Raw genomic sequence first — 41,937 nt, forward strand, 5'->3', positions numbered from 1 at the left:
CGCTGGGCGGGTGTCTTCGTCGGTGCGCTGATCGTCGCCGGCACCCTCGGCGTCTACTTCGGAACCCGCCGCGCCGAGTCGAGGATCGCGCCCGAGCCCGAGAGCGATCTGCGCACCCAGCTGCGCATCGCGTTCGCCAACCGGCCGTTCCGGGCGCTTCTGCTCTGCTGGATCGTCCAGGGCGTCGGAGTCGGGACGATGCTGGCCGGCGTCCAGTACTTCGCCGACCACGTGGTCGGTCACGCGTCGGCCGCGACCTTTCTGTTCGTCGCGTTCGTCGGGCCGGCCCTGCTCGTCATGCCACTGTGGAGCCGGGTCGGCCGGCGGATCGGCAAGCGCCGCTCGCTGATCGCCGGCTCGCTGCTCTTCGGGGGCTTCGGCGTGTTCATGGTCGCCGCGCCGGTCCTGCCGGAGGCCGCCATCTACCTCATCGCGGCCCTGGTCGGTGTCGGTTACGCCGGGCAGCAGGTCTTCGCGATGGCGATGCTGCCGGACTGCATCGACCTCGACACCGAACGCACCGGCAGCCGCCAGGCCGGGGTCTTCAGCGGGCTCTGGACGGCGGGGGAGACCTTCGGGCTGGCGCTCGGCCCGGGCGTTTACGCGCTGATCCTGCAGCTCTTCGGCTACGTCTCGTCGTCGACCGGCACCGCCGCGGTCCAGGACGAGACCGCCAAGCTGGGCGTGCTGCTCGGCTTCACTCTCGTGCCGGCGGTCCTGGTGGCCGCCGCCGTCCTGCTGTTGAATTCCCGGCATGATCAACGCGCTGCCTGACGACGGGATCCCGGCCGAGCAGGTCCTGGCCGAGCTGCGCGAGATGCGGGCCGGCGACTTGCCCACCCACGGTGGGCGGCTCTTCGCGTACGTGTACGACCCCGGCCGTGACGGCCTCGACGAACTCGCTCAAGCCGCCCACGCGATCTCGGCCCACGTCAACGGCCTCGACCCGACCGCGTTCCCGTCCCTGCTGGCGATGGAGAACGCGCTGGTGGGGGCCACCGCGCGTGTTCTGGGAGCGCCGGTTCCGGGAGAAAGAACCGCGGTCGGCAGCGTGACCAGCGGCGGCACCGAGTCGATCCTGCTCGCCGTCAAGACAGCCCGCGATGCCCGGCCCGATCTGGCCACGCCCCGGATGGTGATCCCGTCCACCGCGCACGCCGCTTTCGCCAAGGCCGCCCACTACCTGCGGGTCGCCCTCGACGTCGTGCCGGTCGGCCCCGACCTGCGAGCCGACCCGTCCGCGACGGCGGCCTCGATAACCGACGACACGGTCCTGGTCGTCGGCTCGGCCCCCTCGTACGCCCACGGCGTGGTCGACCCGATTCCCCAGCTGGCGGCCGTGGCGGCGGAAAGACACGTCCGCTTCCACGTCGACGCCTGCTTCGGCGGCTGGGTGCTGCCCTATCTGAAGCGCCTCGGCGCCGACCTCCCGGACTTCGACCTCACCGTCCCCGGCGTCACCAGCATCTCGGTCGACCTGCACAAATACGCGTACGCGCCGAAGGGCGTCTCGATCCTCCTGCACCGCACCGAGGAGCTGCGCCGCCCGCAGTACTTCGCCTACGCCGACTGGCCCGGCTACACGATGGTCAACCCGGTCGTCTCGTCGACCCGCTCCGGCGGCCCGATCGCGGCCGCGCTCGCCACCCTGCGCACGATCGGCGACAACGGCTATCTCGGCCTGGCCGCCCGCACCCGCGACGCCGTGTCCATCCTGGCCGCCGCGGTCGAGCGGACGGACGGCGTACGCCTCTTCGCCCCGCCCGAGACCACGGTCGTCTGCTTCACGACCGAGGACGCGGATCTCTTCGTGCTCGCCGACGAGCTGACCGCCCGCGGCTGGCACACCCAGCCCCAGATGGCGTTCGGCGACCTCCCGCCGACCATTCACCTGACCGTGACCGCCGCGGTCGCCGCGACCGCCGCCGAGTTCGCGGCCGCCCTGGCCGAGTCGGTGGCGGCGGCCCGCGCCCGCGGCCCGATCGACCTGCCGCCGCTGGAGCTCACCCCCGAGACGGTCACCCCCGAGGTGGTCGAGCGGCTGGCCGGCGGGCTGGGACTCGGCGACGCCGACTTCTCCCGGATGGCCGCGGTCAACTCGTTGCTCAACGCGGCCTCCCCGCAACTGCGCGAGGCACTTCTGACGGGCTTCCTCAGCGTCCTGCAGAGACCGGAGTAGGTTGACCACGTGGCCGGTCTGCCAGGAGTGCTCGGGGAACCCATCCGGTTCGTGCTGAACTGGGGACGGCGCTACTCCCTCTGGGTCTTCAATTTCGGGTTGGCGTGCTGCGCGATCGAGTTCATCGCGAGCAGCATGAGCCGCCACGACTTCATGCGCATGGGTGTCATCCCGTTCGCGCACGGCCCGCGCCAGGCCGACCTGATGGTCGTCTCGGGCACGGTCACCGACAAGATGGCCCCGGCGATCCGGCGGCTCTATGACCAGATGCCCGAGCCGAAGTACGTCATCTCGTTCGGCTCGTGCTCCAACTGTGGCGGGCCGTACTGGGATTCCTATTCGGTGACCAAGGGCGTCGACCAGATCATCCCGGTCGACGTCTACGTGCCCGGCTGCCCGCCCCGGCCCGAGGCCCTGCTGCACGGCATCCTCCGCCTGCAGGAGAAGATCGCGGCCGAGCAGTCCGGCCCGGGCGGGGTGTCCCGGCCCGACGTGGCCGCGCTGACAGCGCCACCGGTGCGCCCCCCAACCTCCTAAGATGTCGGCATGACGCCCGAAGAGGTCGGCGAACGCCTGGTCGCGCTGCTGACCGACGACTCCCCGGAGGCGCCCGCGGGCGAGGCCGTCGCGAGCATCTCCGGCGGTGGTCCCGGGCACGAGCGGGCGGTCGTCGACGTGCCGGTCGCCCGCTGGTGGGAGTCGGTCGGCACGGCCAAGCACAACGGCGCCGTCGGCTGTGACTACTTCGACTGGCTGTCCGCGGTCGACGAGCTCGACGAGGGCTTCTCGGTCGTCGCCCACCTCTATTCCACCCGCCGGCGGCACTCGCTGCTGCTGCGCACCCGGGTCCCGCGCGAAGAACCGGTCGTCGAGTCCGTCGTGGAGCTGTTCCCGGGCGCCGACTGGCACGAGCGCGAGACGTACGAGATGTTCGGCATCACCTTCGCCCGCCACCCCGACCTCAAGCCGCTGCTCCTGCCGCCCGAGTTCGAGGGCCACCCGCTGCGCAAGGAGTTCGTGCTGGCCGCCCGGGTCGCCAAGGCCTGGCCGGGCGCCAAGGAGCCGGGCGAGTCCGAGTCGGGGGCGGCCAAGCGCGCCCCGATGCGGCCACCGGGCGTGCCCGCCCCCGGCGAGTGGGGTCCCCGCTGATGCCGCTCTGGCTCGAACTGGTCATCCGGGTCGTCGCGGTCGTCGTCGGCTTCCTCGTGCTGCCGCTGGTCGTCGGGCAGGCCGAACACAAGGTCATGGCGCACATGCAGGGCCGGGTCGGTCCGATGTATGCCGGGGCTTACCACGGCTGGGCCCAGCTGATCGCCGACGGCGTGAAGTTCGTCCAGAAGGAGGACATCACCCCGCGCGACGCCGACAAGCGCGTCTTCCAACTGGCCCCGCTGGTCGCGCTCTTCCCCTACCTGGTGGTGCTCCTGGCCGTACCCCTCGGACCAGGAAACCTGGTCGCTCAGGGCTTGGACGTCGGTTTGTTCTTCGTCCTCGCCCTCCTGGGCGTGGGCGTGGTCGCCGTGCTGATGTCCGCGTGGGCGAGCGCCAACAAATACAGCCTGCTCGGCGGCCTGCGCGGCGCCGCCCAGCTCCTGGGTTACGAACTTCCGCTGGTGCTGTCGGCGGCCAGCGTCGCGATGGCCGCCGGCACGCTCAGCCTGCCCGGCATCCTCGAGGCCTGGTCGCCGTGGTGGCTGCTCTGGCAGGCGCCGGCCGCGGTCGTCTTCTTCATCTCCGGCGTCGCCGAGATCCGCCGGCCGCCGTTCGACATGCCGATCGCCGACTCCGAGCTGGTCTTCGGCTACATGACCGAATACACCGGCCTGCGCTTCGCGTTCTTCCTGCTCGCCGAATACGTGGGCATCGTCGTGATCGCCGCGCTGACCACCGTGCTGTTCCTCGGCGGCTGGCACGGCCCGTTCGCCGACCAGCTCGGCTGGCTGTGGACGCTGATCAAGGTGTTCGCGCTGTCCTTCGTGATCATCTGGTTCCGGGTGACCTTCCCGCGGCTCCGCGAAGACCAGCTGCAGCGCCTGTGCTGGCTGGTCCTGGTGCCGGTGGCGCTGGCCCAGCTGGTCCTCACCGCCGCGATCAAGGTCATGTAAAGGCTTCGACCCGGTCGCGCACCGCGTTGTAGACCGTGTCCGGCACCTCGGTCGCGTCCAGGTGATCAAAGATCTCGTAGTCGAACGACGCGTCCGGCTCGGGCATCGGATCCCAGCAGTCCCAGGGCAGCGCCTCGACGTTGTCCATCGCCGCGACGTCGCGCACGAGGTTCCCGGCAATCCACCAGTCGCCACCAATGTTCTGACTGGTCAGACCGAACTTGCTCGGGTCCGCCTCGCCGCGCCGGAACAGCTCCCACGCCTCGCCGCCGGTCAGGAACGCCCCCTCGGGCAGGTCGCCGAGGTCGAAGTCAACCCCGAAGGTCTCCCGCTGCACCGCGTCGATCTGCGCGTCGCCGCGCTTCCAGCGCCCGTCCTCGTAGTACTCGACCACCCAATGATCCCCGTAGAACCCCGGAGTGAAATAGGCGCCGAACCCGCACCGGGCCCGCGCCGGCACCCCCTGGGCCCGCAACATCGCGACCGCGAGCACCGTGAACCCCCGGCAGTTCGTCGCCAGCCGCTCCCCGGGCTCCCGGGCCACGTCGAGCGGCCGCGGATCCCGTTCCACGACCGCGTCGAGCAACGCCGAAGCGCGACGAACGTGAACCGTCGACGTGTCCACCTTGTCGACGCCGTACATGCCGAGCAGGAACTCGTGAATGCACAGCCCGTGCAGCACCGACGCGACCCCGCCGAAGTCGGCGGGCAGCCCCGCGACCGACCTTCCCGGCGTGGTCATGACACCCGGGGTGAGATATTTGCGCTCCATTCCGCCAGCAAACCCCCTGACACGCTGTCAGAGTCAAGTTTGTCGCGGGGGTGTGCTCGCTTCGCGATCGACGACGGGGCAGGATATGCGTTTGTGAGTGACGACGGGGAGCGCGGTACGCCCGGCAAGGGCCTGATCAACGGACTCGCCGTCACGCTCAAGACGATGACCAAGCGGTCGATCACCCAGCAATACCCCGACGTCGAACCCGAGCTCCCCCCGCGCAGCCGAGGCGTGATCGCCCTGCTCGAGGAGAACTGCACGGTCTGCATGCTGTGCGCCCGCGAGTGCCCCGACTGGTGCATCTACATCGACTCGCACAAGGAAGAAGTCGTCGTTCCGGGCGCTGCCCGCGCTCGCCAACGCAATGTCCTCGACAAATTCGACATCGACTTCTCCCTCTGCATGTACTGCGGAATCTGCATCGAGGTCTGCCCGTTCGACGCCCTCCACTGGACCCCCGAGTTCGAATATTCCGAGTTCAGCGTCCTCGACCTGCTGCACGACAAAGACCGGCTGAGCGACTGGATGCGCACGGTGCCTCCGCCGCCGGCCCACGACGTCCTCGGCGAACCCTCGAAAGAGGAGGCCACGGCGACACGAAAGGCGGCGGGCCCAGGCGCGGCAACTGCCGCGAAGGCCGCTTCCGTACGCCGCCCCTCTCCCACAACCGCACCCGCCCGCCCCCCGGCCTCCCGCCCCGGCGCCGCCCCGACCCCCGAAGATGCGTCCAGCGAGCCCCCCGCAACCCCCGGGCCAAGCTCGGCGCCCAAGCCCAGCTCGGCGCCCAAGCCCAGTTCGGCGCCCAAGCCCAGCTCCGCGCCCGAGTCCCCCTCTGCGCCTGAGCCGCCCTCGGAGCCGGGGCAGTGACCGTCGCGGACGCGCTGATGCTGGCCCTCGGCGTCATCGCGGTCGGCTCCGGCGCCCTGGTGGTGACCAGCACCCACCTGGTCCGCGCCGGCCTCTACCTGGTGATCAGCCTCGGCGCGATCGCCGGCCTCTACCTCGTCCTGGGGGCCGAGCTGGTCGCCTGGGTCCAGATCCTGGTCTACGTCGGCGCGGTCGTCGTCCTGCTGCTCTTCGCGGTGATGCTCACCCGCGCCCCGATCGGCCCGTCGACCGACCTCGACCGCCCAGCCGGCCCGGCCGCCCTGATCGGCGCCGGAGTCGGCTTCGGACTCACCGCGCTGCTGGCCGACGCCTTCCACTGGACCCGCTACGACCCGCCCCCCACCGGCACCGCCGAACGCGTAGGCGCCCAGATCTTCGGCGGCTGGGTCCTCCCGTTCGAGGTGCTCTCGATCCTGCTGCTAGCGGCCCTGGTCGGGGCCATCGTCCTGTCCCGCCCCGATCTCGGCGCCCGCCCCGACCCCGAGGCGGCAGCCGTCCCCGCCCAGCCACCCACCCCCGACCTGCTGGCCGAGTCGGCCGCGGTGGTCTCCCGCCTCGAACGGATCGCCGCCCGCCAGGCCAACGCCCAGGCCCGCCTCCGCCAGACCGCCGCCGAACAGCGCTCCGCCACGACAACCGAGCCGGCGCCCGCCCCCGAAACGCCGCCGCCCGGCTCCACCGTCCAGGACGTCCTCAAGGGCAAGGCCGCCGACGTCATCTTCGGCGCCCAGGCCCGCCGCACCCGCCTCGGCGCCGACACCCCACCCGAGCCCGGCACCACCCCCGACGACATCATCGAGGGCACCGCCACCGAAACCGGCTCCCGCCCTTCTCCCGCCCGCCCGTCCATCGCGGGCACCGCTTCCGAGACCGGCTCCGCACCGAGCCGAGCCGGCTCGCGTCCCGGCCGTCCCTCGATCGAGGGCACCCCCACCGAAACCGGCTCCCCACCGAGCCGAGGCGGCTCGCGTCCTTCACCCGGCCGGCCGCCCATCGCGGGCACTGCCTCCGAGAGCCCTCCGGTCGGCGGCCGTTCCGCGCGCGCGATCGAGGGCTCGGCCATCGAGGGCTCGGCCTCCGAGAGCGCTGCCACCCAGAGCCCAGCGGCCCATCGTCCGGCCGGATCGCCAGATGTCCCCGATGACCGGCTCGCTCGTGGCGAAGGCCGCCCCCCTCGGCGCGGCGTAGCCGGCCGCGCCACCCGCCCGGCCCTCCCCGCCGCCGCCGACAAGCCCGCCGCGGACAAGCCCGCCGCGGACAAGCCCGCCAGCAACACGCCGGGCAGTGAGGCCGGCAGCGACAAGCGCGGCAACAACGACCCCGCCAGCAACAAGCCCGGCAGCGACGAGGATCGGGAGGGCGACGCCTGATGCACGTCGTCATTCCCTACGTCATCGCCGCCCTGCTCTTCGGCCTCGGCGTCTACGGTGTCCTGCGCCGCCGCAACGCGATCCTCGTCCTCATGGCGGTCGAGCTCATGCTCAACGCCGTCAACCTGATCTTCGTAGCGGCCGACTCGACGATCCGCCAGACCCTGACCGGCGTCCAGCCCGAGGCCTGGTCGCACGCCGCCCCCGAACCCCGGTCCGGCGCGATCTTCGCCCTTTTCGTGATCGTCCTAGCCGCCGCCGAGGTAGGCGTCGGCCTCGCGATCATCCTCCAGTTCTACCGGCTGCGGAACGCGATCGCGATCGACGAGATCGCGCTGCACGAGGCGGACGACGAGGCGGATGACGAGGCGGACGACGAGGCCGGCGACCACGAGACGGATGATCACGAGGCGGGCGACCCCGAGCAGGTGACGTCGTGACGGCCGCTGCCGCCGTGGCGCTGATTCCCGGCGTACCTCTGCTTTTGGGCCTGATTGGCTTGGCCCTGCCTCCCGGTGACCGCGATGAGAAGCAGACCAATCGCGGCCCGGCGGCTGCGCTCGGCATCGCCGGCGCGGCGGCCGCACTCGCCGTGACCGTGGCCCTGTTGCTCTTCGCGCACAAGCCCCTGGACGCCAATCGACGCTGGGTGAACCTGGGCGGCATCGAGATCACTCTCGGTTTTGACGCCGGCGTCGCCGCCCTCTACATCGCCCTGGCCGTCACCGTCGTGGCCCTTTTCGTGCAGATCTACTCGGTCGCCTACCTTCACGACGACCCCCGCTACGCCCCCTACGCCGCACAGGTCAGTCTGTTCACCGGCGCGATGCTCCTGGTCGTCACGTCCGGCGGCCTGATCAGCCTCCTGGTCGGCTGGGAGATCATGGGCGCCTGCTCCTACCTGCTGATCGGCCACGACCGCCGCCTGCCCGAGGCGCCGGCCGCCGCGGTCAAGGCGTTCCTGGTCACCCGGGTCGGCGACGTCGGGTTCCTCTTGGCGGTCGCCTTGCTCACGGTCGGTGCCGGCACCGACCGTCTGAGCGTGGTGCTCACCCACCATTACGGAACCGTGGTCCTGCTGCTGCTACTCGCCGGAGTCGCCGGCAAGAGCGCCCAGTTCCCCCTGCATACCTGGTTGCCGGACGCGATGGCCGGCCCGACCCCGATCTCGGCCCTGATCCACGCGGCCACGATGGTCGCGGCCGGCGTTTACGTCGTCTTCCGCACCTACCCGCTGTTCGAGCAGTCGCCCGCCGCGCTGAGTGTCCTCGGCGTGATGGCCGCGATCACGATCCTGCTCGGCGCGCTCAGCGCCACCGCGCAGGACGACATGAAGCGGGTTCTCGCCTGGTCGACGGTCAGCCAGATCGGCTACATGACCGGTGCGCTGGCCGTCGGCTCGCCCGCCGCCGCGCTGTTCCACCTGCTCACCCACGCCGCGTTCAAGGCTCTGCTGTTCCTGGCCGCCGGCGCGGTGATCCACGTGGTCGGCACCAACTACCTGTCCCGCATGGGCGGCCTGCGTCAGCGTATGCCGCTCACCTTCTGGTCGTTCGTGATCGGCCTCGGTGCCCTGGCCGGTTTCCCGCCGCTGGCCGGCTTCTGGTCGAAGGAGAACGTGCTGACCGCGGCCGCGCACGCCACCGACGGCGGCGGCCCGGCGCCGGCCTGGGTCGGCTGGGTGGTCTGGCTGGCCGCGCTTCTGGCGGTTTTCGTGACGGCCTGGTACGCCACCCGCCTGTTGCTCTGCGCCTTCTTCGGGGTGTCCCGTGAGCACGGCCCGGACGGCCCCGACTGGGAGATCGGCTTCGACGACGCGCGCTACCGGCAGCCGCGAAGCCCGCACGACCCGCCCGGCGCGATGCGGTGGCCGATCCTGCTGCTGGCGATCCCGGCCGCCCTGCTCGGGCTGGCCGCCTATGCACCCGGTTTCCGCTCCGCGCTCGAACTCGACCAGCCCCACCTGACCGTGGCCGTCCTCCTGCCGCTGCTGCTGCTCGCGGCCGGCGCCGGAACCGCCTGGTGGCTGTGGTGGGCCGTTCCGGGCGTCGATCCGGCGATGGCGCTCGGCCGGGCCCGCGGGTTCCTGGCCGCCGGCTTCCGCCTCGACGATGTACAGACCCGTCTGGTCGTCCGCCCGGTGAAGTCCCTGGCCGAGCTCATGAAGAAGGCCGACAAGCACGTGGTCGACGCGGCCGTCGAGGGCACCGGCACCACCACGACCCGGCTCGGCGGCCTGCTCCACTCGGCCCACCGGGTCGCGCTGCCCGGCGCCGCGATCCTCGTCCTCGCCGGCGCCCTGCTGCTCGGCGTCATCGCCGCCTGGTACGGAGCCGCCTCATGAACCGAGTCGACGTGACCGGCCCGCAGACGCTCTGGCTCCAGATCGTGCTGATCGCCGTGCTCGCCGTCCCGGCGGTCGGCGCGGTGGTGGTCGCCTTGCTGCCGCCGCGTTTCGACCGGCCGGCCAAATTCGCCGCGGTCGGGTTCGCCGCCGTCACGTTCGTGTTGACCCTGCTGCTGCCGTTCGGCCACCACGATCCGCGCGGCTGGTTCAGCTACGGCCCGGTCACCCTGCCCACCCTGCCCTGGGTCGATGTGGACAAGGCGTGGGTGCCCGCTCTGCACATCGACTTCCACCTCGGCGTGGACGGTGTCTCCTACCCGCTGGTCGTTCTGACCGCGCTGCTTACGTTGCTGTGCTGCGCGTACACGGCATGGAAGGGCGACGGGCGCGCCCTGGCCGCCCTGCTCCTGGTTCTCGAGGTCGGCATCCTCGGCACGTTCCTCTCCCTCGACCTCGTCCTGTTCTTCCTGTTCTTCGAGGTCGTCCTGCTCCCGATGTACGCCGTGATCGCCGGCTGGGGCGGTGACCAGCGCCGGGCCGCCGCCCGCAAGTTCGTCCTCTACACCCTGTTCGGCTCGGTCCTGCTCCTCCTCGGTGTGATGACCGTCGTCGTGGCCGCCGGCACCGGCAACATGTTGCTCCTGCACCAGGCCGGCCTCAGCCACACCACCCAGTGCGTCGCGTTCGCCCTGTTCGCGGTCGCGTTCGCGGTCAAGGCCCCGCTCTGGCCGCTGCACACCTGGCTGCCCGACGCGCACACCCAGGCCCCGACCGTGGGTTCGGTGATCCTGGCCGGCGTGCTCCTGAAGATGGGCACCTACGGCCTGATCCGCATCGGCGTCGGCGTCACCCCCGAGGGCGCCCGCTGGGCCTCGCCGGTTCTCGGCATCCTCGCCGCGGTAGCGATCATCGTCGGTTCGCTGGTCTGCCTCCGCCAGACCGAGCTGAAGCGCCTGATCGCCTACTCCAGCGTCGGCCACATGGGCTTCGTGCTGCTCGGTATCGCCACGCTCACGGTCACCGGCCTGCAGGCCGCGCTGCTCGGCAACGTCGCCCACGGCCTGATCACCGGCCTGCTGTTCTTCCTGGCCGGCGCGGTCAAGGACCGCGCGCACACCGGCGAGCTGGCCGACCTGGGCGGCCTCCGCGAGTCGGCGCCGCGCCTGGCCGGCCTGCTCGGTTTCGCCGCCATCGCCTCGCTCGGCCTGCCGGGCCTGGCCGGCTTCTGGGGTGAGGCTTTCGCGGTGGTCGCCGCGGTCGGCCGGGGCGGACCGCTCTGGCTCACGCTGGCCGCGGTGGCCGCGCTCGGCGGCGCCCTCACGGCCGCCTATTTCCTGCGCTTGCTGCGCCGGCTCACGCACGGCGTTCCCTCAATTTCCGTACGCGGTGTGCCCGCGACCGTGGCCGGCGCGGAGTGGCTGGCCTGGGCCCCGCTGGTCCTGCTGACCCTCGCCGTGGGTGTGGCTCCGGCCCTGGTCCTGGCCGCGACCTCGGGGGTCCTCCGATGACGATCGACCACGTGTCCCTGCTGCCCCTGTACGCCGCCGCCGGCACCCCGCTGCTGGTCCTGATCGCCGAACTGGCCACCGGCAAACGCGCGGCCGCCGCCGGCTCGGTCCTGCTCGGCGGCCTGGCCACGATCGTCTGCGCCGTGCTGGGCTCCCGCACCCCCACCTTCTGCACGGCCACCACCCTCTGCTCCTGGACCCCGGGCCCGGTGGCCGTCGTGTCGGCCGTGGTGTTCGCCGCCCTGACCGTGGGTGTCCTGGCCCTCTCCCTTCCCGGCCTGAAGCTGAGCCTGGCCCCGCCGGGGGAGTACTGCTTCCTCCTGGCCTCCTCGATGGCCGGCGGCGTGGTGATCGGCTACGCGGGCGACCTGATCACCCTGATCGTCGGCCTGGAGACCCTGACCCTGCCGCTGTACGTCCTGGTCGCCCTGCGCCGCTTCGCCCCCCGCGAGCGCGTGACCACCCGCGGAGCCTCCGCCTCGGTCACGTTCTTCCTGGTCAGCGTCATCTCGACGGCCATCGCCCTGCTCGGTGCGGCGCTGAACTACGCCGCCACCGGCGCCCTGCACCTGAACCGCCTGACCGACGGTATCGGCCCCCTGGCCCCGGTGGCCACGGTCGGCGCCGCCCTGCTGGTCATCGGCTTCGCCTTCAAGGTCGCGGCGGTCCCCCTGCACGCCTGGGCCGCACCCACCTACGACGGCGCCCCCATCCCGGTAGCCGCCTACCTCTCCACCGCCTCCAAACTGGGCGGTGTCCTGGCTCTGGCCGCGATCGTGTCCCACCTGGACACCGGCTCGACGATGGCCGTGCTGGCCGTCCTGACCATGACCGTGGGCAACCTGGTCGCCCTGACCCAGACCCGCATGGTCCGCCTGCTGGCCTGGTCGTCGGTCGCCCAGGCCGGCTACATCCTGGCTCCGCTGGCCCTGGGCGCCGACGGCATCCGGGCGGCGATGGCGTACACGGTCTTCTTCGTAGCCCTGGAGTTCATCGCCTTCGCGGTGATCGCGGCCTTGCGCCCCACCGGCGCCGACGGCGGTCTGTTGTCGGCCTACCGGGGCACCGCCCGTCGCTCCCCGTGGCTGGCCGGCGCCCTGGTCCTGTCACTGGCCGGGCTGGCCGGCCTACCTCCCGGCCTGGCCGGCCTGTTCGCCAAGGTCACCGTCATCAACGCCCTGATCGACCGCGGCTGGGGCTGGCTGGCCGGCGTGGTAGCCCTGAACGCCGTGATCGCCCTCGCCTACTACGTCCGAGTGGCCGCCATCCCCTACACCACCGCCCCGGCAACGGCCCGCCCGCAGGCCCGCGCCCCCCGCCCGGTAGCCATCGCCCTGATCGCCGGCGCCGCGATCGCCGTCGTCCTGGGCTTCGCCCCCCAACTCCTGTTCGGCTTCCTGACCTGATCGGGTGGTTTCCTCCCGGCCGGACCTGTTCTTCGTCCTGTCGGGCTACCTCATCACGGGCCTGCTGCTCGACGCCCACGACCGGCACGGCCGCATCGACCTCGGCCGGTTCTGGCGGCAGCGGCTGCGCCGGCTGCTGCCGGCCTTGATCCTCATGCTCGCCCTGGTCGCGCCGGCCGTACGCCAGTGGGAGCCGGCCGCCGACTGGGCGGCGCGGCGCGGGGAGATGCTCGCCGGGCTGTTCTACTACGCGAACTGGCACATGATCTTCGCCCATCGCTCCTACTTCGACGGGGCGGGGGCGCTGGATCACCTGTGGTCGCTCGCCATCGAGGAACAGTTCTACGTCTGGTGGCCGCTCGCCCTGATCCTCCTGCTGCGCCGGCGCCGCGCCTGGCCGTGGGCGGCCGCCGCCCTCGCGACCGCGTCGGCCGTCACCATGGTGCTGGCGTACTCCGCGGACGACCCGACCCGGGCCTACGTCGGCACCGATGCGCGGGCCCAGCAGTTGCTCATCGGTGCGCTGCTCGTGCCGGTCGTACGCCGCGGCGGACGACCGTTCCGGGCGGTCGGCGCGGCAGCGGCCGGCGTCTCGGCCGGGTTGCTCCTCGTCGTGTCCGCCTCGGGCCCCTTCTACTACCGTGGGGGCGCCACCCTGGTCGCCCTGCTGTTCGCCGCGCTGATCTGGTCGGTGGAGCGGGCACCCGGCTCCGCGGTCGCCCGGTGCCTGTCGGTCCGGCCGGTGCGCTGGGTCGGCACGGTCTCGTACGGCATCTATCTCTGGCACCTCCCGGTGATCAGATTTCTTCCGGAGGTCCTACCCGCCCCGGTCGTCGCGCCGGCCACCGTGGCGGTCACCCTGGCCCTGGCCACCGCCTCGTACTACCTGCTCGAACGGCCGATCCGCTACGGTCGCCCCCGCCTCGCGCTCGACACGACGCGCAAGGTCGTGGCCGCGGGCGCGGCGGCGGCCGTGTTCTGCGCCCTGATCGTGGTCGGCGCGACCACCGCGGCGACGGGTCTGCAGGCCCAGCAGATCGCCGATGCCCGGTGGGCGCGGGAGGCCGCCGACGGCACGGTGGGCGCGGAAGGCGACGACGCGTGGCCGCTCTGCCCCGACACCACGTCCATCTGCCGGCGGCTGGTGGCGAAACCGGGGCATCCGACGGTCGCCGTGCTGGGCGACTCCATCGCCCGCTCGCTCGACCCCGGCTTCTACGATCTCGCCCGCGCCAACGGCTGGGGCTACGTGCTCGCCGCGCACAACGGTTGCGGCCTGACGAGTCTGGTCAGCGTCGAGGGCCCGGAGCAGAGGTGGTTCCTCAAGAAGTGCGCCGAGGAGACCGGCCCGCGGATCGCCCAGGTACTCCACGAATACCATCCGGACCTGGTCATCTCGTCATCACGCTGGGAGCTCATCGCCCACGAGGGCGCCGGCGGCCGTACGGTCGTGCCGCCCTCCCCGAAGTGGGTCGCCGACGTCCACGCCGGGCTGCGGGCGTTCGCCCAGTCCGTCGTCCGCTCGGGCGCCGCACTGGCGATGCTGACCGTCCTGCCGGTCGCGCCCGCAACCCCCCGCTGCCTCCGCGACCCCACCAACCGCGCCTGCGCCGGCTCGCCGGACGCCCTGACCGCGGCGACCAACGACATCTACCGGCAGGTGGCGGCCGACGTGCCCGGCGTGGCCGCGGTGTCCATGCAGGACGTGGTCTGCCCGTCCGGCCGGTGCCCCACGGTGGTCCACGGCATGCTCGTCCGCTTCGACGGCATGCACTTCACCGAGGCCGGCGCCCACTGGTTCGTCCGCGCGCTCAGCCCGCGGCTCCCGATCATCCATCGACCGCCGCCCGCAGCCGGCCGAGCCACTCCACGCCCAGCCGCCGCCCGTCCGGGAACCGGTCGTCCCGATCCCAGCGCCACACCGTGATCATCGCCAGCACAAGAAGCCGGCACTCTCGCAGCAGGCCCTGATCGACACCCGGATAAAACGAGCCCACCTCCTCGGGCGCATGCGCGACGTCGAATTCCACCGGCCCCCGGCAGCACGTCTCGAGGTCGATGAACAGCAGCCCGTTCTTCGTGCTCAGCAGATTCCCCGGGTGCGGTTCGCCGTGCAACAACTGCTCGTCCCGCCCACGCGCGACAATCGCCTGCCGCAGCCGAAGCAACGTCGCCCCGAGGAATTCCCGATCGTCGGAAGCAAGTTCCGGAGTTTGTTCGCGGCTGGCCACGAGCCGCTGCGCCTCTTCGATCCGATCCGTGAAATGCGGCGAGGCCACATCCACTTTGCGCATCCGGTCATGCAACTGCGCCAGCGCTTCCGCATAGTCCACCGGCGCGACCTCGAAACCGGCCACCGTTTCGTAATAGGTCCAGAGTGTGATCATGTAACCGTCGCGCTCGTAGGCCCGCGGCTCCACCCGTGGATCGAGGGCCGCTACCGGGCCTCCGACCTCGGCCAGCCGTTGAGCGAGCCCGATCTCGAACTCCGCGACCTGCTCGGCCGCCGGCGCCACCCGGGCCAGCACGTCACCGGGCAGCAGCCGCAGGGTGACCTTGTTCGAGCTGTGGAGCACGATCGCCTCGTCGGCGGCCAGACCGAGCGAGGTCGCGGTCGTCATGGCCGCGGCGATCGCGGGCCGGGTCATCGGTGGGTCAGCCGTTCTTCGACCTCGGCCCGCATGCCGGCCGGCAGATCCTCGGCCTCCAGCAGTCGCGGTAACGAGTCGTGGTCGAACATCCAGATGTGGAACGCCTCGGCGATCGTCACCCCGCGGGCCGGCCGGTGGACGATTTCGATCGGGTCGCCGACCCGCAGCGAGCCCGGCGTGATGATCCGCAGGTAGGCCCCGGTGCGGTTGGCCTGCGAGAATCGCCGCGTCCACCGCGGCTCCTCCATCCGTGCCTGGAACGTCGCGCACGGAATCCGGCCGAATGTCGCCTGCAATTCGACGACCTCCCCGACTTTCCAGATCTCGCCGATCGCGGCGCCGTTCACGTCGACTCCGGCCGTGGTCAGGTTTTCGCCGAAGAAGCCGGACGGCAGCGACCGCCCGAGCGACGATTCCCACCAGTCCAGGTCTTCCCGGGCGTAGGCGTAAACGGCCTGATCGTCGCCGCCGTGATTCTGGATGTCGCCGATCTGGTCGCCGACCACGCCGCTGTGCAGGCCGACCGTCTTGGGTCCCGGCGGCCGCACCGAAATGGGATGGGAAACCGGCTGTTTGTCGATGCCGGTCATTCCCAGACCCTTGGCCGGGTTGGGCCGGGGCACCGCCACATTGACCGATAACACCTTCACCCGAAAGTCACCACCGTCCGGTCCTGGACCGGCCGGAAGCCGAGTCGCTGATAGAGCCCATTGCTGGTCGGATTGTCGAGGTCGGTGAAGAGCACCACCTCGGAGGCGCCGTCGGCGAGGGCGGCGGCGCAGGCCGCGGCGGTCGCGGCGCCGGCATAGCCCCGGCCGCGCAGAGCGACCGGAGTAAACACGTATCGGATGCGCACGACGCCGGCGGAAGGAAGTGTCCGCATCACCATCGAAGTGGGCGCGCCGGCGGCGAGACCAAGGGTCACGACACCGTCGGCCAGCGCGTCGTCGACCACGGCCTCGACGTCCTCCACCGATTCGCCGATGTCGGCCAGGAAATCCCGAACCCAGCCGAGAAGAAGCGCACGGTCGCCCGATTCCCCGGGGCGGGTCGAACCGCTCGGCGATTCCAGCGCGGAAAGGCGATAGAGCCGGGTCCGCATGCGCACACCGGGGGTCGCCCCGGTGCGCGCCACCCACGGCCCGACGAAAAGGTCGACCAGCGGAACCGGCAGATTTACCCCCGGGAGCGACCGGCCGCCGAACGCGTTCACCGCGTCGGTCACCGCCGAAGGCGGCACCTCGCCGAACAGCACCGGATGCGGCGGTGTCTGCAGAAGCACACCGGAGACAACCCCGTTGTGGTCACGCCAGGCGCCAAAAACGGGCGCTTCCTTCCCGTACGCCGTAAGCCCGCGTCGCCGCAGCGTCTCGACAAGCGTGAGTAAAACGGTGTGCTCGACCGGCCGCGAACGAAGGTGCGCCTCGGCGACCGTCATGAAGCTCTCGAGATCGTCGGTCAACTCCCAGGCCATAGGCTCATCTTTCGCGCCCGCCGAGGGCCGCGCACCCGATTAAAGCCCCCACACCTTGGCCACCCGGACCAGCGTTTCCTGTCGCGTGGCCGGGTCGTAAACCGTGCCGGCGAGGATCACCTCGTCGGCCCCGGTACGCGTGACCAGCGCGTCGAGCCCCGCCACCACCTCGTCGGCCGTGCCCGCGAACTGGGTGCCGGGCAGTGAGTCGAGCAGGCTCCGGTCGAGGTCGGTCAGCTCGACGGAAGCCGCCGCGTCGGGCGAGATGATCGGCCCGAGCTTGCCCGTGCGCAGGCTCAACGCCATGATCCGGCTCGGGCCGGCCAGGTAGAGCGCCTCCTCGGTCGTCTCGGCGGCGATCACCGAGGCGCTGACCATGACGTGCGGCATCGGGTGTCGGGGCGAGGGCTTGAAGCCGGTGCGGTAGAGGTGCAGGGCGTTGTCCACATCGGAGCTCATCGCGAAGTGGTACGCATAGCAGAACGGGAGCCCGAGCGCCGCCGCGACCTGGGCGCCATAGGTCGACGACCCGAGCATCCACACCTCGGGATAGGTCGAGGCCGCCGGCGTCGCGTGCAGGCGGGCGACCAGTTCCGGGTCGATGCGCTCGTCGCCGAGCAGCCCGAGCAGCGTCTGCAGGTGCTCGGGGAACTGTTCGACGGTCAGGTAGGGCGAGACGCCGCGCAGGGCCGCCGCAGTCGCCTGGTCGGTGCCGGGAGCGCGGCCGATGCCGAGGTCGATGCGGTGGGGGTGCAGCGCCTCCAGGGTCGCGAACTGCTCGGCCACCACGAACGGCATGTGGTTGGGCAGCATCACGCCGCCCGAGCCGACCCGGATGCGGCTGGTGTGCGCGGCGACGGAGGCGATCAGTACCGGCGGCGAGGTCGAGGCGACGGCCGGCATGTTGTGGTGCTCGGCCACCCAGAATCGGGCATAGCCCAGCTCGTCGGCGGTCTGCGCGATTTCGAGCGTGCCCCGCAGCGCGTCGGCGCTGTCATGCCCCTCACGGACGGTGGCCAGGTCGAGCACGGAAAGTGGAACGCGGGAGGTCACCCGCCGACCTTATCTCTGGCGCCGGCCGCGGGCCGTCTGGACTCCGGCGGTGACCACGCCGAGGGCGGCACCGGGCACCAGCATCCAGATCGGCCACGGGTAGAGATGGCCCGAGGTGGTGACCGCGACCAGCACGTAGACCACGAGGTTGACCGCGGTCAGGGCGCCCCAGATCGTCCAGAGGACGACCAGAGCGGTCGGCATGCGGCGGGCGCTGCGGCGGGCCTCGGCCTCCCGGCGGGCGGTCACGTCGGCCGCGCTCATGCCGGGGCGGGGCAGGTCGTCGACCAGGGCGATCAGATCGGCATAGGTGCGAGCCGCGTACGCCTCGCCGACCCGGTCGTCGTATTCGTGCAGGGAGAGCCGGCCTTCGTCGAGCGCCGCCTTCAACTGATCGGCTATCTTCTGCCGGTCGCTGTCGGCCGCTCGGAGTGTCTCCAGCCGCGGCTCGGACACCCGGCGGCCGGGACCGCTGACCTCTTTAGCCATCGGACACTCCTTTACGCACCCCCGTCGACCCGGTCAGGCTATCGGAGTTCAACCCGCGATCGTCAGGGGGAAAACCATGAGCTTGAGGCCGACCAGCGACGCCGGAGCCGAGCAGATCACTGCCGCCCTGCGGTCGTTCTACGACGCCGAGGTCGACCGCCGGGACGGCCTGATCAAACAGGACTGGAAGCTGGACGAGCGGGCCGCCTTCCTCGACCGGCTGCGGGCGGCCGAGGCGCGCACGCTGCTCGAGGCCGGGGCGGGCACGGGCCAGGACAGCCGGTTCTTCCAGGACGAGGGTCTGGAGGTGACGGCGGTCGACCTGTCCCCGGCGATGATCGAACGCATCCGGGCGAAGGGCGTACGCGGCCTGGTCGGCGACGTGACCTCGCTGGCCTTCGCCGAGGGCGAGTTCGACGCGGTCTACACCTTCAACGCGCTCCTGCACGTGCCGAACGCGTCGTTGCCGGCCGCCCTGGAGAACATTCGCCGGGTGCTGCGGCCGGGCGGGCTCTTCTACCTCGGCGTCTACGGCGGCAACGAGCCCGAGGAGGGCTTCTCGGACGACGAGCGGTTCTTCTCCTTCCGCACGGATCACGACCTCCTGACGTACGCGAAGGACCACTTCGACATCCTCGACTTCCACGTCGTCCACGCCCGCGACACCCGCTTCCAGTCGCTCACGCTCGTCCGCTCCTAGTTCGCCGAGTGCGCGTGGTGGTACTGATGCACCAGCGCGTGTCCCTTGCCCCGCGCGATCAGCCACCGGTTGACCGGCACCGTGATCACGAAGGCGATGGCCAGCGTGCCGACGAGGCTGGCCCAGAACAGCCAGTCGCCGAGCCCGGCGTCCATCGCGCCCGGGATGGTGACCAGGCCCAGGTTGTCCATCAGCTCCATGCTCGTGATCGAGACGGTGTCGCTGGCCAGCGCGATGCCGAGGGCCCGCCGGAACGGGACGCCGGCCCCGAGCACCGGCCGCATCGCCAGCGTGTATCCGAACACGAAGGCGAGCGCGATCGAGACCACGATGTTGGCCGCGTTACCCCAGCCCAGTGCTGTTGTGAGGACCATGCCGAGGATCTCGCCGAGGGCGCAGCCGGTGAGGCAGTGCAGCGTGGCCGAGATCGCGGCGCGGGTCAGTTCCCGGGATGTCATGGCGACGACTATATACCCCCCAGGGGTACCTCGCGCCCGTCTGCGCGTACGAAAAAAGGCAGGACCGCCGGCGGTCCTGCCTTTCCCCGGTGAAAGAAAGATCAGCGCATGCGCTGAAGCGAGCCGGCCTGCTGACGGAGGCGGGCGATGCGCTCCTCCATCGGCGGGTGGGTCGAGAACAGCGCGCCGATGCCACCGGCCCGGAACGGGTTGGCGATCATCAGGTGAGCGGCGCTGGTCAGCTGCCCCTCGGCCGGCAACGGCAGGCGCGAGGCGCCGTACTGGATCTTCTCGAGCGCGCTCGCGAGCGCGAGCGGGTCGTTGGTCAGCACCGCACCCGAGGCATCGGCCTGATATTCGCGGCTCCGGCTGATCGCCAGCTGAATGACCGTCGCGGCCAGCGGGCCGAGAATCAGCATGAGCAGCAGCGCGGCCGGGTTGGGGCCGTCGTCGTCATCCGACCCGCCGAGCGGCAGGAAGAGCGCCAGCTGGGCGAACATCGTGATGATGCCGGCCAGCGCGGCCGCCACGCTGGAGATCAGGATGTCGCGGTTGTAGACGTGCGACAGCTCGTGCCCGATGACCCCGCGCAGCTCGCGACGGTCGAGCAACTGCGTGATGCCCACGGTCACCGCCACCGCGGCGTGCTGCGGGTTACGGCCGGTCGCGAACGCGTTGGGCTGCGGCGACGGCGAAACGTAGAGCTTCGGCATCGGCTGGCCCGCGGCCTGCGAGAGCTCGCGGACGATCTGGTAGAGCGCGGGAAACTCGGCCTCGCTGACCGGCTGGGCCCGCATCGCCCGCAGCGCGAGCTTGTCGGAGAAGAAGTAGGTGCCGGCATTCAACGCCAGCGAAATGATCACGGCAAACACCAGGCCGCCGCTGCCACCCACCCAGTAGCCGACGCCCAGGATGATGGCGCTCAGCAGACCGAGCAGGGCGGCCGTCTTCAGGCCGTTGTGATGGCTGGACAACTGGAACTCCTTCGTGATGCGGGCGGTTGGGCCCGTGCTCCATGAAACACCCGCGACCGGGGAATTCATCCGGTGCTGACTGTGAGTTGCCTGAGGCCCCGCTGATTCGATCGACGACAAGTTGTCAGACCTGACTGTTAGCTTCGGGGCCATGGCTGACGTCCAGTTGCGCATGCTCCAAGACGAAGATCTCGACCCGCTGTTCGAGATGATGCGCGATCCGGTCGCGGTCAAAATGGCGGCATTCACGCCACCGGACCCCGACGACCGGGCGGCCTTCGACCGCCGTCAGGCCCGCGTACGCGCGTGGCCCGAGGCCGAAAACCGGGCCGTGACCGTCGACGGCCGGTTCGTCGGCACCATCGCCAGCTTCCTGATGGAGGGCGACACCGAGATCACCTACTGGATCGACCGCCGGTGGTGGGGCCAGGGCGTGGCCAGCCGCGCGGTGTCCCTGTTCCTGTCCGAGGTCGCGGTCAAACGCCCACTGTTGGCCCGCGCGGCGAGCGACAACGCGGGCTCCCTGGCCGTACTGAGAAAGGCCGGCTTCCGCGAGCTCGGCCGCGCCGTCGGTTTCGCCGACGCCGGCAAACCGAGATCGAGGAGACCGTCCTCCGCCTCGAATGAGGAAATTCCGACGGCGCGCGGGTGATAGATCGGGCGAGGGGAGCGCTGCGGGCGGCGTGATACCAAGATCAGGCGTTCCCGCTATGTTCCCGTGGAGCGTCGTAGACGGCCGGATCTTGCCGGACGGAACCGGACCCGACAGGAACGGCCCCGAGAGCGCGCTTCCGCAGTTCTCAGGGCCGTTCAGTGTGCCGGTGGCGGGTGAAGGATTCGAACCTTCGAAGCTTTCGCGACGGATTTACAGTCCGCTCCCATTGGCCGCTCGGGCAACCCGCCTGGCAACGACACCGCAGTCTCCCGCGGCGCGGACAACAGAATAACCGCATCCGCGGTCGCCTCCGCAACCGGGTACGGTCGGCATGTCGGAGGCCGCTCGCCGGCCTCCCTTAGGGATCGATACGTCGGCACGCAGGAGAGTCTGATCATGGCAGCCAGCCCGTCTTTCGACATCGTGAGCAAGGTCGACCGCCAGGAGGTCGACAACGCCTTCCATCAGACGGAGAAGGAGTTGGGCACGCGCTTCGACTTCCGCGGCACCGGCACCACCGTCGCCAAGTCGGGGGAGGAGGGTGTGACGATCACGTCCGAGACCGAGGAGCGGGTGTCGGCCGCCCTCGACGTCTTCAAGGAAAAGCTGATCAAGCGCAACATCTCGCTGAAGTCTCTCGAGGCGGGGGAGCCGCGGCAGTCCGGCAAGACCTACAAGATCGACTGCAAGGTGATCGAGGGCATCGAGACCGACAAGGCCAAGGCGATCAGCAAGAAGATCCGCGACGAGGGTCCGAAGGGCGTGCAGGCCCAGATCCAGGGCGACCAGCTGCGGGTGACCGGCAAGAAGCGCGACGATCTGCAGGCCGTGATCGCCCTGCTCAAGCAGGAGGACTTCGGCGTCGCCCTGCAATTCACGAATTATCGCTGATCAGAGGCCGTGAGGTCGCAGACTGGAGCTATGAGCACCGGTCAGTGGACCACGGCCATCGGCGGGGCGATCGGTTTGGCGCTGGCCGTCTTCGGCGCCCGCATGCTGATCACCGGCCGGGCTCCCAACGCGACCACCCGCGCCTTCCGCAATGTCCGTGAGGCCGGCTGCTACCACACGTTGTTCGGGGTGGCGCTGGTGCTGGTGGTGGTCGGCACCAACTTCACCGGCAGCCCCGCCGCCCTGGTCATGACCCTGCTCGCGGTCGCCATGGTGGGCCTCGCCGTGATCCGCTTCCGTCCCCGCGGCCGCCGCTCGGCCGGCCAGAAATAGCCGGCCCCCTCGACCGCGAATCGGGTGGCCGTCCGGGCAGTCATCGGCTAGAAAGCCCGCATGGCCCTGACCCACGCGGTTCTGTCGTTCGCCTTGCTGGGCGCGCTGCTGACGATCACCCCCGGTCTCGACACTGCCCTGGTGCTGCGCAGCGCGGTCACCATGGGCCGCCGCCCCGCCTTCGCCACCGCGCTCGGCATCAACGTGGGCGCCCTGATCTGGGGCGGGGCGGCCGCGGTCGGCGTCTCGGCTCTGCTCACCGCCTCCGAGACCGGCTATCTCGTGCTTCGGATCGCCGGTGCGGCCTACATGCTCTACCTGGGCGTCCGCATGATCATTGGGGCCGTCCGGCCGGGCCGAGATGAGGCCGCTCCCCGAGAGCAGCGCACCCCGAGCATTTGGAACACCTTCGGCCGGGGTCTGCTCACCAACCTGCTCAATCCCAAGATCGGCGCCTTCTACGTGGCCGTTCTGCCGCAGTTCATCCCGGCCGGCACGTCACCGCTCGGCGTGGGCCTGCTGCTTGCCTTGGTCCACGACGTCGAGGGCCTGATCTGGTTCACGGCGATCATCACCTGCGCACAGGCGCTGCGCGGCTTCCTCGGCCGGCGCCGGGTCCGGCGCACAGTCGACGGCACAACCGGGGTGGCCCTGGTCGGCTTCGGCGTCAAGCTGGGCCTGTCCAGCCGCTGATCCCGCCGGGGCGCAAGGCGGGGGCGCAAGGCCGGGGAGCAAAGCGGGGAGCAAAGCGGGGAGCAAGGCCGGGGAGCAAGCTGGCGAGCGAGGCCGGGGGAGCAGGCCGCGGAACAAGCCGTGAAGCGAGGCCGGGGGAGCGAGGCCGGGGGAGCAAGGCCGGGGGAGTAAGCCGAGGGAGTAAGAAGGAACAGTGATCGAACCCGTTGTCGACCTAGCTCAAATCCAAGCGCTCCCCGGCCGCGTCCTCCTCGCCGACGTGCGTTACTACCTCGACGGGCGGTCCGGCCGTGCGGCCTACGACGGCGGCCACCTCCCCGGCGCGATCTTCGTCGACCTCCATCACGATCTCGCCGCTCCCGCGTCGCCGGCCGAGGGCCGGCATCCGCTGCCCGACCCCGCGTTCTTCTCCGAACGGATGGCGTCGCTCGGGCTGAGCGATGACGACACCCTTATCGCGTACGACGATGCCGGCGGTGTCATGGCCGCGCGCCTGGTGTGGATGCTGCGGTCCACCGGCCGGGACGCCGCGCTTCTCGACGGCGGTCTCACCGCGTACACGGGAAAGCTGGAAACCTCGCAGCCGCAGCCTTCTCGCGGGTCTTTCTCTGTCCGGCCGTGGCCGGCGGAGCGTCTGGCGACCATCGACGAGGCGGCGTCCGGCCGGTCCGGCGGGTCTGTGGTGATCGATGCCCGCCCGGCCGACCGTTTCCGGGGTGAGAACGAGACGCTCGATGCCCGCCCCGGTCACATCTCGGGTGCCCACAGTGTCCCGTGCCGGGACAACGTCGACGCGTCCGGCCGGTTCGAGTCGCCCGAGGTGCTGCGTGCGCGGTTCGTCGCGGCCGGTGTGACCGCCGGCGCCGACGTCATTTCCTACTGTGGTTCCGGCGTGACCGCCTGTCACAACCTGCTCGCTCTGGAACGGGCCGGTTTCGGCCCGGGTCGTCTCTATCCGGGTTCGTGGTCGCAGTACAGCCACACGGACCGGCCGGCCGAGACCGGTTAGTTAAAGGGAGCCGGACTCCAGCCAGCGGCTGTGCGCCTCCCAGGCGGCCTGTTTGCTGCTGCCGAGGGCCAGTCCGATCTGGGTCCAGGAGGCGCCTGCTTCGCGCGCCGACCGCACCATCGCCTGCCGCCCGTAGCCCGCCTTCCGGATCACGACCTCGCTGAGGGCGAGCATTTCCAGCGCTTCTTCCCGGTTGAGGGGTGTCCCGTCGGCGTGCTCGCGCACCGAGGAGAGGGCGTCTCGCATCCTCAGCTCGTCGTAGCGCGTTGTAGCCGTCGAGAGCGTGTGTTCGCGCTCGAGTTCGTCCGGGGAAGTCACGCGCGACAGTCTCTCGTCAGGCCTCCCTGACGTCAAGGCAACTTGACAGTAACGACGTGAAACGACCTCATATCTCCGGCTATTTCGGACCTAAAGCTGTCAATTTTGCGGCCCGTCCACGCAGGCATCCCTCAACCGTTCGGTCAGGATTTCGGTATGTGTGGCTTCGACCCGCCGTCGGACACTCCCCGTCGCACAGCAGGTGTGGCACCATCATGTGACCCCCCACCGGTGTGTGTCACAAACGCAGGAGTCGAATATGTCCACAAGGAAGCTAGGACGCCTTGCGCGCCTGGTTTTCGTGGTTGCCGCGCTGTTTGCTGGCGGCGTGGGTGCTGCTGAAATCAGCGCCAACCACGCGGGGGCGCCGGCCACCGTTCGCAGCGCCCAAGCGGCGCAGATGCTGGAAGTCGTCTGGGAATAGCGCCTACGGGCGTGCACGGCGAAGACGCCGCGCGTCGACTGATGAGGGAGCGCCATGGCAGGACGCTCGCGACCGTCGCGGCGCTCCGCGCAATATGCGTGGTTGGTTACGACCCCGCTTGCGCTGTGCTCTTTCCTTTGCATCACCGTTTTCTGGTACCAACAACCGCACTGGTATGAATCCTGGCGTGGCGGCCTGATTGCCCTGATTGGGCTGATGATCGCCTATGTCGGCGTTATCAACGTCGTCGTGCGCCGGCAGACCTTCACCCTTGTCGCGACCGAGCTGCCGCTGGTCCTCGTTCTTTACTACCTCCCGCCGGTGATGGCGATCCTGGTCGCGACTCTCGCGCCGCTCATCACCCAGGGCCGCTCCGGCTACGAGCTCACCAAGATCTGGTTCAACGTCGCCAAGTCGGCCGCCAGCGTCTCGGCGGCGCTGATCGTGATCGCCGCCCTGCCTCACATGAAGAACGCCGGTCCCGGCACCTGGGGCATCCTGTTCCTGGCCGTGTCTCTCGGCGCGCTGGTCCACGTGTTCGCCCTCTCCGGTGTGATGGCCGCGGTGCAGAGCCGCCGCGCCGGCCTGGAAGCGTTGCGGGCCAGCCTTCCGACCCTGCTGACGTCCGGCGTCAACATCGTGCTCGGGCTGGTCTTCCTGGTCGCCCTCGAGGCGACCCGCTGGTCGGCCGTGCTCCTGGTCGTGCTGGTCGGCGCGCTGATGCTGGTGCTGCGATCGTTCGCCGAGTTCTTCCGGCAGCACCGCACCCTCTCCGAGGTCTACGAACTCACCAAGGCGGTCCGCGACGAGCGCAACGAGGCGAGCCTGCCCGATGTGCTGCTCGGCCGGGTCCGTGCGCTCATGCGTTCGGAGTACGCCACCCTGTGGCTCGCTCCCCAGGGCCGCCATCCCGAGGTGCTCCTCACCGCGCGGGTGGAAAATCGTGGTCTGCTCGACCTTTCGCCGACGCCGGTCCCCCTTCGTGACCAGGTGCTCAGCGCCGGGCGCACGGTCGCGGTCGGTCCGCAGTTCGACGACGCGCGCGACCTCCGCGAGGCGCTGCGGGGCTCGAAGATCAAGGACGCCATCGTCGTGCCGTTGCGGTCGGGCCAGACGCAGATCGGCACCCTGGAGGTCTGCAACCGGCTCGGCGACGCCCGCACGTTCCGCGACGGCGACGTCCAGGTGCTCGAGACGGTCGCCGCGCATGTCTCGGTCGCAGTCGAGAACGCCCGCCTGGTCGACCGCCTGCGCTACGACGCCTACCACGACCGCCTCACCGCTCTGCCCAACCGCCGCCGCATCGTCGACGCGCTCGCCGAGTCGGTGAAGGTCCGGGCCGAGGAGGAGGTCGTCGCGGTGCTGCTCTTCGACGTCGACGGCCAGCGCGACGTCAACGAGTCGATGGGCCACGCGGCCGGCGACAAGCTGCTGGCCGAGGTGGCCGGGCGTCTCCGGAGCATCGCCGGACCGGGCGCCCTGGTCGGGCGGATCGGCGGCGACGAGTTCGTGGTCACCCTGCGCGCCGAGAGCACCGACGCGACCGTCCGGCTCGCGACCGAGATGCGCGAGCAGTTGCGCGGGCCGATGACGGTGGGCTCGCTCACGCTCGACGTCGGCACCGCGGTCGGGGTCGCGGTCTATCCGGATCACGGCGACGATCCCGAGACCTTGCTGCAGAGAGCCGAGCTGGCCGGAAATTCGGCCAAGGTGCTTCCGTACGGGGTGCAGCTGTTCCACCCCGCCCTGGAGTCCCGGGCCGTCCGTCGTCTGGGCATCGCGGCCGACCTGCGCCAGGCCCTCGACAGTGGCCTGGTCGACGTCTACTTCCAACCCAAGGTCACGCTCGCCGACCGTCACCTGGTCGGCGTCGAGTGTCTGGCCCGCTGGCAGCACCCGGCGCACGGCGAGGTGGCCCCGGAAGACTTCGTCGCGGTCGCCGAGCACACCGGCCAGCTCTCGCGGCTCACCGAGGTGGTGCTCACCGAGGGTCTGCGGCGCTGCTCCGAGTGGGCCCAGGCCGACCGTCCGCTCTCGATCGCGGTCAACCTCTCGGTCCGCACCCTGCTCGACTCCCGCTTCCCCGACCAGGTCGAGGCGTTGCTGGAGCAATACGAGGTGGCTCCGGCCCAGGTGACCTTCGAGATCTCGGAGCCGGGCATGCTCGGCGACATCGAGCGCGTCCTGCCCACTCTTTACCGTCTGCGCGACCTGGGCGTGCGGCTGAGCGTCGACGATTTCGGCACCGGCGCCTCGTCGCTGTCCTATCTGCGGCAGTGGCCGGTCCAAGAGGTCAAGATCGACGACAGCTTCGTGCAGGGCATGGCGACCGACTCCGGCGATCTGGCGATCGTCCGGGCCGTGATCAGCCTCTCCCGCGAGTTCGGGCTGACCGTGGTCGCGGAGGGCGTCGAGAGCGAGCTCACCCTCGATCTGCTCGAGGAGATGGGCTGCGAGATCGGCCAGGGCTATCTCTTCAGCCGCCCGCTGCCGTACGAACGTCTCGAGGCCTGGTTCAGCGCCCGCACCGAGCCGACGACCACTCCCGCGGGCGAGGTCCGGAGGCTCCGAGCGGTCATATGACCAGCGGTTTCACGACACGGGGGGATCCGGTTTCACCCCCGCCGACCGGCCGTGTAGTCTTATCTCCGCAGCGGGCGAGAGATCGCGCGCTGATCTGATTTGCAGCCGGCCCCCTTAGCTCAGTCGGCAGAGCGTCTCCATGGTAAGGAGAAGGTCTACGGTTCGATTCCGTAAGGGGGCTCTACCGGGTTCGTTCGCCGCCGCAGGCGCAGGACGCAAGCCTGGCGCGGCGGGGTAGCTCAGTTGGCAGAGCAAGCGGCTCATAATCGCTGTGTCGCCGGTTCAAGTCCGGCCCTCGCTACTTGATACGGGATCCCGCCCGGGGTCCCCACTTTGCAGTTCGGCCCGCCAAGCGTCTACGCTGGTACGCCGGTAATACGAAACCCGTGAGCAGGAAGGCTCCCCGCCGTGGCCAAGGCGACCGACGTCCGTCCGAAGATCACCCTGGCGTGTACGGAGTGCAAGGAGCGGAACTACATCACCAAGAAGAATCGGCGTAACGACCCCGACCGCGTCGAGCTGAAGAAGTTCTGCCCGCGGGACGGCCGCCACACCCTGCACCGCGAGACACGCTGACTCTCGGCTTCGAGCTACTGACCGCGCCGTCCGGATCTGCTCCGGGCGGCGCGGTTTAGTCTGTGGGGCATGCCCCTGGACCAGTCATTTGTCGGCCGTACGTATCCGCCGACCGAGCCCTACCTCGTCGGCCGAGAGAAGATCCGGGAGTTCGCCCGGGCCATCGGCGCCACCGAGGCCGAATATCACGACCCCGAGGCCGCCCGGGCCCGCGGTTATGCCGACGTGGTCGCCCCGCCGACCTTCCCGGTGATCGTGACGATGGGCTCGAGCAAGCAGTTCATCGAGGACCCCGAGCTGGGCATGGACTACAGCCGCGTGGTGCACGGCGACCAGAAGTTCGCGTACGCCCGTCCGGTCGTCGCCGGCGACACCCTGGTCTGCCACAACAAGATCGAAGAGATCACCACCCGGGGTGGCCACGACTTCCTGACCACCCGCACCGACGTGACCACCGAGTCCGGCGAGCCGGTGCTCACCGCCTGGTCCAAGCTGGTGCAGCGGGGAGACGACAAGTGAGCGACCGGTTGGAACCGCAGACCTTCCGGGTCACCCGGGCCGACCTGGTGCGCTACGCCGGCGCGTCGGGCGACTTCAACCCGATCCACTGGAGCGAGCGCTTCGCCACCGGTGTCGGCCTGCCCGGCGTGATCGCCCACGGCATGTTCACGATGGCGCTGGTCGGCCGGGCGGTGACCACCTGGGCCGGCGCGGCCGACGCGGTGGTCGAGTTCAGTGTCCGGTTCAGCCGTCCGGTGCCGGTGCCCGACACCGACGAGGGTACCGAGGTGGTCGTGTCGGCCACGGTCAAGGACACGACCGATGAGGGGCACCTCAGGCTGGCCCTGACCGCCACCTGCCAGGGGGAAAAGGTTCTCTCGCTGGCCCAGGCAGTCATCCGTAAATGAGTCCAGTGACGCCACGGTGACCCGGGTTGGGCGATCCGGGTGTGAACCCGTACACTGGTGCGCCGTGGGGCAGTGACCCACTCGACGACGCATGTCGCCGAGCGGGAAAGGTGCCTCGCACAGGGGTGTAGCTCAATTGGCAGAGCAGCGGTCTCCAAAACCGCAGGCTGCAGGTTCAAGTCCTGTCACCCCTGCGCAACCTCCTAGACGTGCCCGCCCGGTGCGCGGTCCGCACGACCCGGCGCCGGTCGAGCGCTGACGGGACCCCCATCATCACGATGACGGAAGTAGGGCGCTATGGCCGAGAGGGACCGACCCGGTGACGCCGGTGACCCGGCTGACGAGGTCTACGACGCCGACGCTGTCGCCGATGATGAGGTGGCGGACGACGAGGTCGAGGACGACGAGCCGGTAGGCCGTGGTGGCACCGCGGTCAAGGAGCGCACCAAGGGCTCCGGCCAGCCGAAGGCGAAGAAGGAGGTCCGCCGCGCCGGCCTGTTCGGCCTCATCGGCGGTTTCTTCCGTGAGGTCGTCAGCGAACTGCGTAAGGTCATCTGGCCGACCCGCAAGGAGCTGATCACCTACACGACCATCGTGATCGGCTTCGTGACGGTCATGACGGCCATTGTGGGCCTGTTGGACTACGGGTTCGGCAAGGGCATCCTCTGGGCGTTCGGCGGCTGATCGGCCGTCGGGCACGACCCGACCGGCAGCGGTTCGACCGCTGCCGCCCGAGACGAAGAGACATCTGGAAGTGAGCGAGCGTGCCTGAGTACGACGACGAGACCGCGACGGTCGCCGACGAGGAGTCGGTGGAGACCGCGGCCGCCGACGAGTCGATCGAGGCCGCCACCGAGGAGCAGACGGCTGCCGTGGCGGTGGTCGCTGACGACGAGGACTACGACCCGGTGCAGGAGCTGCGGCAGAAGCTGCGCTATGCCCCCGGCGACTGGTATGTCGTGCACTCGTACGCGGGCTACGAGAACAAGGTCAAGACCAACCTCGAGACCCGCATCACCAGCCTCGACATGGAGGACTTCATCTTCCAGGTCGAGGTGCCGACCCGCGAAGAGGTCGAGGTCAAGAACGGCAAGCGCAACCAGGTGCAGGCCAAGGTCTTCCCGGGCTACATCCTGGTCCGCATGGACCTGACCCCCGAGTCCTACTCCTGCGTCCGCAACACGCCCGGTGTGACCGGCTTCGTGGGCGCCACCGACCGGGTCGACCGGCCGGCCCCGCTCTCGCTGGACGAGGTCCTCAAGTGGCTCGCCCCGGCGGTCGAGCTGGAGGAGAAGAAGGCGAAGGTCGAGATCAAGGTGCTCGACTTCGAGGTCGGTGACTCGGTCACCGTCACCGACGGTGCCTTCGCCTCGCTGCCGGCCTCGATCAGCGAAATTAATGCCGACCAGCAGAAGTTGAAGGTTCTGGTCTCCATCTTCGGCCGTGAGACGCCGGTGGAGCTCAACTTCAACCAGGTCGCCAAGATCTGACCAGTACAGGGTCTGACCAGTACAGGGTCTGATTAGACAAAGCGCAGTCAGTGGGAGGGCCGTGATCCGCGCGGCCCGCCAACAACCACAGGAGTAATGAAATGCAGCACGGCAAGGGCTACCGCAAGGCAGCCGAGCAGATCGACCCCAACAAGCTCTACGACCCCAGCGATGCCATCAAGCTGGCCAAGGAGTCGAACCCGACCAAGTTCGACGCGACCGTCGAGGTCGCGATGCGGCTGGGCGTCGACCCTCGTAAGGCCGACCAGATGGTCCGCGGCGTCGTCAACCTGCCCCACGGCACCGGCAAGACCGCCCGGGTGATCGTGTTCGCGCAGGGTGCGAAGGCCGAAGAGGCTGTCGCGGCCGGCGCCGACGAGGTCGGCACCGACGAGCTCGTCGCCCGCATCCAGGGCGGCTGGCTCGATTTCGACGCCGCGATCGCCACCCCGGACCAGATGGCCAAGATCGGCCGGATCGCCCGGATCCTCGGCCCGCGTGGCCTCATGCCCAACCCGAAGACCGGCACCGTCACGATGGACGTGACCAAGGCGGTCAACGAGATCAAGGGCGGCAAGATCACCTTCCGGGTGGACAAGCACTCCAACCTTCACTTGATCATCGGCAAGGCCTCGTTCTCCGAGGAGCAGCTGAAGGACAACTACGCCGCCGCCCTCGACGAGGTCCTGCGGGCCAAGCCGTCGGCGGCCAAGGGCAAATACCTCAAGAAGGTCACCTTCAGCACCACGATGGGCCCGGGCGTCCCGGTCGACCCCAACGTGGTGAAGGGCATCCGCGCCGAGGGCGTCGAAGCCTGATCGCAGTCGAAGGCGAGGCCCCCGGGGACAACCCCGGGGGCCTTTCTTGTGGGAGGCTTCCGGTCGTGCGTTTCGAGCAGGTCGCTTTCCGGTACGCGCGTCGCGCCGGCTGGACGCTGCACGAGGTCGATCAGGTCGTCGAGCCGGGCGAGACGGTCGTCGTGCTGGGCCGCAACGGGGCCGGCAAGTCGACCTTGCTCCAGCTGGCGGCGGGCGTGCTGCGGCCGACCCGGGGCACGGTCCGCGGCCGTCCCTCGGTCGTCGGCTGGGTCCCCGAGCGCTTCCCGGCCGACCAGCCGTTCACCGCGGGGGGCTATCTGCACCGGATGGCCGAGGTGCGCGGCCAGGCCGATCCGGCGGTCGTCGACCGCTGGATCGAGCGCCTGTTGCTCTCCGAGCACGCCGGCACCCGCCTGGCCGACCTCTCCAAGGGCACCGCGCAGAAGGTCGGTCTCGCCCAGGCCCTGCTCGTGCGGCCGGAGCTGCTGGTTCTCGACGAGCCCTGGGAGGGTCTCGACGCGGCCGCCCGCACCCTGATCCCCGGCATCGTCGCCGAGGTCACCACGGCCGGCGGCTCGGTGCTGGTCAGCGACCACCGCGGCGAGATCACGACCCTCGCCGGCGCCCGCCACTGGACGGTCGCCGACGGCACGGTCACCGCCGCTCAGGAGGATGCCGAGGCCGGGCGGCACGAGGAGGTCATCGTGCAGGTCGCGGTCCGCCGGGCGGACGCCGACCAAGCGGTGGTCCGGCTGCGTGCCGCGGGTCACCGCGTGGTGGGCGTACGCGAGATGGACGCCCGATGACCGCCCTGACCCGGATGCGCCTGTCCGGTTTCGTCCGCGGTGGCCGCGCGCTCCCGCCCGCTATCGCCGTCCTGGTCGTCCTCGGCGTCATCTACGGCGGTGGGGCCTCTCCGGCCGCGATCGCGTACGGCTATTCCGCCGCCGCCCTCTTCCCCGTCCTGGCGTGGCTCACCAAGATCCTGCTTGACGCCGAGCCCGACACCCAGCGCCGCCTGGCCCGCATCTCCGTCGGCCCGGCCCGCGAGGCCGTGGCCGGCGTGCTGGCCGCGCTCGTGATCTCCCTGATCGTCTGCGCGCTGGCCATGGGCGCCCCGTGGCTGTTCCACGGCATCGACCCGGCGAAGTCCCTGGCCGGCGGCGTCGTTCTCGGCATCCTGGCCCACCTGCTGGCCATCCCGCCCGCGATCGCGCTCGGCGCCCTGGCCAGCCGGGCCGTGACTCGCAACGCTCGCACCGGCGTCGCCATCCTCACCGTCGCCGCCGTCCTGGTGGTGGTCCTGGGCCTGAAGGGCTCATGGGCGCCGTGGCTGGTCCCGCCGGTGATGGCGACCGCCCGGGCCCTCAACGACTCCGGCACCCCTCCGGCCGGCACCCTGACCCGGCTGATCGCGTGGGCCGTGCTCTGGACCGCCGCCGCCTTCACCGGCTACGCCTCTCTCCGCCGCTCCCGCTCCTGATCACCGGCCCGATTTGGCGGTCGCGGCCCCACTGCGTACTCTTATCAGCGAAGTTCCACCCACAGACCGCTGGTTGCCGCAGCTGCCGTCGTGAGACGTTTCGTCAAATGATGGGGCCGTGGCCGAAGGATCCGCTCGATGCGGACGGCCCGCGCAGGGGAGAACGGTTCGTGATCGGGCCCTGCGCCCCATCCGCCCCGTGCGCCCTGCGCCGGGGCGTTTCTCATTCTGCGGCTTCTTCTCCCAGTGGTTCGAGCATTGAGAGAGGAGGGACATGGCGGACAAGCCGGTCCGGGCCGACAAGGCCAGTGCCGTCGCCGAGCTCACGGACAACTTCCGTAACTCGTCGGCCACCGTGTTGACCGAGTACCGCGGTCTCACGGTTGCCCAGCTCACCGAGCTGCGGCGCTCGCTGGGCCAGGAAACCACGTACTCCGTGTCGAAGAACACGCTCGCGAAGCGTGCGGCGACCGACGCGGGCATCGAGGGCCTTGACACGCTGTTCACCGGTCCTACCGCGCTCGCTTTCGTCAGCGGTGACCCGGTCGAGGCGGCCAAGAGCCTGCGGGCTTTCGCCAAGGCCCACCCCGTCCTGGTCATCAAGGGCGGCGTATTCGAGGGCAAGGCGCTCACCGCCGACGAGGTCAACAAGCTCGCCGACCTCGAGTCCCGTGAGGTGCTGCTGGCCAAGCTGGCCGGCGCCATGAAGGGCAACCTGAGCAAGGCCGCGGCCACGTTCCAGGCTCCGCTTTCCCAGGCCGTACGCCTGGTGGACGCCCTGCGTGCCGAGCGCGAGAAGGACGGTTCCGCCGAGGCCGCCTGACGGCCCCGCGAACCGAGCAACGTCTAAATCAGAAGCTAGGAAAGGTTGCCAGACATGGCGAAGCTCAGCACCGACGAGCTGCTCGACGCGTTCAAGGAAATGACGCTGATCGAGCTGTCGGAGTTCGTGAAGCAGTTCGAGGACGTCTTCGACGTCCAGGCCGCCGCTCCGGTCGCGGTTGCCGCCGCCGGTAGCGCGGCGCCGGCCGCCGAGGCCGCGGTCGAGCAGGATTCCTTCGACGTCGTTCTCGACGGCGACGGTGGCAAGAAGATCCAGGTCATCAAGGTCGTGCGTGAGCTGACCGGCCTGGGCCTCAAGGAGGCCAAGGACGCCGTTGAGGCCGCCCCCAAGGCGATCCTCGAGGGTGTCAACAAGGAGAAGGCCGAGGCTGCCAAGGCCAAGCTCGAGGCCGAGGGCGCCAAGGTCACCCTCAAGTGATCTAAAGCTCCGGTGCTTTCTCTTGCCGCCGGCGGCGACCTGTGTGACCGGGTCGCCGCCGGCGGTGTTTTACGCGTGAAATCGCTGGTGACGGCACACTTCGCGAGTGTCGGGCAGCCGACCGCCAAAGCCGGTCCAACCGGACATTGTCTGGAGTATGGTCGCTAGGACGTGCCTGGCGGGCGATGGTCGAGGTTCGACCCGCGCTGCAGCCCTTGACTGTGTGTCCGCTGACAGGCACGCTGACAACAGCAAGTTTCCGCGCTTGCGACAGCCGCCCTGGGGGCAACCGGATTCGTCCGGCCCTCTCAGATCGGCACCCGAGGGAGTTGAGCCGCGTTCGAGCGGCCCTGGCACGAGGCACTGACCCTGGAAGCGCAGGTCAGAGGCCGCCGGGGCGTGTTCCGCAGGCCCCCTCCGGTGTGGGCTGGACAGCGGTTAGCCGAGCGGCTACACTGCTAGTTTGCGCTGCCTTCTGTCTTGAGCCCTGCCGGAACATCCGCATGGATGATTTCTGGGGGGTTCATTGGAGTGCACGCAGACAGTTGCATACCGCAGCTGCAGCCGCATCAGCAGCACCGGTCCTCGGAAGGACGCATCTTGGCAGCTTCCCGCCCTGCGAAGACCAGCCGTACGTCGAGCGCTTACGCACCCCGCCGTGTCTCTTTCGGCAGGATCACCGAGCAACTTGAGGTCCCCAACCTCCTCGCCCTCCAGACGGATTCCTTCGACTGGCTGGTGGGAAACGAGGCTTGGCAGGCCCGGTCGACGGACGACCCGCACGCCCACTCGGGCCTCGCAGAGATCCTCGAAGAGATCAGTCCCATTGAGGACTTCTCCGGCACAATGTCGCTGTCTTTCTCGTCTCCTCGATTCGACGAGGTCAAGGCCTCGATCGAGGAGTGCAAAGAGAAGGACCTGACCTACTGCGCACCGCTGTTCGTGACCGCGGAGTTCACCAACAACACGACCGGCGAGATCAAGAGCCAGACCGTGTTCATGGGTGACTTCCCGATGATGACCCCCAAGGGGACGTTCGTCATCAACGGCACCGAGCGCGTCGTGGTGAGTCAGCTCGTCCGCTCGCCGGGCGTGTACTTCACCAAGGAGCCGGACAAGACCTCCGACCGCGACCTCTCCAGCGTCAAGGTCATCCCCAGCCGGGGTGCCTGGCTGGAGTTCGACATCGACAAGCGCGACACCGTGGGCGTCCGGATCGACCGCAAGCGCCGGCAGGCCGTGACGGTCCTGCTGAAGGCGATCGGCTGGTCGGCCGACCAGATCCGTGAGCGGTTCGGCTGGTCCGAGCTGCTCATGACGACCCTCGAGAAGGACCACATCGCCGGGCAGGACGAGGCCCTGCTCGACATTTACCGCAAGCTCCGTCCGGGGGAGCCCCCGACCCGGGAGAACGCGCAGACCCTGCTCGACAACCTCTTCTTCAACCCGAAGAGGTACGACGTCGCCAAGGTCGGCCGTTACAAGTTCAACAAGAAGCTCGACATCGACGTCCCGATCGTCCGGGGCACGCTGACCGAGGAAGACGTCGTCAAGACCGTGGACTACCTCTGCCGGCTGCACGCCGGTGAGGAGGGCTACGAGGCCGACGACATCGACCACTTCGGCAACCGTCGCCTGCGTACCGTCGGCGAGCTCATCCAGAACCAGGTCCGCGTGGGCCTGTCCCGGATGGAGCGCGTCGTGCGCGAGCGCATGACGACCCAGGACGTCGAGGCGATCACGCCGCAGACCCTGATCAACATCCGTCCCGTGGTGGCGGCGATCAAGGAGTTCTTCGGCACGTCGCAGCTGTCGCAGTTCATGGACCAGACCAACCCGCTGGCGGGCCTGACCCACCGGCGCCGGCTGAGCGCGCTCGGCCCGGGTGGTCTGTCGCGTGAGCGGGCCGGCTTCGAGGTCCGCGACGTGCACCCGTCCCACTACGGCCGGATGTGCCCGATCGAGACGCCCGAGGGGCCGAACATCGGCCTGATCGGCGCGCTCTCGACGTTCGCGCGGGTCAACCCGTTCGGCTTCATCGAGACGCCGTACCGGAAGGTGGAGGACGGCCGGGTCACCGACGAGGTCCACTACCTGACCGCCGACGAGGAAGACCGGTACATCAAGGCGCAGGCGAACGCCGTGGTGAGCAGCGACGGCACGTTCGCCGAGGATCGCGTCCTGGTCCGCCGTAAGGGCGGTGAGGTCGACTACGTGCCCGGTGCACAGGTCGACTACATGGACGTGTCGCCGCGGCAGATGACCTCGGTCGCGACCGCGATGATCCCGTTCCTCGAGCACGACGACGCCAACCGCGCCCTCATGGGTGCCAACATGCAGCGCCAGGCGGTGCCGCTGGTCAAGGCCGAGGCCCCGCTGGTCGGTACGGGTATGGAGTACCGTGCCGCGGTCGACGCCGGTGACGTGGTTGTCGCCGAGGTCGGCGGTGTGGTCGAGGATCTGTGCGCCGACTACGTGACGGTCCACCAGGACGACGGTCACCGGCGTACGTACCTGCTGCACAAGTTCCGCCGCTCGAACGCCGGCTCCTGCGTCAACCAGAAGCCGGTCGTCTTCGAGGGTGACCGGGTCGAGGCCGGCCAGGTCATCGCCGACGGTCCGTGCACCGACGAGGGGGAGATGGCCCTCGGCCGTAACCTGCTCGTCGCGTTCATGTGCTGGGAGGGCCACAACTACGAGGACGCGATCATCCTGTCGCAGCGCCTCGTGCAGCAGGACGTCCTCACCTCGATCCACATCGAGGAGCACGAGGTCGACGCCCGGGACACCAAGCTCGGCCCGGAGGAGATCACCCGCGACATCCCCAACGTCTCCGAGGAGATGCTGGCGGATCTCGACGAGCGGGGCATCATCCGGATCGGTGCCGAGGTCGTCCCCGGCGACATCCTGGTCGGCAAGGTCACGCCCAAGGGCGAGACCGAGCTGACCCCCGAGGAGCGGCTGCTGCGCGCGATCTTCGGTGAGAAGGCCCGGGAGGTCCGGGACACCTCGCTGAAGGTGCCGCACGGCGAGACCGGCACGGTCATCGGCGTCCGGACGTTCTCTCGCGAGGACGGCGACGAGCTGCCCCCGGGTGTGAACGAGCTGGTCCGGGTCTACGTCGCCCAGAAGCGCAAGATCCAGGACGGCGACAAGCTCGCCGGCCGGCACGGCAACAAGGGCGTCATCTCGAAGATCCTCCCGGTCGAGGACATGCCGTTCCTCGAGGACGGCACCCCGGTCGACATCGTGCTGAACCCGCTCGGTGTGCCCTCGCGTATGAACATCGGTCAGGTCCTGGAGACCCACCTCGGGTGGATTGCCAAGACCGGCTGGTCGATCGAGGGCGACGACACCGAGTGGAAGCGGCAGCTGCGCGCGATCGAGGCGCACGAGTCGGTCAAGGACTCGAACGTCGCGACTCCCGTCTTCGACGGTGCGCGCGAGGAGGAGATCAAGGGCCTGCTCGAGTCGACGCTGGTCAACCGCGACGGTAAGCGGCTGGTCAACGGTGCCGGCAAGGCGCAGCTGTTCGACGGTCGTTCCGGCGAGCCGCTGCCCGACCCGATCTCGGTCGGCTACGTCTACATCCTCAAGTTGAACCACCTGGTCGACGACAAGATCCACGCACGGTCGACCGGCCCGTACTCGATGATCACGCAGCAGCCGCTCGGTGGTAAGGCCCAGTTCGGTGGCCAGCGGTTCGGCGAGATGGAGTGCTGGGCGATGCAGGCCTACGGCGCGGCGTACGCGTTGCAGGAGCTGCTCACCATCAAGTCCGACGACGTGCTCGGCCGCGTGAAGGTCTACGAGGCCATCGTCAAGGGCGAGAACATCCCGGAGCCGGGCATCCCCGAGTCCTTCAAGGTGCTGCTCAAGGAGCTGCAGTCGCTGTGCCTCAACGTCGAGGTGCTGTCCAGCGACGGCGTGGCCCTGGAGATGCGCGAGACGGACGACGAGGTCTTCCGGGCCGCGGAAGAACTCGGCATCGACCTGTCCCGGCGTCCGAACGAGGGCGTCAGCAGCGTCGAAGAGATCTGACGGAGTGCGGTCCCCGGTGATGCCGGGGGCCGCCCCGCCGGCCTGGAATTTATCCGAGCAACGAAACACGAGGGATAGTCCAAGTGCTCGACGTCAACTTCTTCGACGAGTTGCGCATCGGCCTTGCCACTGCTGACGACATCCGCCAGTGGTCGCACGGCGAGGTCAAGAAGCCCGAGACGATCAACTACCGCACGCTCAAGCCCGAGAAGGACGGACTCTTCTGCGAGAAGATCTTCGGTCCGCAGCGGGACTGGGAGTGCTACTGCGGTAAGTACAAGCGGGTCCGGTTTAAGGGCATCATCTGCGAGCGCTGTGGCGTCGAGGTGACCCGGTCCAAGGTTCGCCGTGAGCGCATGGGCCACATCGAGCTGGCCGCGTCGGTGACGCACATCTGGTACTTCAAGGGTGTGCCGAGCCGGCTGGGCTACCTGCTCGACCTGGCGCCGAAGGACCTCGAGAAGATCATCTACTTCGCCTCGTACGTGGTCACGAGCGTGGACGCCGAAGCGCGTCACCGTGACATGTCCACGATCGAGAACGAGATCTTCGCTGAGAAGCGGCAGTCGGAGAACGGCCGCGACTCGGAGATCGAGAAGCGCGCGGCCAAGCTCGAGCAGGACCTGGCCGAGCTGGAGGCCGAGGGCGCCAAGGCCGACGTGCGCCGCAAGGTCAAGGAGGCCGGCGAGCGCGAGATGCGCCAGATCCGCGACAAGGCGCAGCGCGAGATCGACCGGCTCGACGAGGTGCTCGACACCTTCCGCAAGCTCGACTCCAAGCAGCTGGTCACCGACGAGCTGCTCTACCGCGAGCTGCGGGACCGCTTCGGTGAGTACTTCACCGGTGGCATGGGCGCCGAGGCGATCAAGGCGCTGCTGCAGAACATGGACCTGGACGCCGAGGCCGAGAACCTGCGGGAGATCATCCGCAGCGGTAAGGGCCAGCGGAAGATCCGTGCGCTCAAGCGCCTCAAGGTCGTCGCCGCGTTCCTGAACACCCGTAACTCGCCGCTCGGCATGGTGCTCGACTGCGTCCCGGTCATCCCGCCAGACCTGCGCCCGATGGTGCAGCTCGACGGTGGCCGCTTCGCGACCAGCGACCTGAACGACCTGTACCGCCGCGTGATCAACCGGAACAACCGGCTCAAGCGCCTGATCGACCTGGGCGCGCCCGAGATCATCGTCAACAACGAGAAGCGGATGCTGCAGGAGGCCGTCGACGCACTGTTCGACAACGGCCGCCGCGGCCGGCCGGTCACCGGCCCGGGTAACCGACCGCTGAAGTCGCTGTCCGACATGCTCAAGGGCAAGCAGGGCCGGTTCCGTCAGAACCTGCTCGGCAAGCGCGTCGACTACTCCGGCCGTTCGGTCATCGTCGTCGGCCCGCGGCTCAAGCTGCACCAGTGCGGTCTGCCCAAGCAGATGGCCCTGGAGCTGTTCAAGCCGTTCGTGATGAAGCGTCTGGTCGACCTGAACCACGCGCAGAACATCAAGTCGGCCAAGCGGATGGTCGAGCGTCAGCGCCCGGTCGTGTGGGACGTCCTCGAAGAGGTCATCAGCGAGCACCCGGTGCTGCTGAACCGCGCGCCGACGCTGCACCGCCTGGGCATCCAGGCCTTCGAGCCGCAGCTGGTCGAGGGCAAGGCGATCCAGATCCACCCGCTCGTCTGTACGGCGTTCAACGCGGACTTCGACGGCGACCAGATGGCGGTGCACGTGCCGCTGTCGGCCGAGGCTCAGGCCGAGGCCCGCATCCTGATGCTCTCGTCGAACAACATCCTCAAGCCGGCCGACGGCAAGCCGGTCACCATGCCGACCCAGGACATGGTCATCGGTCTCTACTACCTGACGCACGAGACCGCTGGTGCCAAGGGTGAGGGCCGGATCTTCAGCTCGGACGCCGAGGCTCGGATGGCGTTCGACAACGGCGAGCTGCACCTGCAGGCGCCGATCCGGATCCGGCTGCGGGAGGTCATCGGTGTCGACAACGGCGCCAAGGCCCCCAAGTGGGAGGCTCCGGAGGACTGGACCGAGGGCGAGCACCTGCTCGTCGACACCACCCTGGGCCGAGTGATCTTCAACGAGACGCTGCCCCCGGGGTACCGGTTCGTCAACTACGAGATCCGTAAGGGTCAGCTGTCGGCGATCGTCAACGACCTCGCCGAGCGCTTCCCCAAGGTGGCCCTCGCGGCGACCCTGGACGCGCTCAAGGAGGCCGGCTTCCACTGGGCCACCTGGTCCGGTGTGACGATCGGCATGGGCGACGTCATCGGTCCTCCGCGCAAGCCGGAGATCCTCGCTCGCTACCAGGTCGAGGCGGACCGCATCGACAAGCAGTACCAGCGTGGTCTGATGACCGCCGAGGAGCGTCGAGGCGAGCTCATCGAGATCTGGACCAAGGCGACGAACGAGATCTCCAAGGAGATGGAGAGCACGCTGCCGCACGAGAACCCGCTCTGGGTAATGATCAACTCGGGCGCTCGCGGTAACCTCCTCCAGCTCCGGCAGATCGCGGCGATCCGTGGTCTGGTGGCCAACCCCAAGGGTGAGATCATCCCGCGGCCGATCACCTCGTCCTACCGCGAGGGTCTGACCGTGCTGGAGTACTTCATCTCCACCCACGGTGCCCGTAAGGGCCTGGCCGACACCGCGCTGCGTACCGCCGACTCGGGTTACCTGACCCGTCGTCTGGTGGACGTGTCGCAGGACGTCATCATCCGCGAGGAGGACTGCGGCACCGACCGCGCGATTCCGATGCAGGTGGGCGAGCGGGAGCCGGACGGCACCCTGGTCGTGCACACGCACGCGGAGACCGGTGTGCACGCCCGCACGCTGGCCGACGACATCAACGACGCCAACGGCAACCTGGTCGTCGCCCGTGGCTCGGACCTCAACTCGATCCTGGTCGAGAAGCTCGTCGCCGCCGGCGTCGAGAACGTCCGGGTACGCAGCGTGCTGACCTGTGAGTCGAAGCTCGGCGTGTGCGCGGCCTGCTACGGCCGTTCGCTGCCGACCGGCAAGGGCGTGGACATCGGTGAGGCGGTCGGCATCATCGCCGCCCAGTCCATCGGTGAGCCGGGTACGCAGCTGACGATGCGTACCTTCCACACCGGTGGTGTCGCGGGTGAGGACATCACCCAGGGTCTGCCGCGTGTGCAGGAGATCTTCGAGGCCCGCGTTCCCAAGGGCAAGGCGCCCATCGCCGACACCCCGGGACGCATCCGCATCGAGGACGGCGAGCGCTCGCGAAAGATCATCGTGGTGCCGGACGACGGCAGCGAGGAGATCGTGTACGACAAGATCTCCAAGCGCGTGAAGCTCCGGGCCCACGACGGCGACCACGTCGGCGTCGGCGAGAAGCTGACCGAGGGCACCATCGACCCGCACGAGCTTCTGCGGATCATGGGTCCGCGGGCGGTCCAGGTCCACCTGACCCAGGAGGTCCAGGAGGTCTACCGCTCGCAGGGTGTGCTCATCCACGACAAGCACATCGAGATCATCATCCGCCAGATGCTGAAGCGGGTGACGGTCATCGACTCGGGCGCGGCGGAGTTCCTGCCGGGCGTGCTGGTCGACCGGGCGCTGTTCGAGTCGGAGAACCGCCGGCTCGTCGGCGAGGGTGGCGAGCCCGCCGCCGGTCGTCCGGTGCTGATGGGTATCACCAAGGCCTCGCTGGCCACCGACTCCTGGCTCTCGGCCGCCTCCTTCCAGGAGACGACCCGGGTGCTGACCGACGCGGCGATCAACTCGCGTAGCGACTCGCTCGTCGGCCTCAAGGAGAACGTGATCATCGGCAAGCTCATCCCGGCCGGTACGGGCATCAGCAAGTACCGCAACATCCGGGTCGAGCCGACCGAGGAGGCCAAGGCCAAGGTCTACTCGATGACCGGTTACCCGGAGACCGACTACGGCTTCGGACCGGCCAGTGGGCAGGCGGTTCCGCTGGACGACTTCGACTTCGGGTCGTACCGCTGATTTTGAACTGCCGCAACCTGGTCGGCATCGGCACGGCGCTGCGCGAGATCCACCGGCCGAGCTCGCAGGAAGCGCTGTACTCCGCGAAATACCGTCTCAAGTG

40 protein-coding genes, 4 tRNA genes and 1 pseudogene (1 of these 45 running past the window's edge) are annotated in these 41,937 nt (G+C 69.5%); 35 read left to right on the forward strand and 10 right to left on the reverse strand.

Going from position 1 to position 41,937, the window contains the following annotated elements; genetic code table 11:
- The 5 genes in view from AB0M88_RS15245 to AB0M88_RS15265 are tightly spaced (at most 9 nt apart) and all read left to right on the forward strand, a layout consistent with a single transcriptional unit that may run on beyond the window.
- Positions 1–774, forward strand: the 3' portion of a protein-coding gene (locus AB0M88_RS15245) for an MFS transporter (RefSeq protein ID WP_364101237.1). Its footprint begins 558 nt before the window's first position; only the last 774 of its 1,332 coding nucleotides appear in the window; its start codon lies beyond the left edge, outside the window; its stop codon occupies positions 772–774.
- Positions 755–2,179, forward strand: a complete 1,425-nt coding sequence (locus AB0M88_RS15250; protein WP_364101240.1) for an aminotransferase class V-fold PLP-dependent enzyme — start codon at positions 755–757, stop codon at positions 2,177–2,179. Before AB0M88_RS15245 ends, AB0M88_RS15250 begins: the two co-directional genes overlap by 20 nt.
- A 9-nt stretch (positions 2,180–2,188) precedes the next feature.
- Positions 2,189–2,716 (forward strand): NADH-quinone oxidoreductase subunit B family protein, encoded by a 528-nt coding sequence (locus tag AB0M88_RS15255; RefSeq protein ID WP_364101243.1) that lies wholly within the window; start codon positions 2,189–2,191, stop codon positions 2,714–2,716.
- A gap of 9 nt (positions 2,717–2,725) precedes the next feature.
- A complete protein-coding gene (locus tag AB0M88_RS15260; protein ID WP_364101246.1) occupies positions 2,726–3,328 on the forward strand; it encodes an NADH-quinone oxidoreductase subunit C in 603 nt (200 codons plus the stop codon).
- The gene (locus AB0M88_RS15265; protein WP_364101248.1) at positions 3,328–4,284 is read left to right on the forward strand and encodes a complex I subunit 1 family protein; all 957 of its coding nucleotides are present in this window, start codon (positions 3,328–3,330) and stop codon (positions 4,282–4,284) included. Before AB0M88_RS15260 ends, AB0M88_RS15265 begins: the two co-directional genes overlap by 1 nt.
- Here AB0M88_RS15265 and AB0M88_RS15270 read toward each other — a convergent pair.
- On the reverse strand, positions 4,277–5,056 hold the full coding sequence (locus tag AB0M88_RS15270) for a transglutaminase-like domain-containing protein (protein WP_364101250.1): 780 nt from the start codon (positions 5,054–5,056) through the stop codon (positions 4,277–4,279). The genes AB0M88_RS15265 and AB0M88_RS15270 overlap by 8 nt on opposite strands.
- 93 nt (positions 5,057–5,149) lie before the next feature.
- Between AB0M88_RS15270 and AB0M88_RS15275 the strand changes: the two genes are divergently transcribed.
- From AB0M88_RS15275 to AB0M88_RS15305, 7 genes and pseudogenes are all read left to right on the forward strand, one after another.
- On the forward strand, positions 5,150–5,926 hold the full coding sequence (locus tag AB0M88_RS15275) for a 4Fe-4S binding protein (RefSeq protein ID WP_364101253.1): 777 nt from the start codon (positions 5,150–5,152) through the stop codon (positions 5,924–5,926).
- Positions 5,923–6,414 (forward strand): annotated as a pseudogene (locus AB0M88_RS15280) (NADH-quinone oxidoreductase subunit J); the annotation flags it as partial. The gene AB0M88_RS15275 and the pseudogene AB0M88_RS15280, both read left to right, overlap by 4 nt.
- Positions 6,415–7,316: 902 nt before the next feature.
- Positions 7,317–7,757: an NADH-quinone oxidoreductase subunit NuoK gene (gene nuoK / locus AB0M88_RS15285; protein ID WP_364101256.1), complete on the forward strand. Its 441-nt coding sequence runs from the start codon at positions 7,317–7,319 to the stop codon at positions 7,755–7,757.
- Entirely contained in the window at positions 7,754–9,661 is a 1,908-nt protein-coding gene (locus tag AB0M88_RS15290; protein WP_364101259.1) for an NADH-quinone oxidoreductase subunit L, read from the forward strand. Before nuoK ends, AB0M88_RS15290 begins: the two co-directional genes overlap by 4 nt.
- Positions 9,658–11,172, forward strand: a complete 1,515-nt coding sequence (locus AB0M88_RS15295) for an NADH-quinone oxidoreductase subunit M (protein WP_364101262.1) — start codon at positions 9,658–9,660, stop codon at positions 11,170–11,172. The genes AB0M88_RS15290 and AB0M88_RS15295 overlap by 4 nt, the downstream gene beginning before the upstream one ends.
- Positions 11,169–12,578, forward strand: coding sequence for an NADH-quinone oxidoreductase subunit N (locus tag AB0M88_RS15300; RefSeq protein ID WP_364101265.1), 1,410 nt, complete (start codon positions 11,169–11,171; stop codon positions 12,576–12,578). The genes AB0M88_RS15295 and AB0M88_RS15300 overlap by 4 nt, the downstream gene beginning before the upstream one ends.
- Before the next feature lie 4 nt (positions 12,579–12,582).
- Positions 12,583–14,505, forward strand: a complete 1,923-nt coding sequence (locus AB0M88_RS15305; RefSeq protein WP_364101268.1) for an acyltransferase family protein — start codon at positions 12,583–12,585, stop codon at positions 14,503–14,505.
- Here AB0M88_RS15305 and AB0M88_RS15310 read toward each other — a convergent pair.
- From AB0M88_RS15310 to AB0M88_RS15330, 5 genes are read right to left on the reverse strand one after another with little or no spacing between them, the layout of a single operon-like run.
- Entirely contained in the window at positions 14,408–15,199 is a 792-nt protein-coding gene (locus AB0M88_RS15310) for an aminoglycoside phosphotransferase family protein (RefSeq protein ID WP_364101271.1), read from the reverse strand. The genes AB0M88_RS15305 and AB0M88_RS15310 overlap by 98 nt on opposite strands.
- Before the next feature lie 23 nt (positions 15,200–15,222).
- Entirely contained in the window at positions 15,223–15,819 is a 597-nt protein-coding gene (locus tag AB0M88_RS15315) for an MOSC domain-containing protein (RefSeq protein ID WP_364101354.1), read from the reverse strand.
- 56 nt (positions 15,820–15,875) lie between these two features.
- Positions 15,876–16,703, reverse strand: a complete 828-nt coding sequence (locus tag AB0M88_RS15320) for a GNAT family N-acetyltransferase (protein ID WP_364101273.1) — start codon at positions 16,701–16,703, stop codon at positions 15,876–15,878.
- A gap of 39 nt (positions 16,704–16,742) precedes the next feature.
- Positions 16,743–17,756, reverse strand: a complete 1,014-nt coding sequence (locus AB0M88_RS15325; RefSeq protein WP_364101276.1) for an LLM class flavin-dependent oxidoreductase — start codon at positions 17,754–17,756, stop codon at positions 16,743–16,745.
- 9 nt (positions 17,757–17,765) lie between these two features.
- Positions 17,766–18,245, reverse strand: coding sequence for a DUF1707 domain-containing protein (locus AB0M88_RS15330; protein ID WP_364101279.1), 480 nt, complete (start codon positions 18,243–18,245; stop codon positions 17,766–17,768).
- Between the two features lie 76 nt (positions 18,246–18,321).
- Between AB0M88_RS15330 and AB0M88_RS15335 the strand changes: the two genes are divergently transcribed.
- Entirely contained in the window at positions 18,322–18,945 is a 624-nt protein-coding gene (locus tag AB0M88_RS15335; RefSeq protein WP_364101282.1) for a class I SAM-dependent methyltransferase, read from the forward strand.
- On the opposite strand, the gene AB0M88_RS15340 is transcribed toward AB0M88_RS15335, so the two are convergent.
- Positions 18,942–19,403: a DUF4396 domain-containing protein gene (locus AB0M88_RS15340; protein WP_364101285.1), complete on the reverse strand. Its 462-nt coding sequence runs from the start codon at positions 19,401–19,403 to the stop codon at positions 18,942–18,944. The genes AB0M88_RS15335 and AB0M88_RS15340 overlap by 4 nt on opposite strands.
- Before the next feature lie 101 nt (positions 19,404–19,504).
- Positions 19,505–20,377, reverse strand: coding sequence for a zinc metalloprotease HtpX (gene htpX, locus AB0M88_RS15345; RefSeq protein WP_364101288.1), 873 nt, complete (start codon positions 20,375–20,377; stop codon positions 19,505–19,507).
- A gap of 151 nt (positions 20,378–20,528) precedes the next feature.
- Here htpX and AB0M88_RS15350 point away from each other — a divergent pair, with 151 nt between their 5' ends.
- Positions 20,529–21,029 (forward strand): GNAT family N-acetyltransferase, encoded by a 501-nt coding sequence (locus AB0M88_RS15350; RefSeq protein ID WP_364101291.1) that lies wholly within the window; start codon positions 20,529–20,531, stop codon positions 21,027–21,029.
- Between the two features lie 170 nt (positions 21,030–21,199).
- Here AB0M88_RS15350 and AB0M88_RS15355 read toward each other — a convergent pair.
- Positions 21,200–21,280 (reverse strand) — tRNA-Tyr (locus AB0M88_RS15355).
- A gap of 148 nt (positions 21,281–21,428) precedes the next feature.
- Between AB0M88_RS15355 and AB0M88_RS15360 the strand changes: the two genes are divergently transcribed.
- The 4 genes from AB0M88_RS15360 to AB0M88_RS15375 all read left to right on the forward strand — a co-directional run bounded on the left by AB0M88_RS15360 (position 21,429) and on the right by AB0M88_RS15375 (position 23,958).
- Complete coding sequence (locus tag AB0M88_RS15360; RefSeq protein WP_364101294.1) at positions 21,429–21,923, forward strand: YajQ family cyclic di-GMP-binding protein; 495 nt, start codon at positions 21,429–21,431, stop codon at positions 21,921–21,923.
- Between the two features lie 30 nt (positions 21,924–21,953).
- On the forward strand, positions 21,954–22,256 hold the full coding sequence (locus AB0M88_RS15365) for a hypothetical protein (protein WP_364101296.1): 303 nt from the start codon (positions 21,954–21,956) through the stop codon (positions 22,254–22,256).
- A 60-nt stretch (positions 22,257–22,316) separates the two neighbouring features.
- Positions 22,317–22,949 (forward strand): LysE family translocator, encoded by a 633-nt coding sequence (locus tag AB0M88_RS15370; RefSeq protein ID WP_364101298.1) that lies wholly within the window; start codon positions 22,317–22,319, stop codon positions 22,947–22,949.
- A gap of 193 nt (positions 22,950–23,142) precedes the next feature.
- On the forward strand, positions 23,143–23,958 hold the full coding sequence (locus tag AB0M88_RS15375) for a sulfurtransferase (RefSeq protein ID WP_364101301.1): 816 nt from the start codon (positions 23,143–23,145) through the stop codon (positions 23,956–23,958).
- On the opposite strand, the gene AB0M88_RS15380 is transcribed toward AB0M88_RS15375, so the two are convergent.
- Complete coding sequence (locus tag AB0M88_RS15380; RefSeq protein WP_364101304.1) at positions 23,959–24,276, reverse strand: hypothetical protein; 318 nt, start codon at positions 24,274–24,276, stop codon at positions 23,959–23,961.
- 259 nt (positions 24,277–24,535) lie between these two features.
- On the opposite strand from AB0M88_RS15380, the gene AB0M88_RS15385 reads away from it, so the two are divergent.
- From AB0M88_RS15385 to AB0M88_RS15465, 17 genes are all read left to right on the forward strand, one after another.
- A complete protein-coding gene (locus AB0M88_RS15385; RefSeq protein WP_364101307.1) occupies positions 24,536–24,700 on the forward strand; it encodes a hypothetical protein in 165 nt (54 codons plus the stop codon).
- A gap of 54 nt (positions 24,701–24,754) precedes the next feature.
- Entirely contained in the window at positions 24,755–27,283 is a 2,529-nt protein-coding gene (locus AB0M88_RS15390) for an EAL domain-containing protein (protein WP_364101310.1), read from the forward strand.
- 108 nt (positions 27,284–27,391) lie between these two features.
- Positions 27,392–27,464, forward strand: a tRNA-Thr gene (locus AB0M88_RS15395).
- 47 nt (positions 27,465–27,511) lie between these two features.
- Positions 27,512–27,584 (forward strand) — tRNA-Met (locus AB0M88_RS15400).
- A gap of 107 nt (positions 27,585–27,691) precedes the next feature.
- Positions 27,692–27,859: a 50S ribosomal protein L33 gene (gene rpmG, locus AB0M88_RS15405; RefSeq protein ID WP_364101313.1), complete on the forward strand. Its 168-nt coding sequence runs from the start codon at positions 27,692–27,694 to the stop codon at positions 27,857–27,859.
- A gap of 69 nt (positions 27,860–27,928) precedes the next feature.
- The gene (locus AB0M88_RS15410; RefSeq protein ID WP_364101316.1) at positions 27,929–28,378 is read left to right on the forward strand and encodes a MaoC family dehydratase N-terminal domain-containing protein; all 450 of its coding nucleotides are present in this window, start codon (positions 27,929–27,931) and stop codon (positions 28,376–28,378) included.
- The gene (locus AB0M88_RS15415) at positions 28,375–28,767 is read left to right on the forward strand and encodes a MaoC family dehydratase (protein WP_364101319.1); all 393 of its coding nucleotides are present in this window, start codon (positions 28,375–28,377) and stop codon (positions 28,765–28,767) included. The genes AB0M88_RS15410 and AB0M88_RS15415 overlap by 4 nt, the downstream gene beginning before the upstream one ends.
- A gap of 121 nt (positions 28,768–28,888) precedes the next feature.
- A tRNA-Trp gene (locus AB0M88_RS15420) sits at positions 28,889–28,961 on the forward strand.
- Positions 28,962–29,064: 103 nt separating this feature from the next.
- A complete protein-coding gene (secE, locus tag AB0M88_RS15425; RefSeq protein WP_364101322.1) occupies positions 29,065–29,451 on the forward strand; it encodes a preprotein translocase subunit SecE in 387 nt (128 codons plus the stop codon).
- Between the two features lie 80 nt (positions 29,452–29,531).
- On the forward strand, positions 29,532–30,257 hold the full coding sequence (nusG, locus tag AB0M88_RS15430) for a transcription termination/antitermination protein NusG (protein WP_364101325.1): 726 nt from the start codon (positions 29,532–29,534) through the stop codon (positions 30,255–30,257).
- Between the two features lie 101 nt (positions 30,258–30,358).
- Positions 30,359–31,075: a 50S ribosomal protein L1 gene (rplA, locus tag AB0M88_RS15435; protein ID WP_364101328.1), complete on the forward strand. Its 717-nt coding sequence runs from the start codon at positions 30,359–30,361 to the stop codon at positions 31,073–31,075.
- A 65-nt stretch (positions 31,076–31,140) separates the two neighbouring features.
- Positions 31,141–31,881, forward strand: coding sequence for an ATP-binding cassette domain-containing protein (locus tag AB0M88_RS15440; protein WP_364101331.1), 741 nt, complete (start codon positions 31,141–31,143; stop codon positions 31,879–31,881).
- Entirely contained in the window at positions 31,878–32,558 is a 681-nt protein-coding gene (locus tag AB0M88_RS15445) for a hypothetical protein (RefSeq protein WP_364101334.1), read from the forward strand. The genes AB0M88_RS15440 and AB0M88_RS15445 overlap by 4 nt, the downstream gene beginning before the upstream one ends.
- Positions 32,559–32,832: 274 nt before the next feature.
- Positions 32,833–33,381: a 50S ribosomal protein L10 gene (gene rplJ, locus AB0M88_RS15450; RefSeq protein ID WP_364101337.1), complete on the forward strand. Its 549-nt coding sequence runs from the start codon at positions 32,833–32,835 to the stop codon at positions 33,379–33,381.
- Between the two features lie 54 nt (positions 33,382–33,435).
- Positions 33,436–33,819: a 50S ribosomal protein L7/L12 gene (gene rplL / locus AB0M88_RS15455; protein WP_364101340.1), complete on the forward strand. Its 384-nt coding sequence runs from the start codon at positions 33,436–33,438 to the stop codon at positions 33,817–33,819.
- Between the two features lie 600 nt (positions 33,820–34,419).
- Positions 34,420–37,860: a DNA-directed RNA polymerase subunit beta gene (gene rpoB, locus AB0M88_RS15460; RefSeq protein ID WP_364101343.1), complete on the forward strand. Its 3,441-nt coding sequence runs from the start codon at positions 34,420–34,422 to the stop codon at positions 37,858–37,860.
- Positions 37,861–37,943: 83 nt separating this feature from the next.
- A complete protein-coding gene (locus AB0M88_RS15465; RefSeq protein ID WP_364101346.1) occupies positions 37,944–41,834 on the forward strand; it encodes a DNA-directed RNA polymerase subunit beta' in 3,891 nt (1,296 codons plus the stop codon).
- Positions 41,835–41,937 lie beyond the last annotated feature (103 nt).

Source organism: Actinoplanes sp. NPDC051411 (assembly GCF_040682075.1).
Lineage (GTDB): Bacteria > Actinomycetota > Actinomycetes > Mycobacteriales > Micromonosporaceae > Actinoplanes.

What these genes read in the sequence shown, in the direction of transcription:
- AB0M88_RS15320 (WP_364101273.1), bottom strand. Translation starts at nt 16,703, where the DNA reads ATGGCCTGGGAGTTGACCGACGATCTCGAGAGCTTCATGACGGTCGCC.
- rplL (WP_364101340.1), top strand. Translation starts at nt 33,436, where the DNA reads ATGGCGAAGCTCAGCACCGACGAGCTGCTCGACGCGTTCAAGGAAATG.
- AB0M88_RS15315 (WP_364101354.1), bottom strand. Translation starts at nt 15,819, where the DNA reads ATGACCGGCATCGACAAACAGCCGGTTTCCCATCCCATTTCGGTGCGG.
- AB0M88_RS15260 (WP_364101246.1), top strand. Translation starts at nt 2,726, where the DNA reads ATGACGCCCGAAGAGGTCGGCGAACGCCTGGTCGCGCTGCTGACCGAC.
- AB0M88_RS15250 (WP_364101240.1), top strand. Translation starts at nt 755, where the DNA reads ATGATCAACGCGCTGCCTGACGACGGGATCCCGGCCGAGCAGGTCCTG.
- AB0M88_RS15350 (WP_364101291.1), top strand. Translation starts at nt 20,529, where the DNA reads ATGGCTGACGTCCAGTTGCGCATGCTCCAAGACGAAGATCTCGACCCG.
- secE (WP_364101322.1), top strand. Translation starts at nt 29,065, where the DNA reads ATGGCCGAGAGGGACCGACCCGGTGACGCCGGTGACCCGGCTGACGAG.
- rplJ (WP_364101337.1), top strand. Translation starts at nt 32,833, where the DNA reads ATGGCGGACAAGCCGGTCCGGGCCGACAAGGCCAGTGCCGTCGCCGAG.
- nuoK (WP_364101256.1), top strand. Translation starts at nt 7,317, where the DNA reads ATGCACGTCGTCATTCCCTACGTCATCGCCGCCCTGCTCTTCGGCCTC.
- AB0M88_RS15300 (WP_364101265.1), top strand. Translation starts at nt 11,169, where the DNA reads ATGACGATCGACCACGTGTCCCTGCTGCCCCTGTACGCCGCCGCCGGC.
- AB0M88_RS15445 (WP_364101334.1), top strand. Translation starts at nt 31,878, where the DNA reads ATGACCGCCCTGACCCGGATGCGCCTGTCCGGTTTCGTCCGCGGTGGC.
- AB0M88_RS15270 (WP_364101250.1), bottom strand. Translation starts at nt 5,056, where the DNA reads ATGGAGCGCAAATATCTCACCCCGGGTGTCATGACCACGCCGGGAAGG.
- AB0M88_RS15365 (WP_364101296.1), top strand. Translation starts at nt 21,954, where the DNA reads ATGAGCACCGGTCAGTGGACCACGGCCATCGGCGGGGCGATCGGTTTG.
- AB0M88_RS15370 (WP_364101298.1), top strand. Translation starts at nt 22,317, where the DNA reads ATGGCCCTGACCCACGCGGTTCTGTCGTTCGCCTTGCTGGGCGCGCTG.
- AB0M88_RS15385 (WP_364101307.1), top strand. Translation starts at nt 24,536, where the DNA reads ATGTCCACAAGGAAGCTAGGACGCCTTGCGCGCCTGGTTTTCGTGGTT.
- AB0M88_RS15310 (WP_364101271.1), bottom strand. Translation starts at nt 15,199, where the DNA reads ATGACGACCGCGACCTCGCTCGGTCTGGCCGCCGACGAGGCGATCGTG.
- AB0M88_RS15295 (WP_364101262.1), top strand. Translation starts at nt 9,658, where the DNA reads ATGAACCGAGTCGACGTGACCGGCCCGCAGACGCTCTGGCTCCAGATC.
- AB0M88_RS15265 (WP_364101248.1), top strand. Translation starts at nt 3,328, where the DNA reads ATGCCGCTCTGGCTCGAACTGGTCATCCGGGTCGTCGCGGTCGTCGTC.
- AB0M88_RS15340 (WP_364101285.1), bottom strand. Translation starts at nt 19,403, where the DNA reads ATGACATCCCGGGAACTGACCCGCGCCGCGATCTCGGCCACGCTGCAC.
- AB0M88_RS15360 (WP_364101294.1), top strand. Translation starts at nt 21,429, where the DNA reads ATGGCAGCCAGCCCGTCTTTCGACATCGTGAGCAAGGTCGACCGCCAG.
- AB0M88_RS15410 (WP_364101316.1), top strand. Translation starts at nt 27,929, where the DNA reads ATGCCCCTGGACCAGTCATTTGTCGGCCGTACGTATCCGCCGACCGAG.
- AB0M88_RS15390 (WP_364101310.1), top strand. Translation starts at nt 24,755, where the DNA reads ATGGCAGGACGCTCGCGACCGTCGCGGCGCTCCGCGCAATATGCGTGG.
- rplA (WP_364101328.1), top strand. Translation starts at nt 30,359, where the DNA reads ATGCAGCACGGCAAGGGCTACCGCAAGGCAGCCGAGCAGATCGACCCC.
- AB0M88_RS15330 (WP_364101279.1), bottom strand. Translation starts at nt 18,245, where the DNA reads ATGGCTAAAGAGGTCAGCGGTCCCGGCCGCCGGGTGTCCGAGCCGCGG.
- AB0M88_RS15335 (WP_364101282.1), top strand. Translation starts at nt 18,322, where the DNA reads ATGAGCTTGAGGCCGACCAGCGACGCCGGAGCCGAGCAGATCACTGCC.